At 40.8% G+C, this 57,671-nt stretch carries 48 protein-coding genes, 1 tRNA gene and 3 pseudogenes (2 of these 52 cut by a window edge); 24 read left to right on the forward strand and 28 right to left on the reverse strand.

Annotated features, from left to right (window positions below):
• The 3 genes from tatC to KSMBR1_RS10075 all read left to right on the forward strand — a co-directional run.
• Positions 1-305: the end of a twin-arginine translocase subunit TatC gene (gene tatC / locus KSMBR1_RS10065; RefSeq protein WP_099325216.1), read on the forward strand. Its footprint begins 1,036 nt before the window's first position; the window shows 305 of its 1,341 coding nt (coding positions 1,037-1,341); its start codon lies off the left edge, out of view; it ends in the stop codon at positions 303-305.
• 453 nt (positions 306-758) lie between these two features.
• Positions 759-2,951, forward strand: a complete 2,193-nt coding sequence (locus tag KSMBR1_RS10070; protein ID WP_099325217.1) for an IS4 family transposase — start codon at positions 759-761, stop codon at positions 2,949-2,951.
• A 431-nt stretch (positions 2,952-3,382) separates the two neighbouring features.
• Positions 3,383-4,807: a TolB-like translocation protein gene (locus KSMBR1_RS10075; protein ID WP_099325218.1), complete on the forward strand. Its 1,425-nt coding sequence runs from the start codon at positions 3,383-3,385 to the stop codon at positions 4,805-4,807.
• A 161-nt stretch (positions 4,808-4,968) separates the two neighbouring features.
• On the opposite strand, the gene KSMBR1_RS10080 is transcribed toward KSMBR1_RS10075, so the two are convergent.
• From KSMBR1_RS10080 to KSMBR1_RS10110, 7 genes are all read right to left on the reverse strand, one after another.
• Positions 4,969-5,742: a hypothetical protein gene (locus KSMBR1_RS10080; RefSeq protein WP_099325219.1), complete on the reverse strand. Its 774-nt coding sequence runs from the start codon at positions 5,740-5,742 to the stop codon at positions 4,969-4,971.
• A gap of 78 nt (positions 5,743-5,820) precedes the next feature.
• Complete coding sequence (gene hemB / locus KSMBR1_RS10085; RefSeq protein WP_099327032.1) at positions 5,821-6,813, reverse strand: porphobilinogen synthase; 993 nt, start codon at positions 6,811-6,813, stop codon at positions 5,821-5,823.
• A gap of 471 nt (positions 6,814-7,284) precedes the next feature.
• The gene (gene pgl, locus KSMBR1_RS10090; protein ID WP_099325220.1) at positions 7,285-8,019 is read right to left on the reverse strand and encodes a 6-phosphogluconolactonase; all 735 of its coding nucleotides are present in this window, start codon (positions 8,017-8,019) and stop codon (positions 7,285-7,287) included.
• 30 nt (positions 8,020-8,049) lie between these two features.
• Positions 8,050-9,576 carry a glucose-6-phosphate dehydrogenase gene (gene zwf / locus KSMBR1_RS10095; RefSeq protein ID WP_099325221.1) on the reverse strand — a complete coding sequence of 509 codons (1,527 nt, stop codon included), beginning with the start codon at positions 9,574-9,576 and terminating at the stop codon, positions 8,050-8,052.
• Positions 9,577-9,579: 3 nt separating this feature from the next.
• The gene (gene gndA / locus KSMBR1_RS10100; protein ID WP_099325222.1) at positions 9,580-10,998 is read right to left on the reverse strand and encodes an NADP-dependent phosphogluconate dehydrogenase; all 1,419 of its coding nucleotides are present in this window, start codon (positions 10,996-10,998) and stop codon (positions 9,580-9,582) included.
• A gap of 209 nt (positions 10,999-11,207) precedes the next feature.
• On the reverse strand, positions 11,208-11,702 hold the full coding sequence (locus tag KSMBR1_RS10105; protein ID WP_099325223.1) for a YajQ family cyclic di-GMP-binding protein: 495 nt from the start codon (positions 11,700-11,702) through the stop codon (positions 11,208-11,210).
• Positions 11,703-11,830: 128 nt separating this feature from the next.
• Complete coding sequence (locus KSMBR1_RS10110) at positions 11,831-12,445, reverse strand: metallopeptidase family protein (protein ID WP_230408064.1); 615 nt, start codon at positions 12,443-12,445, stop codon at positions 11,831-11,833.
• 607 nt (positions 12,446-13,052) lie between these two features.
• On the opposite strand from KSMBR1_RS10110, the gene KSMBR1_RS10115 reads away from it, so the two are divergent.
• The 5 genes from KSMBR1_RS10115 to corA all read left to right on the forward strand — a co-directional run bounded on the left by KSMBR1_RS10115 (position 13,053) and on the right by corA (position 18,819).
• Positions 13,053-14,390 (forward strand): TrkH family potassium uptake protein, encoded by a 1,338-nt coding sequence (locus KSMBR1_RS10115; protein ID WP_099325225.1) that lies wholly within the window; start codon positions 13,053-13,055, stop codon positions 14,388-14,390.
• A gap of 31 nt (positions 14,391-14,421) precedes the next feature.
• The gene (locus KSMBR1_RS10120) at positions 14,422-15,132 is read left to right on the forward strand and encodes a potassium channel family protein (RefSeq protein WP_099325226.1); all 711 of its coding nucleotides are present in this window, start codon (positions 14,422-14,424) and stop codon (positions 15,130-15,132) included.
• A gap of 435 nt (positions 15,133-15,567) precedes the next feature.
• Positions 15,568-16,116, forward strand: coding sequence for a DUF2062 domain-containing protein (locus KSMBR1_RS10125; protein WP_157820516.1), 549 nt, complete (start codon positions 15,568-15,570; stop codon positions 16,114-16,116).
• A 133-nt stretch (positions 16,117-16,249) separates the two neighbouring features.
• The gene (locus KSMBR1_RS10130; RefSeq protein ID WP_099325228.1) at positions 16,250-17,644 is read left to right on the forward strand and encodes an MBL fold metallo-hydrolase RNA specificity domain-containing protein; all 1,395 of its coding nucleotides are present in this window, start codon (positions 16,250-16,252) and stop codon (positions 17,642-17,644) included.
• A 110-nt stretch (positions 17,645-17,754) separates the two neighbouring features.
• Positions 17,755-18,819 carry a magnesium/cobalt transporter CorA gene (gene corA, locus KSMBR1_RS10135; protein ID WP_099325229.1) on the forward strand — a complete coding sequence of 355 codons (1,065 nt, stop codon included), beginning with the start codon at positions 17,755-17,757 and terminating at the stop codon, positions 18,817-18,819.
• Between the two features lie 105 nt (positions 18,820-18,924).
• Here corA and KSMBR1_RS10140 read toward each other — a convergent pair whose 3' ends face one another.
• From KSMBR1_RS10140 to KSMBR1_RS23395, 4 genes and pseudogenes are all read right to left on the reverse strand, one after another.
• Positions 18,925-19,944 carry a hypothetical protein gene (locus tag KSMBR1_RS10140; protein ID WP_099325230.1) on the reverse strand — a complete coding sequence of 340 codons (1,020 nt, stop codon included), beginning with the start codon at positions 19,942-19,944 and terminating at the stop codon, positions 18,925-18,927.
• Entirely contained in the window at positions 19,922-20,437 is a 516-nt protein-coding gene (locus KSMBR1_RS10145; protein WP_197705157.1) for a P-loop nucleotide/nucleoside kinase family protein, read from the reverse strand. The genes KSMBR1_RS10140 and KSMBR1_RS10145 overlap by 23 nt, the downstream gene beginning before the upstream one ends.
• 102 nt (positions 20,438-20,539) lie before the next feature.
• A complete protein-coding gene (locus KSMBR1_RS23390; protein WP_419470095.1) occupies positions 20,540-20,644 on the reverse strand; it encodes a hypothetical protein in 105 nt (34 codons plus the stop codon).
• Between the two features lie 20 nt (positions 20,645-20,664).
• Positions 20,665-20,822, reverse strand: a pseudogene (locus KSMBR1_RS23395) (response regulator); the annotation flags it as partial.
• Between the two features lie 262 nt (positions 20,823-21,084).
• On the opposite strand from KSMBR1_RS23395, the gene mgtA reads away from it, so the two are divergent.
• Complete coding sequence (gene mgtA / locus KSMBR1_RS10160; RefSeq protein WP_099325231.1) at positions 21,085-23,808, forward strand: magnesium-translocating P-type ATPase; 2,724 nt, start codon at positions 21,085-21,087, stop codon at positions 23,806-23,808.
• A 183-nt stretch (positions 23,809-23,991) separates the two neighbouring features.
• Here mgtA and KSMBR1_RS10170 read toward each other — a convergent pair whose 3' ends face one another.
• On the reverse strand, positions 23,992-24,225 hold the full coding sequence (locus tag KSMBR1_RS10170) for a hypothetical protein (RefSeq protein ID WP_099325232.1): 234 nt from the start codon (positions 24,223-24,225) through the stop codon (positions 23,992-23,994).
• 343 nt (positions 24,226-24,568) lie between these two features.
• On the opposite strand from KSMBR1_RS10170, the gene KSMBR1_RS10175 reads away from it, so the two are divergent.
• The 10 genes from KSMBR1_RS10175 (at position 24,569) to KSMBR1_RS10220 (ending at position 31,771) form a co-directional block, all read left to right on the forward strand.
• Complete coding sequence (locus KSMBR1_RS10175; RefSeq protein ID WP_157820517.1) at positions 24,569-25,744, forward strand: multicopper oxidase domain-containing protein; 1,176 nt, start codon at positions 24,569-24,571, stop codon at positions 25,742-25,744.
• Between the two features lie 107 nt (positions 25,745-25,851).
• Positions 25,852-27,027, forward strand: a complete 1,176-nt coding sequence (locus KSMBR1_RS10180; RefSeq protein ID WP_099325234.1) for a pyridoxal phosphate-dependent aminotransferase — start codon at positions 25,852-25,854, stop codon at positions 27,025-27,027.
• Positions 27,028-27,078: 51 nt separating this feature from the next.
• Positions 27,079-27,339 (forward strand): DUF2024 family protein, encoded by a 261-nt coding sequence (locus KSMBR1_RS10185; protein WP_099324986.1) that lies wholly within the window; start codon positions 27,079-27,081, stop codon positions 27,337-27,339.
• A gap of 75 nt (positions 27,340-27,414) precedes the next feature.
• Entirely contained in the window at positions 27,415-28,230 is an 816-nt protein-coding gene (locus KSMBR1_RS10190) for an aldo/keto reductase (protein ID WP_197705158.1), read from the forward strand.
• 285 nt (positions 28,231-28,515) lie between these two features.
• The gene (locus KSMBR1_RS10195) at positions 28,516-28,998 is read left to right on the forward strand and encodes a hemerythrin domain-containing protein (RefSeq protein WP_230405714.1); all 483 of its coding nucleotides are present in this window, start codon (positions 28,516-28,518) and stop codon (positions 28,996-28,998) included.
• 8 nt (positions 28,999-29,006) lie between these two features.
• On the forward strand, positions 29,007-29,420 hold the full coding sequence (locus KSMBR1_RS10200) for a DsrE/DsrF/DrsH-like family protein (protein WP_099325236.1): 414 nt from the start codon (positions 29,007-29,009) through the stop codon (positions 29,418-29,420).
• Between the two features lie 72 nt (positions 29,421-29,492).
• A complete protein-coding gene (locus KSMBR1_RS10205; protein WP_099325237.1) occupies positions 29,493-29,948 on the forward strand; it encodes a protein tyrosine phosphatase family protein in 456 nt (151 codons plus the stop codon).
• Between the two features lie 129 nt (positions 29,949-30,077).
• Entirely contained in the window at positions 30,078-30,236 is a 159-nt protein-coding gene (rd, locus tag KSMBR1_RS10210) for a rubredoxin (protein WP_099325238.1), read from the forward strand.
• 507 nt (positions 30,237-30,743) lie between these two features.
• Positions 30,744-31,442, forward strand: coding sequence for a phosphoribosyltransferase (locus tag KSMBR1_RS10215; RefSeq protein ID WP_099325239.1), 699 nt, complete (start codon positions 30,744-30,746; stop codon positions 31,440-31,442).
• Between the two features lie 74 nt (positions 31,443-31,516).
• On the forward strand, positions 31,517-31,771 hold the full coding sequence (locus KSMBR1_RS10220) for a DUF504 domain-containing protein (RefSeq protein WP_099325240.1): 255 nt from the start codon (positions 31,517-31,519) through the stop codon (positions 31,769-31,771).
• 395 nt (positions 31,772-32,166) lie between these two features.
• Here KSMBR1_RS10220 and KSMBR1_RS23400 read toward each other — a convergent pair whose 3' ends face one another.
• The gene (locus tag KSMBR1_RS23400) at positions 32,167-32,280 is read right to left on the reverse strand and encodes a nucleotidyltransferase domain-containing protein (RefSeq protein ID WP_099325241.1); all 114 of its coding nucleotides are present in this window, start codon (positions 32,278-32,280) and stop codon (positions 32,167-32,169) included.
• Between the two features lie 52 nt (positions 32,281-32,332).
• Here KSMBR1_RS23400 and KSMBR1_RS10230 point away from each other — a divergent pair, with 52 nt between their 5' ends.
• The 3 genes and pseudogenes from KSMBR1_RS10230 (at position 32,333) to KSMBR1_RS10240 (ending at position 33,975) form a co-directional block, all read left to right on the forward strand.
• Entirely contained in the window at positions 32,333-32,776 is a 444-nt protein-coding gene (locus tag KSMBR1_RS10230; RefSeq protein ID WP_157820518.1) for a hypothetical protein, read from the forward strand.
• A 511-nt stretch (positions 32,777-33,287) separates the two neighbouring features.
• Positions 33,288-33,647: pseudogene (locus tag KSMBR1_RS23405) on the forward strand (type II toxin-antitoxin system RelE/ParE family toxin).
• Position 33,648: 1 nt separating this feature from the next.
• Positions 33,649-33,975, forward strand: a complete 327-nt coding sequence (locus KSMBR1_RS10240; protein ID WP_099325243.1) for a helix-turn-helix domain-containing protein — start codon at positions 33,649-33,651, stop codon at positions 33,973-33,975.
• A gap of 200 nt (positions 33,976-34,175) precedes the next feature.
• Here the strand turns inward: KSMBR1_RS10240 and KSMBR1_RS10245 are convergent, their stop codons facing one another.
• The 15 genes and pseudogenes from KSMBR1_RS10245 to KSMBR1_RS10320 form a co-directional block, all read right to left on the reverse strand.
• Positions 34,176-34,412, reverse strand: coding sequence for a DUF2283 domain-containing protein (locus tag KSMBR1_RS10245; protein ID WP_099325244.1), 237 nt, complete (start codon positions 34,410-34,412; stop codon positions 34,176-34,178).
• Between the two features lie 15 nt (positions 34,413-34,427).
• Entirely contained in the window at positions 34,428-34,676 is a 249-nt protein-coding gene (locus tag KSMBR1_RS10250; RefSeq protein ID WP_230407990.1) for a DUF4258 domain-containing protein, read from the reverse strand.
• Between the two features lie 496 nt (positions 34,677-35,172).
• Positions 35,173-36,201, reverse strand: a complete 1,029-nt coding sequence (locus tag KSMBR1_RS10260) for a hypothetical protein (protein WP_099325246.1) — start codon at positions 36,199-36,201, stop codon at positions 35,173-35,175.
• Between the two features lie 417 nt (positions 36,202-36,618).
• Positions 36,619-37,881, reverse strand: coding sequence for an SIR2 family protein (locus KSMBR1_RS10265; RefSeq protein WP_099325247.1), 1,263 nt, complete (start codon positions 37,879-37,881; stop codon positions 36,619-36,621).
• Between the two features lies 1 nt (position 37,882).
• A complete protein-coding gene (locus KSMBR1_RS10270; RefSeq protein ID WP_099325248.1) occupies positions 37,883-39,901 on the reverse strand; it encodes an argonaute/piwi family protein in 2,019 nt (672 codons plus the stop codon).
• A complete protein-coding gene (locus tag KSMBR1_RS10275; protein WP_169703993.1) occupies positions 39,902-43,708 on the reverse strand; it encodes an Eco57I restriction-modification methylase domain-containing protein in 3,807 nt (1,268 codons plus the stop codon).
• Between the two features lie 325 nt (positions 43,709-44,033).
• Positions 44,034-44,494: pseudogene (locus KSMBR1_RS23410) on the reverse strand (IS200/IS605 family transposase).
• A 349-nt stretch (positions 44,495-44,843) separates the two neighbouring features.
• Entirely contained in the window at positions 44,844-45,143 is a 300-nt protein-coding gene (locus KSMBR1_RS10285; RefSeq protein WP_099325250.1) for a DUF1016 N-terminal domain-containing protein, read from the reverse strand.
• A 1-nt stretch (position 45,144) separates the two neighbouring features.
• Positions 45,145-48,483: a helicase-related protein gene (locus KSMBR1_RS10290; RefSeq protein WP_169703997.1), complete on the reverse strand. Its 3,339-nt coding sequence runs from the start codon at positions 48,481-48,483 to the stop codon at positions 45,145-45,147.
• Positions 48,484-48,963: 480 nt separating this feature from the next.
• Positions 48,964-49,617 carry a DUF3782 domain-containing protein gene (locus KSMBR1_RS10295; RefSeq protein WP_099325251.1) on the reverse strand — a complete coding sequence of 218 codons (654 nt, stop codon included), beginning with the start codon at positions 49,615-49,617 and terminating at the stop codon, positions 48,964-48,966.
• Positions 49,618-49,673: 56 nt separating this feature from the next.
• Entirely contained in the window at positions 49,674-50,345 is a 672-nt protein-coding gene (locus tag KSMBR1_RS10300; RefSeq protein WP_099325252.1) for a methylenetetrahydrofolate reductase C-terminal domain-containing protein, read from the reverse strand.
• A 37-nt stretch (positions 50,346-50,382) separates the two neighbouring features.
• Positions 50,383-52,485, reverse strand: coding sequence for an FAD-dependent oxidoreductase (locus tag KSMBR1_RS10305; protein ID WP_099325253.1), 2,103 nt, complete (start codon positions 52,483-52,485; stop codon positions 50,383-50,385).
• Positions 52,486-52,899 (reverse strand): secondary thiamine-phosphate synthase enzyme YjbQ, encoded by a 414-nt coding sequence (locus KSMBR1_RS10310; RefSeq protein ID WP_099325254.1) that lies wholly within the window; start codon positions 52,897-52,899, stop codon positions 52,486-52,488.
• A gap of 136 nt (positions 52,900-53,035) precedes the next feature.
• Positions 53,036-54,643, reverse strand: a complete 1,608-nt coding sequence (nadB, locus tag KSMBR1_RS10315) for an L-aspartate oxidase (RefSeq protein ID WP_099325255.1) — start codon at positions 54,641-54,643, stop codon at positions 53,036-53,038.
• A gap of 104 nt (positions 54,644-54,747) precedes the next feature.
• Positions 54,748-54,821 (reverse strand) — tRNA-Arg (locus KSMBR1_RS10320).
• Between the two features lie 372 nt (positions 54,822-55,193).
• On the opposite strand from KSMBR1_RS10320, the gene KSMBR1_RS10325 reads away from it, so the two are divergent.
• Entirely contained in the window at positions 55,194-56,300 is a 1,107-nt protein-coding gene (locus tag KSMBR1_RS10325) for a DegT/DnrJ/EryC1/StrS family aminotransferase (RefSeq protein ID WP_099325256.1), read from the forward strand.
• A gap of 8 nt (positions 56,301-56,308) precedes the next feature.
• Positions 56,309-57,671: the 5' end (the start) of an LPS-assembly protein LptD gene (locus tag KSMBR1_RS10330; protein ID WP_099325257.1), read on the forward strand. Its footprint extends 1,487 nt past the window's final position; the window shows 1,363 of its 2,850 coding nt (coding positions 1-1,363); the start codon lies at positions 56,309-56,311; its stop codon lies beyond the right edge, outside the window.

Here is a 57,671-nt window from a genome sequence, read left to right on the forward strand (position 1 = left end):
GGAAAATTAACCTCCAAAAAGGGCAAATATTTCTCTCCCTTGCAAACTTGAAAAAAAATCTGGAGATTCTTACCCTAAATGGAAAGATTGTGGCAGATAACGGAATTTTTAATGTCCGGATAACGGAGTACGCCACTATTGTTACTGCGGTAAAGGGAGAAGCCACATTAATGCTGGAAGGTGAAACAAAAAAATTGCTTGAGGGCAGACAGCGCAAAATGGCTGCCGGGGGAGAACCCGTGGATATTCATTCCATAATTGATTGGTCTGAAGGCATCATAACGGATGTACAGGGCAAAGAATAAAACAGCGGAACTCCTCAATAAGTATAACTATTCAGCGTAAACATTACACGACTCCCTGCGGGTTCAGGTTACAAACCAATGTCATTAAGTTAAGAATTATTGTAACACTTTGGTTTAAAAAAAAACGTATTACCGATAAGCTCCGTAGGAGCAACCTGTTTGTAGTAGATAGAATACCATAACAGATATTAGCTCCGTCAGGAGCGGCCTGTCTTCCTGTCAATCATATACAGGCCGCTCCTACGGAGCTATTTACCTGTTGAATTTTATTGTGCTACAAACAGACCGCCCCTAAAGGGGCTACATTGTTTTTTATATCCCCTTGAATTTTTCAAATAACTAAGGTGTTAAGAATTATTTTATTAAAAACAACCCCCTTTTCCCCCTTTATTAACTGGGGATGACCCATATTTTTTGCTGGACACCGTGTTAACCGTATGTTACACTGTGTACATGCATAGAGTAGGAGGTCGAATATTTTCAGATGATGTAATAAAGCGTTTATCAGAAACTATCCAAAAGGAACCGTGCCTATCGCGTCGTAAACTGTCGCGTCTGGTATGCGAATGGATGGACTGGCGGAATCAAGCGGGCCGTTTGCAAGAGATGAGTTGTCGCAAGGCGTTGTTGGAATTGGATCGTCGTAAAGAGATCAATCTTCCAAAGGTGAACAGGCATTATGCATTTCAAAAAGTCAATAAACCTGCGGAGGCGCCTCCGATTGCGGAAGTGTCATGCGAGCTAGCGGAGTTGGGTGACGTAGAGATTATACGGGTTACAACGAGAATCCATTCGAAACTTTGGCGTAGCATGTTAGAAGCGCATCATTATCTTGGAAGTGGGCCCCTATGCGGGGCGCAACTTCGGTATCTTGTACGCAGTGAATATTACGGATGGATAGGAGGGCTAAGTTATAGTGCCTGTGCCAGACGGGTGGAAAGTCGCGACGAGTGGATAGGATGGACGGAGGAAGCACGTAAGCGGAATCATACGTTTGTTATCAATAACAGTCGGTATTTAATAGCGCCTACGGTAAGAGTAAAATGTTTGGCATCGCATGTATTGGCAAAATGCCAAACACGTTTGGTAGATGATTGGGAAAGAGTGTATAAATATCGTCCTGTACTTTTAGAAACCTATGTGGAACGAGGACGGTTTTCCGGAAGCTGTTATCTGGCAGCTAACTGGAAGTATGTAGGAGGCACGGAAGGTCGAGGACGAAAAGGAACAGGTGCAACGGTCAAAGACGTTTATGTTATGCCGTTGCAAAAGAAATGGCAGGCGGTGTTGTGTTGTTGTGCCGATGGCAAAGTACATGTTCGCCAAAGAGTGGCACAAAAAGAGCCTCGGGATTGGATAGAAGCGGAACTTGGAGGAACAAAATTGGGCGATGCACGATTGACCTCAAGACTTTTAGAAATGACAGGTATGTTTTATGACAAACCTTTGGCAAACATTCCGCAGGCGTGCGGCTCAGTCAGTGCGACTAAGGCTGCATACCGATTCCTTGACAATGAGAATGTAGATTGGAAGGCGATATTGCAAGCTCATTATGAGGCCACGGAAGAGCGTGTGAAGGAGAATAGTTTGGTTTTGGTAGCGCAAGATACTACGACTCTGAATTATAGCACACATCCGAATACGCAGGGGTTAGGGCCGATAGGTACTAAGAGTAAAAAAGTTCGTGGACTGATGGTGCATGATACGATGGCGTTTACTGAAAGTGGCACACCCTTGGGACTTCTGAATGTGCAATGCTGGGCGCGGGACGGAATAGGCAGCAAACATAAACGACACAAGAAGCCTATCGAAGAGAAGGAAAGCTGGAAATGGGTGGAGAGTTACCATGCAGTATCGCAAGTACAGAAACGCTGTCGAAACAAATCTTTGCTGGTGGTTGTGGCAGATCGTGAGGCCGATATTCACGAGGTATTCGCTGAGCAGTATAATACGCCTGATGGCGCTCAGTTGCTGATCCGTGCAGAACGTTCGCGCAATAGAAAGGTTGTTGATGATAAAGAATCATGCGAGTTTTTGTGGACTAAACTGGAACAGCAACCGGCGATGCCTGTTACGCTACGCCCACCTATGCTAAAAAAGAATATGCCTGCGGTCAGGGTGTGGGCGGTGCTGGCGCAGGAAGTCAATCCGCCTATCGGAATTGATGGGTTAGAATGGATGCTGTTAACCACAGTTGCGGTTAAGCAAGAAAAAGATGCTTACGAACGTTTGGAATGGTATGCTCGCCGATGGGGTATTGAGTGTTATCATCGTATTATCAAGAGCGGTTGTCGTGTCGAGGCCCGGCAGTTGGAGAGTGCTCGTCGTCTATGCAACGCTTTGGCCATTGATATGATTATAGCTTGGCGTATCCATTACCTGACTACTTTAGGACAAGAAACACCTGATGTCCCTTGTACTGTCTACTTCAGCGATTCTGAATGGAAAGCATTGACAACTTTTGCGAACAAGGTCAAGGAGCCTCCTGATTTACCTCCAAGCCTCAATGATGCCGTGCGGCTTTTAGGTAAACTTGGCGGTCATCTGGGTCGCCGTGGTGATGGCCATCCCGGAAGTGAAGTACTTTGGCGAGGCATGTCACGTTTGGCTGATATTGAAGTTGCTTACGAACTTTACACCACTTAGCCTTCAGCTCAATTGGCCGTACAACTACGGTGCTCTTGAAATTTGTGGGTAAAGATTAGCTTTATTAAGGGGGACTTTTCTGGCAGGTTGCTTAACTTAATGACATTGGGTTACAAACCGGAACCCGCGAATGTAGTTTCCCGTGCCATTACGTTCCCAAACAGACACTTCACTATGTTCAGTACAAGGTTTGAGAACGAGTTGTGCTTCGGTAGTTTAATAGATTACGCTGAATAGTTACCAATAAGTTGAGGTAAACAACCCCCTTGCTTCCTTATTAATGGGAAATGCTGTACAGTTGGCAGTCGGCAAATTACAGACGGCAGTCTGTAGAAATTATTATAAAAACCACAGCTTATTGAGAAGTTACAAAACAATTTTTATGCCGTTTTCGTATAGGTAAACATTGAAGTTCGTTGAAAGGGATTAAAATGTATAAATCAGTAAAACTGCACAAATGCCAGGCAGCATATATTGCTGTACTATTTTCTTCCATACTGTTTTTTCAAAACCTTGCCGTAGCGGCATGGTCGACCAGTCCTCTTGAGAATACGGCAATTTGTACTGCCAAGGGACAACAAAGCGCAATCCAGGCGATAGGTGACGGCGTAGGCGGCGCTATTATAGTATGGGAAGATACCCGTAATGTTCACTTTGATATTTTTGCACAGCGAATTGATGCAAAGGGAAATGTGCTGTGGCAGAAAAATGGCGTGCCTGTGTGCCTGGCAGAAGAAAACCAGAGGCAGCCGAAAATTATCAGCGACGGAGCAGGCGGCGTTATTATTACATGGCACGATTTGCGCCGCGGGATTAGTGACAGTGATATTTATGCGCAAAGGATTGATGCAAGCGGAAGTCCCCTGTGGAAAGTGGATGGGATAACGGTATGTGATGAAATTAATGAGCAAGACAGCCCGTGCATCGTTACGGACGGAGCAGGCGGCGCTATTATCATATGGCAGGATACCAGGACAAATTATGATGATTTGTATGCACAGAGAATCAATCACAATGGAGAGGTATTGTGGAAAGAGAATGGCGTTCCTGTTTGTCTGGTATATGGGTCCCAAAGCGCGCCCGTTGCCGTAGAAGATGGCCACGGTGGCGCTGTTATCGTGTGGCAGGATTTCAGAAAAACATTCGCCGATCTCTATGCCCAGCGAATCGATAGCAGCGGCAGTATTTTGTGGGACAAAGCAGGCGTTACCGTATGCGGTGCGCGGGGACACGAGAGCTATCCCGTTATCACTGGCAACGGCGCGGAAGGCGCAATCATTGCCTGGATGGATATGCGAAATGACAATACCGATATTTTTGCACAACAATTGGATGGAAATGGCGACATCATATGGGAGACGGACGGCATTCCCATTTCAATCGCACAGGAAAAACAGGATTATCCGGTGATTGCAACGGATGGAGCAGGGGGCGCGATTATTGCATGGTGGGATTTACGCAGCGGAAAATATGATATTTACGCTCAACGCGTTGACCTTGAAGGAAATTCCTTGTGGAAGGACGACGGATTGCCTGTATGTATTGAAGCCGGCATTCAGAATTATGTAGCAATCGCCGGGGATGGCGCAGGCGGCGCTATTTTATCCTGGAACGATAATCGATCTTCATCATTTGATATCTATGCACAAAGAATTGATTCCGGCGGCAATTCCCTTTGGAACAATAACGGTACGCTGGTGAGCGCTGCAGAGGATACACAATGTTATTCAGCTATTGTGGGTGACGGAAATGGCGGCGCAATTATTGTGTGGCAAGACGAACGTAATACGGATAAGAGTTATTGGGATATCTATGTCCAGAAAATTAACGCGGCAGGATTATTGGGGACTCAATAACTTTTTGGCAAATTGTGGTAGTTGGTAGTTGTGGAATTGTCCCGGTAAAAAATTTGAAGATTTCCATTTTTTGAAAAAGTAGGGGGAGAAGCATTTGTCAGTTCGGGCACGAACTCATTTATGACAATTTATAGCAAATGCTTCACCCCTATACTGTGAAACTACCAGCCAACAGCCTTTTGCCCATTGTATCTGCCAAACATATCCTGCAATTTGTAAAAAATATCCTTTATGGCAGCCATATTATTCATGGCATACAGGTTCCATGAATATTGGAATTGTTCTATAGGCCGTAAAAAATCTTCGGCGTCTTCTTCCGCTACCTTGTTTACCGCCGCGTGCTCCAGCCTTAAAGTAGGAATGCGCTCCTCATTTTTACTAATAAGTTCAGCGGGGATGATACCATTCCATTCTCTGGAAAAACCTTCTACGATATAGGCCTCCCCATATTTATCAAACAATTGATACCATACATGCGCAAAGGCGGTCAGATTATTCTTATCTATTACCCATCCCCATACGATTTCCCCGTCAATCTCTAATTTTTCCAATTGTGAAAAGAAGAGAAATACAGAGTCCTCGCAATCGCCTTGTTTCCGTTGTGCGGTTTCTATGGGTGTTTGCCAATAATCTGTTTTTGGGGGGTCGGCGTGATATTCCAAAGCAAATGCTATTTCTTTGTACGCTTCGTATATTTGTTCTCCATTAACAAATGTATTCGCGCACCATTCCCGGTAAAGCAAACTTTCCGGCAGGATGCAATCTTTGTTTTCACCATTCAAGGGAAATGTATTTATCTGCCACGTATCATGTACAGGTTTATACCCTTTTCCCTCTAAAAACAAATCCGCATACGAAATATCAGCAAATACCCCTGCGCAAAAAGAAGTCGCTATCACTAGGGAAGCAATCATTGAACCGATGAAATACTTCATACTATTCACCTCCTCATATACAATTTTGGAGAATGCACACAGCCCTTTAATTTCTACTTTAACGAAAGTGTTTAAAAATTATTCCTTTAGCCATCGTGCGGCATCTTTTGCCCAGTAGGTAAGAATAATGTCCGCACCCGCCCGTTTGATTGCGGTGAGTATTTCAAGCGCAACACGTTTTTCGTCAATCCATCCTTTTTCTGCCGCAGCCTTAACAATGGAAAATTCTCCGCTGACATTATATGCTGCGATAGGATAATTAAAGTTTTCTTTCAGATTGCGGATAATATCCAAATAGGCCAGCGCTGGTTTTACCATAACGATGTCCGCTCCTTCCTCAATGTCCAAAGAAACCTCCCGCAACGCTTCCACCGCATTGTGCGAGTCCATCTGATACGATGAGCGGTCTCCCATTTCCGGAGTAGATTCTGCCGCCTCCCGGAAAGGGCCGTAAAATCCTGAAGCATATTTTGCGGAGTATGCCATAATCGGTATCTGGCGGAACCCTTCCCGGTCAAGCGCTTCTCTTATCGTGCCGATGCGGCCATCCATCATATCGCTAGGCGCTATGATATCCGCCCCCGCATTTGCGTGTGAAACCGCCTCTTTTGCCAGGAGTTCCAGTGTCTTATCATTGTCGATCTCAAAGTGTCCTGTATGTTCATCCGCCTTGAGGAATCCACAGTGTCCATGGCTAGTGTACTCGCACATGCAAACATCCGTAAGTACCAGTATATCTCTTGCCTCTTTTTTTATTGCCGTAATTGCTTTCTGTATGATGCCGGCATCAGAATATGCGTCAGAGCCCAGTTCGTCTTTCACTTCAGGGATGCCAAAGAGGATTATGCCGGGAATCCCTATTGCTTCCAATTCCTTTACCTCTTCCGTAAGAATATCGACAGACATCTGGTAGTTACCGGGCATAGAGGGTATCGGTTGTTTAATGCCCTTGCCCGGCCTTACAAAAAGCGGCATAATTAAATCATCCACAGAGAGATGCGTTTCCCGCACCAGCCTTCTTATATTTTCATTCTGACGTAATCTTCGCAATCTTTGTTTCGGGAAGCTCATTTTTTCGTTCCTTATAAATTTTTTGTAAAAGTATAAAAATATTATAGTAAATACCATCATAAAAAAAAATTAAAAAGTTACTCATTCACCGCATGTTAGTTTACAGGAATTTTAGATTTTAGATTAATTCAAAATCCATAATTTAAAATTTTATCACGCCAAATTACCGCTAAATTTCTAAAATCAGTCTGACCTGGATATTTGCGCGGCGCCCGGAACTGTCGCCAAACGTGATAGGAATTCTTTGATGAGGCAAGAGCACGCGAGCCAGAATTAAAACATGAGCCATGTCTTCCGTTGCAAAGAACGCAAGAAAGGGGTTCTGAACGTACGGTAGTGTTGACCCTGTCAGGATTGTTTTGCCATGACCCCATGAACGGTTACAAAAAACGGGGTGCGCGGGAGAACGGCGAATTTCTTACAAAAGCAACCCCTGTGACCCGGGATTTACTGAAATTCTGAATAGAAATGCTATCTGCCAAGTTCAGAGGCCGCATTTTCATCTAAGAACCAGTGTAATTCGCCATGCACGGGTTTTACCATTTGTGCCGGCAAGGGCGCTGGCGCCGATTCTTCCAGAATAATTTTTTTTACTGCAGCGGCCTTGTTTTTCCCTGTTATCAGAAAAATAATGCAATGGGCGTTATTAATTACCGGCAAGGTTAGCGTAATTCGTTCCGGAGGTGGTTTGGGGGCGTCAAATACAGGGGCTACCCAGCGGTTTTTTTCTTTCAGAAGGGGATGGTTTGGGAATAGCGAAGCGGTATGCCCGTCCTCTCCCATGCCAAGCAATAAAAGGTCAAAACGGGGCAACTCTTCGCCTTTTATATGAAAAACCTCCTGCAGTTTTAATTGATACAGGGCTGCCATTTCTGTCGGTCCCACAGAGGTATTGGGCGTATAAATCCTGGAAGACGGAATATCAACATGATTGAAAAGATGCTTACAGGCTAAATAATAGTTGCTTTCCGGATTAACCTGTGGTACACAGCGTTCATCCGCCCAGAAAACATGCCAGGCTTTCCAGTTGATTTCAGAAAAGACCGGTTCTGAGGTCAATGCGGGAAACAGCAATTCGGGCATAGAGCCTCCGGACAAAGCCACAAGAAAGCGATTTCGTTCAGAGACCGCTTTTTTTGCACATTGGACGATATACCCGGCCATTATTTTTATAAGATCTGTGGCAGGTAAGATATGGTAATTCATGTTCAGTTGTGAAATAGTTATCGTTTAGGGTTAAATACAGGGGTTCCACTTGCGGTCATCAGCCTTTATAAATTCATCTGCCTTGCTGGGACCACAAGTCCCCAATTCATAAAACGCCAAAGGAGGGGCATATTCGCTTTCCCATCCCTGGATGATTGGGTCTATTATTTTCCATGCCAATTCAATCTCATCACTCCTTGTAAAAAGGGAGGCATCCCCCTGTAAAGCATCGAGAATAAGCCTTTCATATGCATCGGGCAGGATGTTTTCACCAAAATCCTGTTCGTACAGGAAGTCCATGCTTACCGTGCGGGTTTTCATCCCGGCGCCAGGCAACTTCGTTTCAAAGCCCAAACGCATTCCTTCATTTGGCTGCAGGCATAACACTAATTTATTTGGAGGCAATTGTTCTTCGGGCGGTAAAGGAAACATTAAATGGGGCACATGCCGGAATTGAATTGAAATTTCAGTGACCTTGCTGTTAAGCGCCTTACCGGAACGCAGATAAAAAGGCACGTTTCGCCAACGCCAATTATCAATAAACAGTTTTAAAACAGCAAAGGTTGCCGTTTCCGTCCCCCGCACGACGCCCTTTTCATCCCGATATGTCCGGTATTGTGCGCGAACGGTATATTTAGCTACCTCTTCCGGCTTAATGGGGCGAACCGCTTTAAGTACTTTTACCTTTTCGTCACGCAGAGAGGTGGCGTTAAACCCAGCCGGCGGCTCCATTGCGGTGAGTGTAAGCAACTGCAGCAGATGATTCTGAAACATGTCGCGCAATATGCCTGCAGTATCGTAATATCCCGCCCTGTTCCCCAGCCCCACCTCTTCCGATACGGTAATTTGGACGTGGTCTATATAGTTTCGGCTCCAGAGCGGTTCGAAGATTGCGTTGCCAAAACGAAATACCAATAAATTTTGCACGGTTTCCTTGCCAAGGTAATGGTCAATGCGATACACCTGGCTTTCATCAAAGACCTGATGTACATGGTTGTTCAAATCAATGGCGGAAGCAAGATCTCTCCCGAATGGTTTTTCAATAATGATACGGCGCCAATATTCATCCGATTGTTGCGCCATTCCAGCCTCGCCCAGCTTGCTCACTATTACAGGGTAAAGGATTGGTGGCGTAGAAAGATAAAAAAGGCAATTGGCGCCTATGTCCTGTTTTTTACCTAAATCAACCAAAAGCCTGTTTAAGGTTTTGTAATCTTCCAGATTGTCGTAATCCGCCCGGTGGTAAATTAATTTTTTCTCAAATTTAGACCACTTGCAAATTCGGTCTTTACTGTGGCGGGAGTAAATTTCAATGCTTTCCGCTAGTTTTTTGCGAAAACCTTCGCTATCCATTTCAGTGCGGGCTACACCAACAACCGCAAGCTTCTCAGGCAACAGCCCGTCACAATCCAGCCGAAAGAGGGAAGGGATCAATTTCCGCTCGGTTAAATCGCCTGAAGCGCCAAAAATTACAATTGTTGCTGGGTTGGGGATTTTTCTTAAAACATCTTTGTTCAATTTACAGGCGTCAACAGACGCAATAGGTTTTTTTCCCATTTGTTATTTTTCCTTCCAGTTTGCATGAAACACGCCGGATGTATCAATACGCTCAAATGTGTGGGCGCCAAAATAGTCGCGTTGCGCCTGTATAAGATTTGCGGGTAAAAACCCGGAACGATACGCATCGAAGTAGGCAAGTGAAGCGCTCAGTGCCGCTGCCGGTATGCCCAGTTCAAATGCGGTTTTTACGGCGAAACGCCATGAAGCCTGCCTGCTTTGTACGGCATGTTTAAATCCGGCGTCCAATAATAAATTCGGCAAATCGGAGCGGCTCCGGTATGCGCGTGTTATATCATCAAGCAGCTTTGCGCGAATAATGCATCCGGCGCGCCAAATACTGGCAATTTCTCCTAAATCCATATTGTACCCATATTCCTCCGAAGCCCTTTTCAGAAGATTCATACCTTGGGCATAGGAGCAAATTTTGGATGCATAAAGGGCATCCCTAACCGCAGCGATGATTTTTCCCCTCTCATCGGCATAGTTATTTTTTGGGCCGGAAAGGATTTTAGACGCCTCCTGGCGTTCTTTTTTCATGGAAGAAAGAATACGCGCATCCACTGCCGCAGTAATTGTGGGAACGGGCGCCCCTATATCAATCGCATTCTGGCTTGTCCATTTTCCAGTGCCCTTCTGTCCGGCTTTATCCAGGATCATTTCCAACAGAGGGCGCCCGGTTTTGTCGTCTGATTTAGTAAAAATAAACGCCGTAATTTCAATAAGGAACGAAGAAAGCTCTCCATTATTCCATTCAGTGAAAATTTCATGAAATTCTTCCGGGGCAGGATTTATGGTTGATTTCAGCAAGGCATAGCTTTCCGCTATAAGCTGCATATCGGCGTATTCTATGCCATTGTGCACCATTTTAACGTAATGACCAGCACCGCCATGCCCAATATACGCAACGCAGGGCAGCCCATCTTCCGGAGCCTTTGCCGCAATTGCGGACATCAATGGCTCAATCAGGGCGTATGCCTCTTTTGTACCACCTGGCATAAGGCTGGGCCCGAAACGCGCCCCTTCTTCTCCGCCGGAAACACCCATTCCAATATAGCGAAGTTTATTTGACTCCAGCTCCTTTGTCCTTCTTTCCGTATCGGAGAAATACGAATTTCCCCCATCGATAATGATATCCCCTTCATCCAGCCATGGTTTTAATTCGGCAATAACGGCATCAACCGCTCCGCCTGCTTTCACCATAATTTGGATTATGCGTGGACGCTCAAGACTTGCAACGAATTCTTTTGGTGAATACGTCGCGGTAATCTTCTTGTTTTTTGCCTCGCCCGACATAAATTCATGAGTCCTCTCCGCAGTACGGTTGTAAACTGAAACGCTAAAACCGTGATCCGCAACGTTAAGAACCAGATTTTGCCCCATTACTGCGAGGCCAATAAGACCAAAGCTGTTTTTCTGCATGATAACCTCCACTTATGCCACTTTGTGGCATTACTCAGAAGAAAACTCCAAATTTCAAAAAAGTGTAACTATTCAGCGCAATCTATTAAACTACCGAAATCGGTATTCCGGCGCGGGTTCAGGTTGCGAACCTGGACCCGCCATGAGTCGTGTAATGTTTAAGCTGAGAAACCAAAAACGCAACCATTTGTAACAATTATCGGATTTCATTATTTATAGTTTATAAACTGCATTGCAAAGTCATTGTCCAGGTCTTTAAGTTCCTTCATAACCATCTGGAGATCGTCAATCTTTTGCCCTGAAACACGTACCTGATCTTCTTGTATTTTTGCCTGAACCTTGAGTTTTAAATTTTTTATAACTTTAACGATCTCCTTTGCATTGTCAGTGGGTATTCCCGTTTGCAATGTAATCGTCTGCCGTTTCGTTCCCCCAACGGCATCTTCCGTTTTGCCAAAGGTGAGTGCCTTTAGCGGGATATTTCTTTTCGCCATTTTTTCCTTTAAAATTTCCGTCAGTGCTGACAATTTATAATCATCCTCGGCAAACAGTATAATGGTGTCATCTTTATTTAATGTAATCGAGGACTTGCTTCCTTTGAAATCATATCTTACGGCTATTTGTTTTTGCGCCTGGTCGATAGCGTTTTTTATCTCATGCATTTCGACCTTGCATACTATGTCAAATGAATGCGTTTCAGCCATAATTATCTCTCCTTACATTACATGATATAATAATCATAAATTTTAACATTTGTAACACTTTGGTTTTTTTTGAAAAAACCGTCTTTTCGTGAACCCCATGCTTCAGCATGGGGTTCACGAAAAGACAATTAATACCCCAATTGTCTTATTTCCTCTTCCGAAAATCCGACGTAATGGGCGACTTCGTGACGGACTACTTTTTTAATCCTTTGTTTAATCTCTTCTTCCGAACGGCAGACAGATTCTATATTTTTCTGGAAAAGAGTAATCTTTTCCGGTAATGTGCCCGAATGCCAGACACTTTTTTTGTTCAGGGGAATACCCTGAAAAACTCCGAGAAGCATCCTGTTTGGCTTTAACTGCAGTTTTTCAAGTATATAGGTACTGGGTCTGTCTTCCACAACGATAGAAACATTTTCCAGGCGGGTTTTTATGTTTTGCGGCAATTCCTTTATTGCATCCAGCGCCAGTTGTTCGAAATGTGTTAAGCCCTTGTCGTGCGGCTTTTCATTTACTACCTTGCCAAAAAAATATTCTTCCGCATCGACTATTTTATATTTGATAATAAACACCTTGCCAACAAAAAAGAGCAGTCCGCCCACCATAGATAATACAACCCATATATTCCAGCCATGCATCATCATAACACTGCCCAATGCCCCCAAAAGCGAAGCAATGGCAAAGAACCCAAGCAATGCAGAGAACCCTCTGGTATCCGTCTCGCATACTTCATCAAATACCAACGGAGATATCTGCTTACTGCAGCGAGAGCATTGTAGTGTGCTGCCTTTACAAAATTCTTCCATATGGTGCGTTTTACCACAATGAAAACATTTAAGTGGGATATCGTCTTTTACCATAAGATATAATATAAAACAAACAGAGCGTTTAACCACGAAACACGAAGGGCACGAAGAAAAATTTACAAAAAAGAAGAGATTTTCCCAAGGGAATACTATATTGCCCTCCAAAATCTTACACAGAGTACCCCACAAAAACCACTTAAATTATGGTTAAAAGCATTTATTTCCCCAAAACCTAATTTGCTGGATAGACATTTCAATGTTTTTACTTAAACAATGCACAAACCCACCTCTTAATCCTCTCCCGAGAAGGAGCTTATCAAATTCCCGTCTTGGGAGGGGTAGGGGCGGGTAAAAATGAATGCCGTTGAGTTTTCGTCTTTTAAAAACCCAACCTAATTTGATTGACTATAAAAGAAAAAGCATCCACAATAGTATATCGTTTTCTCCTGCCAGGCATATAGCGGCACGCAGAATATTAATATGAACGTGTATTTTGATATGATTTGAGCAAATCAATTTAACAATCAATTTGTTTTTACAAAAAATGAGTTATTTTAAATCAAATCCCTATCGTATTATCCTCTTTGGCTTTATTTTTATTATCATAATCGGCACCTTCCTTTTAGCCCATCCTGTCTCTTCGACTTCAGGCGAACCGCAATCAGTGACAGACGCTTTTTTTGCCGCTACCTCAGCAATTTCCACCACCGGTTTGAGCGTTGTAGATATAGGGAAGTTTTATACAATATTTGGCCAGGTGATAATCCTTATGCTTTTCCAAATTGGCGGGTTGGGGTATATGATCTTTATTGTTTTGATAATGTATGGGCTTGGCATTCGATTATCTTTAAGCGGCAGAGTAGTTTTAGAAGAATCCTTTAGTTCGCATCCTTATGAAGATATTTTACGGTTTAGTAAAATTATTTGCCTCATTGCCTTTGTATTTGAATTTTCCGGCGCTGTATTTCTGACCCTCTTTTGGATGAAGGAATTTCCCTTAAAAGAGGCGGTGTATTTGGGCATATTTCATGCTATTTCAGCATTTTGCACTGCCGGTTTTAGTTTATTTCCGGATAATTTTTGTACATATGGTAACAGCATTTATTTTAACTTTGTCATCAACGGCTTATGTATTGCCGGCAGTATTGGGTTTCCGGTGATCTATGATATTTATCAAACATTTTTTGTGAAATCGCCGGAAGATGAAATGCTGCGGAAGATTTCAGTTCATACGAGGCTGGTAATGGTTATGATGCCGCTTCTCATATTTTCCGGGTGGATTTTGATTTTTCTTTTTGAATGGCATTCCCCGTTTCCTACTTTTAAAGACAGGGTGTTGACGACATTGTTTCAGACAATTTCCACTTCTACCACAACTGGGTTCAATACGGTAAATATCGGCACGATGAAAATCTCGTCATTGACTATGATGCTTCTGCTGATGTACATAGGCGCACCTGCCGGAGGCACCGGGGGAGGCGTTAAATCTACCACCTTTGGCGTCCTGATTGCGTCTATTTTTTCGGTTGTTTCGATGGAAGAAGAACCCATATTGTTTAATAAACGTATATCGGCAAAAATCAGGGCAAAGGCATTTGCTATCTGTACCCTGGCACTGCTCGTGATTATTACGGATATATTAATTCTCTCTGCCACTGAAAAGGCAGCATATATTGATATTGTGTATGAAACCTTTTCTGCCTTTGGCACTGTAGGGCTTTCCACAGGAATTACTCCTTCACTAAGCGTCGCCGGCAAGTTCATTATTTGCGCCACAATGCTGATTGGGAGGATAGGCCCGCTCGTCATAGGCTATTCCGTTTGGAGCAAGAAAAAAACAGTTTCCATTAAATACCCGCAAGGAATTTTTATGGTGGGTTAGTAAATAATAATTTTAAAGGAGTAATAAAGGCATGAGACAATTTGCGGTAATTGGATTGGGAAGGTTTGGCTTCAAGGTGGCAGAAGTATTGGCGAAAAAAGGAGCATCGGTAATTGCGATTGACCGGCGGCAGGATTTAATAGAAAAAATAAGCGATTTTGTTACCAAGGCAATTCAGATAGATAGCGCCAATGAAGAGGCGCTTATAGCCAGCGGCATTAAGGAGGTAGATGTGGCTATAATCAGTATTGGCGAAAATATTGAATCGAGCATCCTCACCACGGCACTGGTCAAAAATATTGGCATAAATGAGATCATTTCCCGTGCGTGTACCTCGCTTCACGCACAGATATTAAAAATGGTAGGTGCCACACGCGTAATATTCCCCGAAGAAGATATGGGTGTTCGCGTGGCAAACAGTGTTTTGTCTCCGGGCATATTGGAATACATGGAACTGGGCGCAGATTATACCCTTGCAGAAATTGAAGCGAAAAAAGAGTGGATTGGCAGCACGATAAACGTATGGGATGTAAAGAATAACTTTGGGGTTAACGTTGTGATTATAAAGAGGAAGATTGTTGAAACTGTGGAAAAGGCAGAAGAGGCAAAAGAGACAGAAGAGGCAAAAGAAAAAGAAATAAAAGTACTGCCCACCGCCAATTATAAAATTGAAGAAGGCGATGTTTTTATTATTTTAGGCGATAAGAAAGATATCGAGAGATTTGAGAAAAAATGGAAATAATGACAGGTTTTTCTTCTCAGTCCATACAATTTTACTATCCTTTTACAGTATTCCACGATAAAAAAATCTTTTTTTATAAGCTTTTCGTATCCTCTCGAAATTTCATGGTAAAAGATTGGCAAAGAACCACGGATTCCCATAAAAGTAACAAAAGATTATGTTGAGAAATGAACGATAACATGCTATTTTCTTACCATAAACATACTCAAGGGGTCCACAAAGTGTGATTTCAAAAATGCTATAACTATTTATGTCAACAAAAGTTAAATCTAGTTTTAGAAATCCCTGTTTGTGAACTCTTACAGTATAATCTCTTTCTATTCATCACCACACCCTAACATGGACAAGCGGAAACCAAACAAGCATGATAACGATAAAACAAAATTTTTTATAGGAACAATTGGATTTTAATCTGGATACCAACAAACAATAACCGTGAACTTTTTAATAAATAATAAATATATTCCAAAACGCCTGCAGGAGAAAATATATACCTATCTTCGCGGGCTGGTTAAATTACGCAGTTCGTCAAGAGCGATCTCCCTTGGCGTTGCCATCGGGATATTTGTTGCCGTGACGCCAACTATCGGACTACAAATTTTTATCGCCGCTTTTCTCTCGTCGATCTGCAATGCCAACCGGCCTGCGGCTATTATCTTTGTATGGACAACAAATCCAATAACCTTTCCTTTTGTCTATGGGTTTACCTACTGGGTGGGCAACCTTTTCTGGAGCGGCCCTCCGCTCTTTAAAGTCAAAGAAATTTTAATGAAAACTGACCATGCATTGGATAAAGGGGAAGTATGGCATTTCTATGACCGGTTAAAAACAATCCTGGCTCTCTGGAGAAATATTTTCATCCCCCTCACAATCGGTGGAATAATTGTGGGCGCTGTTGCAGGGGGTATTGCCTACTTAATTACATTGCGGGTGATTCTGTATTGTAAAAAGCATTTCAGGCACACCCACCACGAAGATACATGAATTTCTGCCGGTTCAATATGAAGGACGGCATATCGTTTCAGCGAGCGGAATCCGCCCTGGAACATTTTCTCAAAAAGTTAAACTGTTGCCTTGTTTTTAAATTTTCAAGCCAAATGAGAAAGGGAATAAAAGAATGAATATAACCTTTATCGGTGCGGCAAGAATGGTTACCGGCTCTTGTTTTTACATCCAAACGAAAGAGGCAAATCTGCTCATTGACTGCGGTTTTTTCCAGGGGTCAAAAGAAAATGAAGAACAGAACGCCAACTCTTTTTCCTTCGACCCCTCCGGGATACACTATCTTTTGTTGACGCATGCCCACCTTGATCATTCGGGACTCATTCCAAAACTGGTGAAAGATGGTTTTAAAGGGAAAATACTTGCCACAAACGCAACGGTTGAATTGTGCCGTATCATGCTTATGGACTCAGCTTATATACAGGAACGTGACGCAGAATGGGACAATAAGAAACGGGGCTGGGCTGGGAAGCCTTTATTAACACCCTTATACACTGCCGATGAAGCCGCCGACAGCCTTGATTATTTTCAGGGAATAGAGTATGGCACAATAGAGGAAATCGGGAACGGGATAAAGGTGAGATTTCAGGATGCAGGGCATATTTTGGGGTCTGCGATTGTTGAGTTGTGGGTAAACGAAGATGCCTCCGGAGAAAAAAAGCTCGTTTTTTCAGGCGATCTCGGGCAAAAAAATATACCTGTTGTAAATGACCCAACTCCCATAGAGGAAGGGGACTATGTATTTATAGAATCCACTTACGCCAATCGGAGACACAAGGGCATAAACGAGACAACCGAAGAATTAAGACAAGCGGTAACAGAGTCATTGGAAAGGGGGGGGAATATAAGTATCCCCGCCTTTGCCGTTGGACGAACACAAAACATCCTCTATCTTTTAAAAAAACTATCGATAGGGGGGAAATTAGACCATCTCCGGGTCTTTGTTGACAGCCCAATGGCAATACGCGCCACCAGGATTACACTAAATCATCCGGAATGCCTTGATGATGAAACCCTTGAGCTTATCAGGGAAGGGAAATTTTCCGGAAGCAATCTTTCGTTAGAATTTACAGAAGCCGTGGAAGCATCCATGGAATTAAACAAGATAAAACGCGGTGCGATTATCATTTCTGCCAGTGGGATGTGTAATGCAGGCAGAATTCGCCACCATTTAAAACACAATTTGTGGCGCCCGGAATGCAGCGTTATCTTTGTGGGATTCCAGGCATATGGTACGCTGGGAAGAAAGATTGTAGAAGGCGCCTCTATGGTAAAACTCTTTGGTGAAGAAATTGCCGTAAAAGCAAAAATTTATACGATCGGAGGTCTTTCTGCGCACGCGGACCAGGAAGGGCTTATGGACTGGCTTAATAAATTCAAAAGAAAACCCAGGCGTATTTTCGTTATACACGGCGAGGAAGAAACGGCGCTCGGCTTTGTTGACGCCATTAAGAAACAGCTAAACACCGACACCTGCGCACCGCTTCGCATGGAAGTTGTTACCATCTAAGACTATGCCGTCACAGTTACAAACACTTTCATGATTCTTTCAGGCAAAGACAGGTTTTAAACCTGTCTCCGCCGGACTACCACGTTTTCTTTGGAAAGGAGGATGGTTTCATGCACAGATTATTTAAAAACAGATCGAAAAAAACCGGTTTGCCCCCAGGGGCTCTTATTCATATTGGCGAGAAGAAATTAGCGAAGGTAAAAATAACTGCCATGGAATACAGCGGGACAAGCTGCCTTGAAAGGGAAATACCGGACATTAATGAATGCTTTCCGCTGAAAAACGACCAAATGACAACGTGGATCAATATCTGCGGTATTCATAGTATTGAAAACATTGAGAATATTGGAAAACTTGCAAATATACACCCATTATTGTTGGAAGACATAATGAACACAGACCATCGCCCAAAAATGGAAGATTTTGAAGACTATATCTTCATCGTTCTGAAAACGCTTACTTTTAACGAAGACGATAAACGGATTGATGCAGAGCAAATAAGTTTAATCCTTGGCCAAAATTATGTTATTTCCTTTCAGGAAAAGGAAGGCAGTATTTTTACTCCCGTCATAGGCCGGATTAAAAATGGCAAGGGACGCATAAAGAAAATGGGCGCAGATTATCTGGCTTATGCGCTCCTTGATGCTATTGTAGACGGTTATTTCGTTGTGTTGGAAAAGATGGGGGAATACATCGAGGACATAGAAGAAGAATTAATTACAACGCCTTCCATGGAAACCCTTCGAAAGATTCATAACGTTAAGCGCGAGATATTGTTTCTGCGGAAATCCATCTGGCCGCTGCGGGAGGTAATTAATACCATGGACAAGGGCGAACTACCCCTTATACGAAGCTCTACCTACGTTTATCTGCGAGATGTGTACGATCACACCATACATATTATCGATACCATTGAAACGTTTCGCGACATGGCGACAGGAATGCTTGATATTTATCTTTCAAGCGTGAGTAACAAGCTGAACGAAGTTGTGAAGGTATTAACCATTATCGCAACAATATTCATGCCGCTCACTTTTATTGCAGGTGTTTACGGAATGAATTTTAAATATCTTCCCGAAGCAGAATGGCGCTGGGGATATTTTGCCGTTTTAATGGCAATGGGTATCATCGGGACGACTATGGTTGTGTATTTCCGGAAAAAACGATGGATATAAATTATGGCTGCTGTTTGTTTCCAAACAAACCATGTGCCGGGCCGGCCGAAGCATCTGTTTGGGAACGAGCCGTGTATCGTTTACGCGGAATAGTTACTATATTTTCTACTTATCCGTTCTGAGTTCTTTCAAATAGCTTTCCATCTGGTAAAGATATTTTTCCGAGGCAGCCAGTGATTTTGTTCTTTCTTCATCTGTTGCTGCGCTTTTTGCCTGCAGGCTGTTTACTTTTGCCCGTATATTGGCACGATAACTTTTATAATAAATAAAAAGATCACGTTCTTTTTCCGATTTCATAGCGGGGAAAAAATCATTATAATATTCAAGAAATAAGTCTGACAAATCCTTTCGGCCAAATGCATCCAAATCCATACATAGGAAAGCCACTTCATTTAATACATCAATTTGACGAAAATCGTCATTGAACTCAATACAATCGAACGGCACCGGATCAGGTAATAAGAAAATATTCCTCGAATGTAAATCCCCATGGCAATCCTTGCAGAAGCCCTCTCTAAGCCGGTAGGCTATCAACGCCTTATTCTTATCCATAAACTTATCAGAAAATTTGATAGCATTGGCGATGATAACGCCGAATGTGCTGCCCAGTTGTTCCGTTATAAATTTCTTTTCTGCTGCCAGGTCATTGAATTTTTTTCCGATATCCGATAAATCCTTTTCATAAATAATCGTTGTGTTTTTATGAAATGAAGCTATTTTCTCTGCCAGCTTTTTGATATCTGATTCGGTTACCAAATGCTGCGTCAGCAATTTATCCATTTGTTTTTCTGTGTCCAGTCTATTCATTTTTACTGCGTAATCTATTATGGTTCCCTCCTTCCCACCGATAATAATTTTATCCTGCGATTTGCGTACAGGCAACACTTCGAGATAAACATTGAGGGTTAGCCTTTTATTTAATTCTATCTCCCTGTGGCAATAATAATTGCGACGCTCAAGGGTGGAAAAATCAAGAAAGGAATATTGTACCGGCTTTTTAATTTTATATACGAATTGATCGCATAAAATCACCCATGATATATGGGTTTCAATTAATTCCCTTTGGCTGGTTTCTTCCGGGAATTCGCCCCCGGACAACAGGTCATTGATTTGCTTTGTTGTCATTTTTAATTTTCAAATATTCAGAAGTCTTTCGCAACATTTCATCTATATTGTCATCAGTTGACTTCAATATCAAATGAGGCTCGTTTAATGGTTCATTTTGCCGGCGAATGTGTTTATAAACCTCAAAATCCGCTTCACTGTATGGCCTGGGCTTTTTTAATCTTTCTCTTATTATATTTTCATCCGCCTGAACCTCTATAAAGAAAATATTGCCCTTTCCCTTCATTTCCTCAACAAACATTTTCCTTGTATCTTTTCTATGAAAAGTGGCATCCAGTACTAAATTATTTTTTTGTTGTATCGCTTGCTCCATCTGTTGAAGCATTTTATCATATACCGCCCTTTTCTCCTGTTCAGAATAAACGCTTTCTTTAAAAAGTTCTTTCCTCACTTTATCACTGCTCACATATCCGGCGTTGATCATTTTTGCAAGCCTGGAAGCAAAATAACTTTTACCTGAACCCGGTAAACCGAAAACAATTATAATCATCATTGTTTGACCTGATTTTTGTTATTTAAAATTAAATGATAGGTTTCGAAAATTTGATCCGGCTTTGTTACTATCGTTTTCCTGCTGACAGTATCAGATAGATATTCAATTGAGTAAATATTTCAGTTTTCTCAGGTTAAGAATAAGAATACTTCCATCGTCTTTTATATCAATAAGCTTTTCATTTCTAAAATCGCTGAGGGTTTTTATAAGAGATTCATTTGCTGTACCCGTTCGGTTTTGGCAGTGAGGAAAATGAACGGTGTATTTTTTATTCCATCATTTTTATGAACGGCATGCAGTACCCCGTAGCCCTCCGGCACAGGCATCATAATATCGCAAATGTCAGATCAGGCGAATGCTCGAGTGCTTTTCCAATACCGGTTTTCATTCCCTGAATTCAATTATAATTAAATGAAAAAAATAACCTTTAATCATAGGCTACCTGACCACTGATTTCAATCAGCGACATCCTTTATTACCTGATCAGCGTTTACCTTTGCAGTGGTTTTCCATGGGATATTGGATTATAACAAGGGTGGATTATTTATCCGGCCCCCTTTTTTAATTTAATTACTATAATACAACAACTGATTTTCAGAAAGCGCTATCAAGCAAGATATCGAAAAATTTAAATCAGGAATTGAAAAATGAAGTATGAAAAGTCAGAAATAAAAAAGTTGAAAAAAGTAATCAAACGACCCTTTAAGTCAATACGCAGTGCTGAAATGAGTGAACGAGCAATAATCAAATTGCGCGATGCTTCCCGAAAAGATACATATTCAGTATATGCTATGATGGAAAGTTCCGCCACAGGAATTTCAAATGAAGAGGCGGATGATCGCATTTTAAAATTTGGTTTGAACGAGGTTGGCTACGATAAAGCGCCATCATGGCTTAAACAATTAATAAAAGCATTTATAAATCCATTCATTTTTATCCTTCTATCAATCATCATAATTTCTTTTGTGATTGATGTGGGGCTGGCAGCGCCTGGTGAGCAGGATTATAAAACGGTAGCAGTTGTTTCTGTTATGGTTATTTTTAGCGTGCTACTTAGTTTTTTCCAGGAGTTTAAAAGTAACCGTGCGGCCGAACAGTTAAAGCGCATGATAAAAACAACGGCAACAGTACTTCGTCAATCAATCGGTAAAGGCGAAATACTAATGACACATTTAGTACCTGGTGATGTCGTTTATTTATCCGCCGGAGATATGATCCCGGCAGATTGCCGCATCGTGCAAAGCACCGATTTATTTGTAAGTGAATCTATGCTCACAGGCGAATCACTTCCAGTAGAAAAAATGTATTTGCCAATTGGTGATGTGGATAATAGCCAACCTATTGAGCTTGGTAACCTATGCTTTATGGGTACAAACGTAGTGAGCGGATCAGCAAAAGCAGTAGTAATTACTACAGGTGCCAACACCTATTTTGGCAGTATCAGCAAGGGTATTGTTGGCGACAGACCGGAAACTAATTTCGATAAAGGGATTAATAAAGTGAGTCGCCTGCTCATTCGCTTTATGCTCATCATGGTACCCATTATTTTTCTGATAAATGGTTTAGTGAAAGGGGATTGGAGGGATGCCTTACTCTTTGCCATTGCAGTAGCAGTAGGATTAACACCTGAAATGTTACCTGTGATCGTTACTTCAAACTTAGCCAAAGGTGCAGTAAGCATGAGCAAACACAAGGTGATAGTAAAGCGATTAAATGCTATTCAAAACATTGGTGCAATGGATATGCTTTGTACCGATAAAACGGGTACATTGACTTTGGATAAAATTGTGCTGGAAAATCATTTAAATGTTTTTGGTGAGGAAGATGATGAAGTTTTGAAATGGGCTTATCTGAACAGTTACCATCAAACAGGCTTAAAAAACTTATTGGACAAAGCGGTGCTGGAACATGTAGAGGTAAAAGACTACTTAAGAGTAGAAGAGCATTTCACCAAGGTTGATGAAATTCCCTTTGACTTTCAACGCAGAAGAATGAGCGTTATATTAAAACAAAAAAACGGCAAACATTTACTCATTTGTAAAGGCGCCGTGGAAGAAATGCTGGATCTATGTACGCATAGTTTTGACCCTGGAGAAAATCGCCAATTGCATATTGGGCGGGATAAAGTGGTTTTGATGGATGATTTTATGCGAGGAAGAGTTTTAGAAACTTCCACAAGATCAAATGAAAAAGGGCTTCGCGTCTTGTTGCTTGCTATCCGTGAATTTGAGGGAGACCGGCCTTTGACCTATTCCGTTGCAGATGAAAGTAATCTTACACTAACAGGATTTATAGGTTTTCTTGATCCGGCTAAACCATCCGCAAAACCAAGTATTGAGGCACTACATAAATTGAATATCGAAGTAAAAGTATTGACAGGTGATAACGAAATTGTTACCAAAAAGATTTGTAAAGATGTTGGCATCCCAATTCAAAATATCATGTTGGGTAATGAGTTGGAGTTGATCTCTGATGAAGAACTAACTGATCGGATAGACGAGATTTCCATATTTGCCAAATTGAGTCCTTTGCAAAAAGTAAGAGTAGTACAAGCGTTAAGGGCAAAAGGTCATACCGTTGGGTTCCTGGGAGATGGTATCAATGATGCGGCTGGTTTAAAAGAAGCAGATGTAGGTATTACGGTGGATACTGCCGTTGATATTGCAAAAGAAAGTTCAGATATTATTTTATTGGAAAAAGATTTAATGGTTCTGAGGGATGGAGTAATTTATGGTCGCAGAACTTTTGGGAATATTATTAAATACATCAAAATGGCCACCAGCGGTAATTTCGGGAATGTATTCAGTATTTTAGGAGCCAGTGCATTTTTACCCTTCTTACCCATGTTGCCCATTCAATTATTGGTACAAAACCTTTTATATGATGTTTCACAAACTTCCATTCCATGGGATAACGTGGATAAAGATTTTCTGGAAATGCCGAAGAAATGGGATCCATCCGGGATTCAAAGATTTATGGTTCACATCGGCCCTATCAGTTCCATTTTCGATTACATCCTTTTTGCAGTAATGTTTTTTGTGTTTAAGGCGAACAGCCCTGAGCATCAAAGTTTATTTCAAACAGGCTGGTTTGTGGAAGGTCTGCTTTCTCAAACATTAATTGTACACATGATCCGGACCAAAAAAATTCCATTTATTCAAAGTTGGGCTTCTGCTCCGGTGATTGCATTAACCTATTTAATTATGATGACCGGAATTGCGATTCCATTCACACCTTTAGCAGAAGTTTTTTTTCTGCAGCCGCTTCCTTTTTCTTATTTCCCTTGGTTGATCGGTATTTTGGCCGGATATTGCTTCCTTACCCAATACATCAAAAATTGGTATATCAGAAGATTTAATCAGTGGCTTTAAAGTTTTAGGGGGGGAATTATGGATGAAAATACCGGATGCATTAATTTAATAAATAGAAAAATTGTTCGGGTGTGAGCTTTAAAGACTAATATTCTTCTTGAATTCCATACCAAAAATTTCAGAGGGTTCTCTTTCGGATGAGCAAAAAAAACGGTTGCTTGAAATAGCTGATAAATATCCCGTTCACAAAACAATGCTCAGCAAAACACAAATCATCACCACACCCATGAAATAGTTTACATAAAAGTCAGTTGAAAATAAGGAAAACAAAGTTCCGGCATCTTCTTCTTCTTCAACTTCTATAACAATATCAATGTCCCTGGTCATTCTAGGATTTGTATAAAAATTAGCTGCTATCGAACCGGTAATCATGTAAGGTATACGGGCAGGCGCTAATCTTTTTACAACTATTTTCAAAAACCCTGATCTCGTTAATCAAGAAAAATCCTTTTAATAATTAAATACTTAATTTGTAAACCAACATCTGCAATAATAATTGTGTACAGATTGGGTTGTGTCTTTGATATCTGTTCTTCATCTGATTTAACGGAATCTACATTTGATGCTGATAGTCTAATCTTTTGTAACACTTTGGTATAATGCCAAAGATTCTGTTATAATAATATTGTGATAATAAAATATTTGCATTGGGCAAAGTTTTCCTCAAGGATTGTGCTTAGGTTTATAAATAGAAAGTCTTTCGTTGTTGAAAAACGGAATAATAATCCGTATAAAAAATTTCTTATTCACGAGGTTCTCTATGAAAAAAATACATTTAGTATGGTCTTTTTTCTGTGTTATGTATGTTAGCCTTGCCATAGCAGCACATGCTGAAGAAAAAATAATACAGGGGAAAGAAGAAATCGAAAAGAGCATTTGTGAATTAAATATAAAAGGGCAGATAGAAAAAGAATTTCATCTTTATGTTACAGACGGCTATCAGGAAATGGCAGATGGTGAAATGATATATTTCTGGGGATTCACGCATGCAAAAGATTTTGCCGATGTGGAAGAAATTAAAACGAAGGCGGAAAGAAATGCAAAATTATTACCACTCAAAGTGCCGGGTGATGAGATACGTTTAACATCAGGCAGGAATTATGTTGTTGTTTTGCATAATGCCGGATGGTATGAAACAGAAGAACACTCAGGCATTAATCATGTAGCTCACACTATACATTTTCACGGACTGGATTTAATTCCCGCCCTTGATGGTGTGCCGAATTTACCGTATCCTTCTGTTTTTCCAGGAGAAATATACCGGTACTTATTAACCATTCCGGAAGATATCGAAGGTACGTATATGGGGCATTGTCATGTGGATTCCACAAACCATATTATGAGTGGAATGTATTTTCCCATCATAATAGAAAAAAAACCGAATGAAATTTATGGATATACATTTGACAGGGAATATACCCTTTTTATGAGTGAGTTAGATAGCGAATATATGGAGACGCTCAGGGAAGTAGGTGATATCAGAAGGGGTCTGGATTGGAATTCGAACTATTTTATGCTCAACGGAAGGATTTTTATGGATAACCTGACGCATCCGCTGTCGACCATAAATGACCCCAAAACAAGAATCGTTGCATATGATGGGGAAACTGTCTTGGTCAGATTATTGGCCTTAGGGTATGAACATATTTTTGCCTGGCATCCGCACGGTTTTCACGGTTTGGTAATCGGTACTGACGGCAGGAAATTTCCTTTTGCCTACGAAAAAGATACCTTACTTATTGGCTCTGGTGAAAGATATGATATTCTCTACAAAATCCCTGATTTTTCTTCAAAAAGAAAATGTCTGTCGTGTAATTATGGACCAGGGATCAGCATTGCTCACGACCACAATATGAAGGGTATGGTAAGCGGGGGGATTTATCCTCATGGGCCAATGACCATTTTTGATATTCGACCAAAAAAGATGACGCCATAAAATAAATAAGAGATTTTTCCCATGCGCTTTCTTATTATGTGTGCTGCGGTTAAAAAAAAAGAATAATTTCTTAGAACTTAAAAAACAGCTCATACGAAAGGAATTGTATGTCAATATCTATTAAGGTAAAAGAAGGAATCGCCGCTTCGTCCTGGATTGTGAATATCTTTGAGGATCGTTCTCAGGTTGTTTCTAAAGAGAAAGAAGTGTATGACTTTAGACTGGGAAACCCGAAGATAGAACCTCCTTTGGAGTTTGTTGAGGAATTGAAGAGGGTTGCAAATAATCCCTTTCCGGAGATGCATGGCTATTCAGCTTTGGCAGGACATGTTCAGGCGCGGGAGGCAATCGCTAAAACGCTGTCAAAAGAAAGAGGACTTCCTTTCACTGCGCAGCATGTAATTATGACCGCTGGTGGCGCCGGTGCATTAAATATTATTTTGAAAGCGATTTTGAATCCTGGCGATGAAGTCATTGTTTTGTCACCTCTCTATTTGGAATATCCCTATTACATAGATAACCACGGTGGGGTTTGTTGCGTGGCAGAAACAAACGCGGATTTTACCTTAAACATTGATGCTATAGCAGCAAAGACAACGCCCCGTACGAAGGCAATTATCATAAACTCGCCGAATAACCCATCCGGGATGATTTACTTTGATGAAAGTTTGAAATCTACCGCAAGGCTTCTGAACGAGAAAAACCGACAGTTTGGAAATGACATTTTTTTGATTTATGATGCGGCGTATCAGGACATCGTTTACGATGGCAATAAGCTTCCTGACATTTTTAACATCTATTCAAACACCATTTTTGCGGCCTCGTATTCCAAACCGCTTTCGATTCCGGGGGAAAGGATAGGGTATGCAGCCGTCCACCCTGCAATGAAAAATTCCAGGGAACTTATGGAGGCCTTGACATTTGCTAATCGCGTTCTTGGGTATCTGAGCGCCCCTGTCCTTATGCAACATGTCGTTACAAATCTTCAGGGTGTTTGTGTTGACAGGGCGGAATATCAGGGAAGAAGGGATATGTTTTGTAATGCGCTGCAGGATTTTGGTTATTCATTTACACGACCAATGGGTGCTTATTATATCTTTACAAAAACTCCCGGAGATGACCTTGTATTTACGCAAGAACTGGCTAAAGAAGGAATACTGGTGCTTCCGGGGAAGAGCTTTGGAAGAAGTGGATATATCAGAATCGCCTTCTGTGTTAAGAAAGAAACCATTAAAAAATCGCTCCCGGGGTTTAAAAAGGTTAAAGACTTTTACCGTCATTAAGACTGAAAAATTAAGGTATATTTTAATTCTAAAAGAAGAAAGGGGAAATCTATGAAAGTATCTGTCTATGACACACACGTAGTGAAGAAAAACGGGCTGACAATGCATTTTGATATTATCGTCCCTGATGATCAGACACATGAAAAGGTTCTTCAATTTGGCCTTGAATATCTAAAAAGAGTGGGACAGGAGGGACAACCACTCACAACAAAAGAATGTCGTTTCTGCCACATGGAAGAGGCGTCAGAGGATATTGAAAAGGCTATTAAAGAAAGCGGTTATTACATTTATGAAATGGAAGGATGTCATTGAGAAACACTCCAACCCGATTTTGATGCGAGGCTAACATGGAATTCAAAAATTTGTCGAATAACTATTAAAATACCAGTGATAGGTCTTGGAACATGGACTATTGGCGGAGGAGATGAAGCAGATACCACGTATGATAAAGAGAATATTTCTGCAATAAAAACTGCAATCAAACTTGGAATAACACACATTGATAACGCTGAAGCATATGCCCAAGGCCATTCAGAAGAACTGGTTGGAAGAGCAATCGTTGGTTTAGATAGAAAAAGCCTGTTTATCACCTCGAAAGTTTCACCGGAGCATTTAAGCTATGACAATCTTCTTGCTTCTGCAAAAGGAAGCCTGCAAAGATTAAATACGGATTATATTGATTTATATTTGATTCATGCGCCTAATCCGGATATCCCAATACAGGAAACCATGAAGGCAATGGATTTTTTAGTTGAACAGAAACTGGTTAGGTGTATTGGGGTAAGTAATTTTTCGGTTGACCAAATAAAAGAAGCGCAGAAATATACCAAAAACAAAATAGTTGCTAATCAAATTGAATACAACCTACTCGTAAGAGACAAAGGCAGAGTTACAGAGAATATGGAATCTGAAATAATTCCCTATTGCCAGGAAAATAATATTTTCATTATCGCATGGAGACCACTTGCAAAGGGTAAGCTTGCAAAACCGGGTTTCAAAATCTTAGATGAATTAGCTGATAAGTATCATAAGACGCAGGCCCAAATTGCAATAAATTGGCTAATTTCTAAAAAGGGGATTGTTGTCATTTCGAAATCAACAAAAGTTGAACATCTTGAAAAAAACCTGGGTGCAATTGGCTGGAAATTAAGACAAGAAGATACTGATAGATTAAATAACGAATTTATTAATTCAAGGACGTAAATAAATTTACAAGGTTGATTATTTTTAGAAATAAAGGCTTAAATTTGCCATATTTGGAATAAAACGTGTTTACGAAAAACCGGACGAGGGTGTGCAGAGACAGAGTATTGATTGACCGTCTATGGCCACGGGGACTCAAGAAAGAAGATGCCGCCAAATATTATTGAATGAAAGAGATTGTTTCCTTTGCAGGAAGGCTGTGTGTTGAAAGGGGAAAAGTTACATTTACAGGCAACCAATTATATAATGCACATAAAATAAATTTAAAAAAGGGGGATGATAAGGATGACAAAGTTAGATCCAATTGTAGAATTTAGAGAAGACCACCGAAAGGTAAGGGACGGATTACTTGAATTAATGGAAGCCTTGCAATCAAAGGATGTTGTTACGGCAAGGAAAATACTTGGCAAAATAAACGTGGCTGTCGGCCCACATTTTCGATATGAGGAAGAAACTCTTTATCCCGCACTGCGGGTATTATTAGGCGAGCACGTAGACCAGTTAATAAAGGAGCATGATGGCGTAATAGCTACTGCCCGTTCTTGTGCTGAGCTATTAAAGAAGGATAGCCTGACAGATGAAGAGGCAAAAAAGGCGACCACGGCAGCAAGGGAGCTTTTAGTCCACGTCTCAAACTGTGACGGTTTGTCCATACTTTCCGAAAGATTGAGTAAAAAGGAAGTTGATAATTTAAGCGAGAAACTTGCTGCCGCAAGAAAGGCAGGCGTACCTTTACTGGATTGGGCAGAAACCATAAGAGGCAAATGAAATAAACCATGGAGACAGATAAGAAAGGTTTGGCGATCATATTTCATAGCGGTTCTTACGACCGCATTTATCACGGTTTTTCCATAGTCCTTGTAGCCCTGGCATTGGGCAGAGAGGTAAGGTGTTTTTTTACCTATTGGGCATTAGAATATCTGATAAAAGGAAAGTCTGTGTTCCAGCTTAATGAAGAGGGACAGACTCACAGGAAGCTATTAGAAGCGCATATGAGAAAGGGCCATATTCAGGAAATATCTGAACTTTTAACTCAATCTAAGGCAATGGGTGCAAAGTTTTATGTGTGTACCAATTCTATGGGCTTGTTAAATATATCGCGGGATGAAATTGTAAATGAGGTTGATAAGAGTATGGGGTTAACCACATTTCTCGCGGAGACTGGTCAGGATCAAATCCTATTTATTTAATTTATGAAAGAAATAAAGATCATGGGTATCAACCATTGATATTGCACATATTTTTGAAAGGAGGTGTTTACTATGAAGGATCGAATTAAAATCAACGATAGTGTCACATCGGCGAGTCAACCATCAGAAGAAGAAATTAAAAAACTACCGCAACAAGGATTTAAATCGGTTGTCAATCTTCGGGCTTCCGGGGAAGAAGATCAGCCACTTTCTCCAAAAGAGGAGGGGGATCTGGTTAAAAAAACAGGGATGAAATACCTGCATATTCCGGTATCAACTAAAGAAGAAATCAAGCCGGAGTTGGTTGATCGATTTCGAAAAGAAATAGAGCTTCTCCCGGCACCTGTTTTCGTACACTGCCATACGGGGAAGCGCGCCGGGGCGTTTACTATGATGTATCAGGCATTAAAAGAGGGAGTCACGGGTGAGGAAGCGATTCAGAAGGCAGAGTCTATGGGTTTTGCATGTGATGTGCCGCAGTTAAAAGCGTTCTTCATAGACTATATTAATCAGCACGGGAAAGTGTAGTTATAGTGAAACGTTAATAGAAAGTAGTCATTGCGATGGTTAGCCCAAAGCAATCTTTAAAAACCTCTTTAATTAGTTTTTTTAATGAAAAGTTTTGAAAATCAAAGAATATAAGGAGAAGTTTTAAAAATGGAAAGATACAAATGTTTGGTTTGTGGATATATCTATGACCCCAGTTCTGGCGATCCTGACCATGGAATTGATCCTGGCACCAGCTTTCAAAATTTACCTGATGATTGGACATGCCCTCCATGTGGCGCTCCAAAGGAACAGTTTGAACAAATTTAAAAGTTTTGGATAAATGACATATCAATGGAGACAGATGGGGGTAAAAAATTTCTGGATTGACCTGCTCAACTTCAACGGAGATTCACCTCAAGTCAAAAAACAAAAATGCCGCCGGAGTATCGTGTACGCTAGCACATTACCGCAAACACATGCCTCCGCGTACTATCTTCCTTTTCTGACAATGCACCCAGTGCACAGAGATCGTCTTTCTGTGCGGGTGCAAGTCTTATCGCTTCAACCCCCAAGGGAGGAACATAGGGACACTTCCCATGTTTTTTTCACCAGATCAAGCAATAAATATGGGAAGTGTCCCCTTAATCCCTTAATTCCCGAAGAAGCTCTTCTTTAGATATCTTTGATTTCATAATAGCTACTTTCCGACTTATGACTTATAATCACTGATCAAGGTTTGACCCTCATTCCCCGTTTTTGGGAAATGTTTATTACTATTTTATGGAATCAATTTAAACTATTTTCAGTAAATTATTGTATTGGTAACACAGAAACATGCATACACTTATTGAAGATAAATCATTTCGAAACAAATTATATGTCTTTAAAGACAGGAGAGAAGCAGGAAAACTCCTTTCGCAACAGCTCGTGGGACACAAAAACACCGATGCCATAGTGCTTGGCATACCTTCCGGAGGCGTCCCGGTAGCTGCAGAAATAGCAAATGCCCTTGTGCTTCCCCTTGACTTACTCATTGTGCGAAAGGTACAGATACCCTATAACACAGAATCCGGATTTGGCGCTGTCAGCCCTGATAACATGGTATTATTGAATGAAAAACTCTTCAGCAAACTCAACTTATCTGCAGAAGAGGTTAAACGACAGATTCAAAGAACTAGAGAAACAATCAAAAAGAGAAACGATCTCTTTAGAAAAGGCGTGCCATTTCCTTCCGTAAAAAACAAGGTCGCAATTATTGTAGACGATGGATTGGCGTCCGGTTATACCATGCTTTCCGCCATTGCATTTATAAAAAGACATGAACCTCAAAAGGTTGTAGTTGCCGTTCCAACAGGATCAAAAGAAACGGTTGATGACGTTCTGTCTCAGGTTGATGAACTTGTTTGCCTTAACGTGAGAAGCGGTTTTGTTTTCGCCGTGGCAGACGCCTATGAGAACTGGCATGATTTGGATGATGATGAAGTACTATCTTTCTTAAAAAATTTCAACGAATCAGGGACAAGCAATGACTGATTATTGAAAGATTTTTTTTAGAACCTTTAAGATATTACGATTTATCATTATTGAAAGGAAGGTAAACATAAATAATGATTCCCATTCATGAACTGCTGAACAAAATACTTTGGAACAGCGAATTTGGGAAAGGTACTTTTGAAATCGGTTACTTTGACCGCGTTGCACAGAAAATCATGAGGGTCCCCTTTAAAAATATCCTTTTAGAAAAAGGAAACCACGCTACCTTCCAGTTGATGGACGCTAATGGAGAATTATTAACAATTCCTTTTCACCGTGTGAGGGAGGTCTATAAGGACGGAGAACTGATCTGGAACAGGCCACATTGAATCGTTTATCTTTTACGCCTGCCCGGTGAAGTGGCCTCTTTTCCTTGTTTATATGTGTTTGCCAAATTATTATCTATTGCAGACCATATTTATTCCAGACCAGCATTGTCAATAGATAAGGCTTGACCCCATCGATTAAGCTCCGTAGGAGCGGCCTGTTTGTAACAAAATAGGATATTATAACAGATCGTAGAGACAGGTTTGAAACCTGTCTCTGCAATTAGGAGCGACCTGTCTCTTGTAAATCCATATTAAACAGGTCTGCCTGAATATGGACAGGCCGCTCCTACGGAGCTATTTACTCTATTGAATTTTATTGTGCTACAAACAGACCGCCCCTAACGGGGCTACATGGTATTTTTTCTATACCGGGAATTTTTCAAAAAACTAAAGTGTTACGAAACCCGTGGTTTCAGTCTGATTGAGTATACATCACTTTGCTCTGTAGCTTCACCACGCGCATAAGAGCCAAATACAATTACCCGTTCAGAATCGGCGACAATGGCCATATTTTTTGTGACTCGTCTTATTTCATCTTTATTAACAATGAGGTGTACCCCGTTGTCAAGATGGCTTCAAGTAAAACCTGACGGTGAAGAATTCATGAAGCGGCTACAAACCGAAGGTTCTAAGGTTAAAGTTGAATTTCTGATATCGTCTTACGATATACCAGAGGCTGTGCGTGGTTCCTATAACAAAGAGAAGTACCGATTTGTTATTGAATTTAAATATATAGGCGACGAACCAACGAAAGCAGAACCGCAAGATAATTACGTTACATTTGTAATTGGCAAAAATAGTAGTCGGTTATATAGAATTGAAATTGGCGTTAAAGCATTAAGGGTAGAAAAGGTTGAATTGCGAATGAAAATAAAAGATAAAGGCAAAAAAACACTCAACAACCTCATTCAGAAACCAATAAATAGGCTTAGACAGGATAATTACCGGCTCACACAGAAGGCTTTATCTGAAATAGAAGATGAGCTTTACTCACCTTTGTTGTAACACTTTGGTTTTTCGAAAAATTCCAATACTAGCGCTGTTTGCCGCACAGTGTAGGGGCGAAGCATTTGCTATAAATTGTCATAAATGTGTTCATACCCAAACGGGCAAATGCATCGCCCATACTTTTTCAAAAAACTAAAATGCTACCCTCTGTTGGAAATATCTCATAGAAGGCAATTCAGATTATAAGCTCCCGCGAACTCAACTTGGAAAATTGCAAATTCCTGGTAATTTCGGAAATACCTTACTTGATTCTACGAACTAAAATTAGGTATGATGTCGCTTGAATTCAAGTCTGGCAATGATTTTTGGAAAAGAGTTGCAGACCATATTTATTCCAGACCAGCATTGTAAATAGATACGGTGACCCCATGACCCTTTATGCAAATCTCATGTTCTCATCAGTATAACTGAAATTTAACAGCGAATTACTGTAAAGCCGTTAAGCGGAAGAAAAAGAGAAATAAGTATTGCACAATCATCCTTAATGTGGGATATTTGATGCGAATGTATGACTTGGAAAAGCGAGATGTTAAAATCTATTATTTGGATAGGTTCTTCATTGAAAGACTTGAAAGAATTTCCAAAAGAAGTACAAAGAGAATTTGGGTATGCATTATATCAGGCACAGATGAATAAAAAGCATCACAGAACGAATCCACTAAAAGGTTTCGATGGTGTTATGGAAATTGTCAGTGATTAGGATAAAGATACCTACAGAGGAATATATACTTATAAACTGGGAGTGAATATTTACGTGCTCCATACTTTCAAAAAGAAATCCAAAAAGGGCATAAAGACTCCGAAAGAAGAAATCGAGGTCATAAAGCAACGATTAAAAAGAGCGAAAGAAATAGCCGAAGGAAAATAAGATGAAAGAAGATTATATCGTCGGTTCAGGAAACGTATTTAATGATTTAGACTTTGAAAATCCGGAAGAAGAATTAGCTAAAGCAAGATTGGCTTCAATTATTAATGATATAATTGAGGAAAGAGGACTTTCCCAGGAGCAAGCCGGAAAAATTCTTGGAGTAAATCAACCGAAAATATCTGCTCTAAAAAATGGGAGATTAAAGGGTTTTTCTATGGAACGGTTATTTTCTTTTCTAGAAAAATTAGATCAACACATAGAAATAACCATTACCGATAAATCTAAAGTTAAAGCGAAGCGTAGTATTGAAGTCGCATATATACATTGATCTTGTTCGTTTTAAAGGGTTACACATTCCTTTATCTTAAGTTTGATAGGGCAGGCAGTCACATCTGGGTCAGTCACACAATCAGATAATCAGGGGACACTTCCCATATTGCTTGCTTGATCTTGGGAAAATAAGGGAAGTGTCCCTATATTTCCCTGAATAATAGTTGAATAATGAATGCCTGACCATCTGTCTCATGTTCACGACAAGACTACTTCAGATTTTTCTCCGGTTGCTTCGTTAATTACGAAGAGCTTGCCGGCATCTTCCTTTTTCAACTGTTCGTTGGCGTTAAGTAATTCAATCCCATAAATGGTACCGTCAGGAGCTATGTCTATGTTAATCTCTTCCCCTACCTTTATTGTCTCCACTCCTGTTGTTTTCTCATGCAACCTTATATAAGCTATGTTGTATCTCGGATCATAGGTTAGTCTCATTTTCTTCCCTCCTTCCTAAAAATATTTGGTTATTACTGTAACAACTATCCAGTCGTTATTTTCTTTTACGGCAATTGCTTCAATCTGTTTTGTTGCATACTGCATCTCACGCCAAATACCGTCAAAATGAAAGTTTCTTCTGAAACCTGTCCTGCCAAATTTTGCCAGAAAAGTTTCGCCTCTTTCAACAGTTGCGACAACCTCATCTTCTGTTGCTCCACGCGCAGTCATTCGCTCTCTTGCATGCGGATGAAGTTTTATCACTGTTCATTCTCCTTTTTCCCAGATTCTTATTTACGTAATTATACGACATTTTCTTTCCAATGCGGGTTCAGGTTTGCAACTCAATGCTATTAAGTTAAGAATTATTTGGTTAAAACAACCCCCTAAATCCCCCTTTTCTAAGGGGGACTTGAGGAATTCCCCCTTAATAAATGGGGTTAGGGGGTTGTTTTGCCAGCATTTATTGTGTATTCAAAAAGTCGTTGCCGAAGGCAGCCTGATTTAAATGTTTTTAAAGTACAACCTTGCCTTGATTCTTTCTAAAGAAATTGGTGGTTCAAAGATTTTTATGGGATCAAAAGCTATGGCGAACCAGTTTGTATCTTTAGTTGCAGGGCATTGATAGGGTGGTTTTGAAAATTGCATTATGCCAAATACATTTTTGCCTGTAATTGAAATATGAAGGCCGGACCCTGAACTCTCTCTTGATCCACCCTACCGCAAAACCTGCTTAAATAAAATGAAAATTCCTATACTATCAAGCTATAGCTTCGTCTATAGCGTCTTTTGCTTTGATAATTGCCTGCGCAAGCCGAGGAAGTGTTTTTTCTTTATCTGCATGTACAGAAGCCTTTGATGAAGCATTAATTTCACCAATTAACATATATGCTTTACTTATTTTTATGTCTTTATTGCTGATTACATACTTATATTGATTCCAAGAGGTGTCTGAAAGATAAATAAAATAATCATTCTCTAAATCTTTAGTTAATCTTGTTACTTTAATGTTTGGGGAATGCGCTGGATAAGCAGCTTCTATAAGCAAACGGTTAAGTCTTTTTATGAAATATTTCTCTAATTCGTTTAATTCGGCGGCTGATTTTTTTCTGTAGTCATTCGTATGGTTAACTAATCCTTCTGTTTCTTCTGAGAGCTTAAACGCAGGTATTCTTTTTTTAAAAATATCATCATAGAGCATAGGTTTACACAAAAGTTTGTTTAGCTCTTTATCAACTACTACTATCTCATCAATTCTATTTGCTTTTAAATCTTTATTAATTTCTTTACAGAGATTTTCTAGACTTACGTTTTTAAATTCATCGTCGTTATGAAAGTCAAAATTGATAGCATTATCAATGCCTTTTTCTGATAAATTTTTTGTTAGTTTTCGTAAATCGTTTTCTAATAATTCTTCAAAAATATTTTTATATTTTTCGGTTAAATAGTTTTTATTATTCTCTAATTCTTTTTTTATCGTTTTTCTCCTTTTTCTATCAGTACGGAAGGACGTAAGCCAAGAACCAGCTAATGCGAGAATAGCTCCAACAAACATATTGATTAAAGAAAGTATAAAATCAAACACCCTCTTCTTATTACGTTCGTAACAAAGTACTACTTTTTTTGCCTCTTTCCTGAAGATATTTTCGTTATTTTTATCTTTTTCGATAGAGACGTTATTGTTGCTTATTAAAGAGGTGGTACTTTCATGAGCGAATAAATTTAAAGCGATACTTATTAAGATGATGAATACTAATATGATATTTTTAGAAATGCCAAAGATTTTCATTTCGCTTACATGTCCTATTAAAAAAACCTTCCTTTACGCCTTGCAATAGGATACTTGTAACAAAAGTTGTAAAATTTGCAAGTTTTTTAAAGTTGTGGACAGAGGGTCGGAGGGTCAGTACTATTGTTCAGAATTTAAATATGAAGGAGACCCCATGCCTAAGCGCTGAGGCATCATAGTCAAGGGATAATCAGGGGACACTTCCCATATTTCTTGCTCGATCTGGTGGAAAATATGGGAAGTGTCCCCTGATTATTCCCGGCTAAAATTAGGCATGATGTCGCTTGAATTCAGGTCTGGCAATGATTTTTGTAAAAGAGTCGCAGACCATATTTATTCTAGACCAGCATTGTAAATGTCAATAGATAAGGTGACCCCATCAACTATCTCAAAGGTCCGACGCTGCTGGCTGCGTTATCAGAACGGTTCTTCGTAATCTTTCATTTCTTTATCGTATTTATCAATGAAACTGAGCAACAACTCACCCTTATTAGAAAAATATTTCTCAATAAAGATAGAAGTTTCTAAGGGAACGAAGTCAATATTCTGAGCTGTAATGCCAGTATAATTATATTCTGGCAGTTCAGAAAAAAAGGAGTCCTTTTGGATATTTTTTATATATACCTCTAAATCCTTCGGATTTGTACCTTTAGGATATTTTATTTTGAAAAAATCGTTTTCATCAAAATCAATTATTTCACTATTATAAATTCTTTTTGGACCAAACTTGGGATTAACGATGATAAGTCTGTTAAAACCTTTTGACGCGTAAAATAGCAGATTATTAATATATGGATCAAAAAAACTATAACCTATAACAAATATATATTTTTTAATTCTTAGCAATTCATTAAATTTTTTCATAAGGCTAAAAAAAGGTTCAACCGAAATGGTTTTAGATCCTTGTCCAAAAATCACATATGGATTATGAAAGGGTTCAATATACTCTTTTTCTTCTTCAGGAAACTTTGATTCTTCATATATTTCACCAGATTCAACTCTGGCCCAGTCAATAGAACCATGAAGTTTATATAAATTTATCCTTCCAAACTCGTCTAATTTATCTTCATCATCAATACCTATCCATTTACCGTTATAAAAACCCCTCCAGGGAATTTCATGATGAGCGCCAAAATACTTCTCAATTACTAAGTCATTATTTAAAGTACAAACGTCTAATCGGAAACTCTGCTCTGAATAGCCTTGAAAGAATGCCCGTATTGGGGCAAGGTAGCCGAATTTATCTTCATCAGATTCCAACCAATGATTTTTCAAAAGGGATTTCAATTTCAATTCCAATTCTTCAAAAAGATTTTTTCTGTCCTGTTTTTTATAAGCAGTCTCCAGTTCCACCAATTTATCTGCCCAATTACCTGTAATCGGATAGGGCAAAAAAAGTTCTCTATTTTTAATCCTTCTAATGAGGAGAACCAATTCTTCAATATTTGGGTTAAATTCTATTTCTCCGCCAGTTTTTATTGATCGCCACTCGGCATGGTATGCCATACAGGATATTAAAAACTGTAAGGCTTCTTTTTCGGTTGGAGTAAAACTATCATCATCCGAAAGAATCTTTTTCTTTAAATCGCTGAACATTTCACCTGATGTTAAACATCCTGTTCCAAAGGAGAAACCAGCTCCCAAAAAGAATAGCGTCTTTTTTATAAGTTCTACTTCCATATTAAATAAACCAAGGAGTTTTTTGCGAAATCTTGTTTTCTGAGATTTCTCCGTTAAAATGCAAAGAAAAATCTGCTATCATTTTAGAATATTTGGTTGTTACAGGTTGACTTGTTTGCATCAGTCCCTTCCAATTTAATCGTGAAAATTCATATACCTGCGACAATATTTCTCGATGTGAAAAACCACCTACATCTGCATGGAATATTTTCACTTTAATGGGCAACTCATCTTTTACTTTACGAACTGGCTCTTTTTCATATCTATTATTATTGAAAAGCAAATATTCGTCTTTACCAATTTTTACATAAGTTCCACTTTCAGGCATCCCCATATCATATTCGGTATCAAAACATATATCTGACTTGCTTTTGGTATCATTGACTTCAGTAAGCGCAAAAGGTATATCTAAATTTAATTTGTTGTAAATTACCTGCTCAAAATTTTTTATCTCATCTTTTCTTGGTGGTTTGTAATAATGAATAGTTAATCTGTCAGGACTACCAATAGACTTTGAATAGTCATCTATTGCGATCTTCAAATGAGATATTAAATCTTCTCCTGCTCTCTCCTCTGAGAAACCGTATATCCTTCCCAAGCGCCCTTCATTGTCGAAAAATACAGCGCTGCCTATCCATTTCTGGTCTTGTAATTTTTTGTAATTATATCCAATCACTAAATCATTATATTTTTTTGTGTTTAGTTTCCATGGGATTCCGCCTAATTTTGCCAATATAGCAATTGCTATGTTGGGCAAGCAATAATTAAAATTTCCACTACGAACAGTTTTATTTGCAATAAACTGAGAGGTAATTCCTTTATCAAGTAAGAGCTTTTTAATTTCATAATAAGTTTTTTCCTCTTCTTCGTCACTTTCGTATTTGCTAAATGGCCCTATAATTACTGCCGCATAGTTATAATAGTCATTATCGGGAAATTGGGCGGCAAGAAATTCCTGTAACTTTGTGGATAATTCTCCAGTGCTTGAATAGTATAGGCTTTTTTCCTTGTCCAATACTACAGGAATACCAACATATGTTAGCAATCCTGGAAATTGTTTTAACCCGTTTCTTAAATACTGATATACTTTATTGGCATCATCCCTTTCATTGTAAATAAAAAGGATTTTTATATCGTTAGCATTATCAATCTTTTTATACGGTCCATACTCCCGCATTCCAATTACTGCATTAACAGTTTTATTTTCACCGCCAAAAACCATTAAATTATCTTTTAATATTATTCTTTGCCTGTCTTTATCTAAAACGGTTTTAAAACCAGTTTTATCAATATTAAAAAAAACAGATTCAAAATCCTTTAGTCCCGATTTAAGAAAATCAAGAATGTTTTTATACTCTGTTTTATAGCTGCAAGGAATGACTCTATTCGCTCCTTCTATTCCTGACCGCATTTGTTTATCAGCGATAACTTTAAATGAATCTCCTGATAGAATTTGTTCATATTTACAGATTAATTTATTCCCAATGTTAACTACTTTCCGAATACCATCAATTTGAAAAATTTCTTTTCTACTTATTAATGTAAACTCACTTCCAACACTAATGGATAGCTCTTCATTAAAAGATTTATAAACTAAATCATACCTAATATATATTTCCCAGTCTGTTTTAAAATCTTCTTTACGTTTATAAACGGAGAGGTCAAAAGCAGTAGGATTTAGATCAACATAAAAACCTTTATCTAAAAAGTAATTAGTTAACTCCTGTTTAATAATTAATCTCTTTAAAGATTTAATATCAAAATTATCAGATGAAATGAAATAAGAATTATTATCCCTATCCAGAGAAAATTCGATTTCAACTGGGTCTTCATCCTTAATATTGTTTTTTTTAAGCCACTCATTAAAATTATTTTTTGCTTCATCATTTTTGATTTTGTTTCTTAACCATTGTGATTCTTTAGCAGTGATGACAAAACCTTCTTTATTTTTAATGTTTACAAACCATTGTTTGTCTAAATGGAACCGCAAATTTGTTCTATTTAACAACAAAGTACTCATTTATTTACCTCCCTCAATTATTGTAATTTCTACCCCGGTCAAACCGTAGAGTTTATAAACAAGCTGGTCAATCTGCCTTTCCAGCGGTGACGTGTCGGCATTAGGGTCTTTTTGCTTTTCGGTGAGGATTTGGTCAACAAGAGAATCTAATTGTTTCTTATCTGTATTTTTAAGGATTGGTATGGGAATTTGTTCGAAATATTGAGGCTTGACTTCGATGAATCCACCGCTTCTTACAACACATATCGTTTTCAAAAAATACCAAACAACTTTTGAGTTAAGAATCCCTAATAGCCATTTCGCATCGGTTGGCAAGAAAACTGCCGGCGCATTAAGGTATGTACCGCTAATATCATAGGCAAATTTGTTGGAGTTTTGAAGGTTGGGGAATATTATTTTTGGTTTTGCAAACAGGTCATAATAAGCACAGTTTCTAAGTTCCCACCAGAACTCCCCCTTGTCATATCGCTTTCTTGCTGCCTCAGCAAAGGGCTTAAGATGGTTCATGATTGATGGAAAAGCAGCCCTCATTGCTTCAAATGCCTTTGCTTCGTCCTGTCCGTTAAAATACGTACGTGTTGACTTGTTTTCGAAGACGATCATCTTTTTATCAATCGCTGGGGTCTGCCATTTCTTGATATCTTTGCCCTCGAAAACAGGTTTGAGGTGCTTGCTGTTTCCCAAGTCTTTTTCTGTTATAAATGCCTCATTTAATGCTGTTTTAATACCATAATAGCACTTTCCAAATACGTCTTTCAACTTCTTATGAATGGATATTTTCTCTGATAACTCCACTTGTCCCTGATGATCAAAACTCCAGGAAAACTGCTTCAGTGCTGAACTTGGTAGAAGCGTATAAGAAATGGCTCTACCCGAATTAAAATTGCCAAATAGATCTTCGGTTACTTTGAGATATGCAAATGCTTCCTGATGCTTTGATTTTATCGCAAGAAGGATTATTGGGTAGGTTGTGGTACCCTCAAAAACACCAACAGATTTAAAGTCAACATACTTGTTTAATGAAAAATTATCCGAGACATATTTACGTAGAGTTTTTCCGGCAGTTGTTTTATCAAACGCATTATTGATAAAACAAAAAACTCCCTGATTTGTCAGAATATTAAAAGACCTCTCATAGAAATAATAAAAAATATCTCCGCTTGGGGCAAATACGGTGTAGGTAGCCTTAAGATAAGTTTTCAAATCTCCCAAATCTTCAGCCCGAATATACGGCGGATTCCCAATCACCACATCAAACCCCTCCTTAATCCCAAACATCCACTCTGTGTCAAAGAAAGTAGCCGAGTTGTTCTGGTCGTAAGGATCCCAGGCGGCTATTTTTTTGGCAGTGGCAGGTTGGAAGTCATGGTTTTCTATTAGCAATTCAGCCAGTTCGTCACGCAATTGTTTGTCTTTTATACGGCAGGTTTCCTTACGCCTGGGCGTCCGGGCTTCAAAGTAATCGTGCCGCACCTTTTTCAGTTCGGCCTTTTTCTTTTCTATATCAGGGTTGGTAAACAAATGCGCCTTTTCTTTTTCCAGCCCTATCAATGTATTGGCAGCCACAAATTTCGTTTCCAGGTTTGGCAGGGGACGTACGCCTAAGTTGTCTCTCCTGTGATTTACCTTTTGATCAACAATCAGGGAAATAAAGAACCGCAGCTTGGCTATCTGTACGGCGATGGACTGTATATCTATACCATAAATGCAGTTCTCTATGAGGTAGAGCTTGCGTCCATAGTCAAATTCGTTGTTATCAAAGGCTTCTTCAATATCTCTGCGCGTGTTGTGCAGGTCTTCAATTACTTTTTCCCTGACACGGGTGTCTGAAATGCCTTCGGCATCTTCAATCAGTTTATCTACCTTATCTAACTGCCGTTGTTTCCATCGGGCGTTGTTGGGATCGAGTTTATGCAGTATATGAACCATCCTGTGCAGTATGCCCATTGGGAAAGCCCCGGAGCCGCAGGCAGGGTCTAAAATCTTACAGGTATCAATCGCCTTAACAAGAACCCCGGCTTCCTCAGTATTGAAGGGATTGGGGTTTTCAGAATAACTGAGCAGGTCGCGTAATCTTTCTTCGTTTTTGTCGGTGTTGTTAGATTCTTCGCTCCGCTCAGAATGACAAAAGGGGACAGAATGACCGGCTGAGACGGAACTACGGGATGGGACATCATGACAAGATGAGAGAGATTGCTTGAGGTAGGCCAGCAATGATTCGTCCACCATGTAGTTTACAATCTCGCGCGGAGTGTAAAACGAACCGGTCTGTTTGCGGGCAGTGGTTTGGGTTTCGGGATTGTAGTTGGCTAAAAGGTTTTCAAATACCTTACCAAGCAATTCGGGGTCGAGGGCTATTTCTTCTTCTATGGGTGTATTTTCGGCAACAGTAAATTTATAGCTGTTCAGAATGTCAATGATCCCGTAAACCTTTTCTTTATTTTTTTTGGATGAACTGTAGATCCTGCTTAAATCGACGTCCACACCTTTTTCGTTAAAAAACAGCTCGTCCGGCACTTCCAGCACATTATCTTCCCGGTCGCTGAAGCTGTCAATACGGATGCGCTTTCGTTTGCCGTCATCGTCCAGTTCCTTATCCAGGCATTCAAACAAACCGCCGTTGAGAAAAGGGATCGGAGAAAAGTATTGCTCCAGTGTTTCTTTTGGTTTTACAAATTCATTCTCGTAACGGAATACGTTGTGGATGAAATAATGTCCATCGCGTCCGCTGTCATTTTTAGTCCTGAACCCGCGCTTGCCCATTTCGGTGTTTAGGGTAGCAAAGAACAGGTTTTGCAGGATGGCTTTATAGTAAGCGCTTTTCTTATTGTCAGTATATTTGAGCAGTTTCTTCAACTGCTTCTCATCAAATAATGCATCCGGAACCAGTCCTTTTTCTTTCAGGAACCAAACAAACATCAAACGGGTGATGAGACGGATAACACTGGTTGCATTGCGTACATCTTTGTCCTTTCCTGCATCATCAGGAAACACCACTTTTTGTGTGGCCCAAAAATACCAGTTGGCAAGTTCCCTGAAGAAACGTTTGTTGAGTTCGGAGGTGTCTAATGCCTTTTGCCAGGCATTATGCAGTTCCACAAAATTGGTAAAGCCGTGTTTGTTTTTTAGTTCATTGAATGAGAGGTCGAAGAGGATTTCTATGTGGGCGCGGTGGGTGACTGCGCCATCGCCGCCGGAAACAATTTCCTTGCCCAAAACAACCCCCTTACCCCCTTTTTTAAGGGGGATTTCTACATCACCCCCGCCAGCGGGGGATATGCGGATGTTTTTGATGAGGGTTACTTTCTGAAGTACATCCTTGCTTTCGTCCCGTTTGTGCAGCCTGCGGTTGATGACAGAAAGTGTGAGCGAAAAACCGTGTTTGAACAAAATCATAACTGGCATGGGAAACAGGCGATTGACTTCACGGGTGATGTGTGAAAGTTCGGTTCTGCTGTAGTGTTCTTTCGCCAGTTCTATGGCAAAGAACAAATACGTTTCAATGACAGTGCGGTCAACCTGTTTGGTATCGAACAGTGACAATTGCCTTGTTACCTCTTCCTTAGAAAGCTGGAAGAGCAGGTCAACATATTTCCAGTCTTTTACCAATGCCTTGTCTTCATTAAACATGGATTGACTATCTATGAAGGAATCTCTGAATGCAATATAGGCAGGCTTTTCCAAAGGCGCCCGGCGTTCGGTAATATAGCCAAGGGTTTGAAAGAGGTTTAATGCATTTTCGGAAAGGTTGCCAGCGCCAAATTGCTGGATGGCTTCCTTTATTTTTTGCCTGAGGTCTTTCGCCATAATCATGCCACCCCTTCGGGCTTTCGTTTATTATAATATTTTAGTTTTTTGAAAAATTCCACAAATGAGATGATTACCTTTCCCTGTAGTGGCAATGCGTTTCACATGCGCTTCGCTTTCTCTTCGAGTTATGAATTGCCGCTATATATATTGATACAAAGGTATTTTGCAGTTTTGACGTTTTCACAAAACTAGCATGTTACCGTTTTTTTTGATTCAGTTTACAATCTTTACAATCCCGAAGGGATGTAATTATTATAGATTTAATGAAAGAAAACCACCAAACCCCGAAGGGGTGTAATTATTATAGCAATTATTTATTTTATTATTCCAACCAATCAAACAAATATTTTTCATGGAATTCCACATTGAATCTTTTCAAAAAATCCGAATATTCTTCCTTAAATGTCTTCCGCTTATGATGTTCTTCCTGGTTCAAAATATAGTTGTAAACTGTTTCGATCTGCTATGTGCATAGGAGAAGGCTCCGTATCCTTCTGCCATGAAATTTACTTCTAATCATTACCGATCCATATTAATGAAATTCGTCGTATTGTTTTTCACATCCCTGACCAAATCAGAAATAGCCATGGACGGTTGTAACCCTATAAATATATGCACATGGTTGGCAACGCCGTTAACGATTATAGACTTTTGTCCCTTATTTTTGATGATACCAGCCATATATTTGAACACCTCATCTCTCCAGGGTTTTTGCAGCAGATTCGACCTGCCGTTTACGGCAAAGATTGCCTGTATGTATATTTGTGTGAATGTTCCAGACATGATTTTTTATTCTATAATCATTTCACCCCTTTGGGGTTGTTGTTTGTGGTTATTCTTTGGCTATAATCATACCAGCCCTTCGGGCTTTTTGTCATATTGTACCAGTTTAGTTTTTTGAAAAACATGATTTTTTCAGCTATTCCGCAGCCCTGACAGGGTTTCAAAACTCTGTCAGGGTTAAATCAGCGAGTAGGACGCACCCTGCGATGTTACAATTTTTGTAACATTTTAAGTAAAGAATCCACCAGCGAAACAGATAGCTTTGGGTTTATCCCTATAAGGGGATGAGTTTATCCGGTGGGACTTGCATATCGATACTATGCAATTGGTCAGTCACTGGCTGACGATTTTACGGTAGCATCAATTGGGCAGTCAGTGACCGCCTGATTTGCGGATAGGTTTGGTAAAACTGCCTGAATAGCTTTAAGTTACGGCAAGATAATCCTTTATTATCAAAACGTTCCGAAAGATTTTGCAATAGGTTTTCGCCATAGGTAGCCCGGTCTTCCCCTTTTTGCTCATACTCAACAATGTAAAAACCAATTAGCCAGTTACGGATTGTAATATGGCGGTTAATTGCCGTTACAGCCGATTGTTGCAAGGCAGTATGGGTCTGCTGTATGGTATTAACTAAGAATTCAAATTTCATATTACTTTATGACTAACCACGTTACTAACTCAAAATTATCCAAATCATGCACCTGTTTCGACTGTGGTATCAATAATGCACCACGGTCAGTGGTGAGTTTTTGATTGCTGCGTTTTCTGAATACATGACTTATTTCATATACGGCTTTTTTTAGCAATTCAGTATACTTACCCATCTCCTCGCCATTCCTGGTTTCTGTATTGAATAATTCACAAAGCTTCTCATAAGGCGCTTTGCGCCCCTGACACATCAGGCGGTAGATTTCCAGTATCTGTTTGGCGTTGGTGTAATTGAAACGAACCGTTCCGTCTTCGCGAATGTATGCCAGAAAGTAAGGTTGCAATGGGTTTACTTCTTCGTTGCCGCCGGTGTCGCCTTTTTGCTTCAGGCAATATACCACACCCGGTTTGATAATATTCTTTTCGGCTGGAGTAAAGCGGCTTGCATCTGTATTTTGCGCATGAATGCCAGATGGTGAAGGCACGACGGCATATAAACCAAAGGGCGCATCTTCCAGCTTCTTACTATTATTTTCCAAAAATGTGTGCAATTCGATGCGGAAATCATCCAGGGTAAAATCGGTTAACGAAATGCTTTCGCTCATTTCTTCGAGGTCGAGCACTTCTTTTTGCAGTTTTTTCAGTTGCCGGTTACGGTACTTCAAATCATCTGTGATAAGCTCTTCTATTTGTTCGGTATTCAGTATGTTGTCTTCGCCGGTGGCGGTAACGTCAACCAATGCCATCCGGGACTCCACGCGTTCTTTCAGGTTGATGTAATTATCAAGGTCTTTGGTAGGCCAGAAGTTTATCAGTTGGATTTTCTTATTCCTGCTTCCCAGCCGGTCAATACGGCCAAAACGCTGAATGATGCGAACGGGATTCCAGTGAATATCGTAGTTAACCAAAAAATCACAATCCTGTAGGTTCTGCCCTTCGCTGATGCAGTCAGTGGCGATCAGTATATCTATCTCCACTTCCTGCGGCATGGATTTCATTAATTCCCTGTTTTTAGAAACGGGTGAGAAGTTGGCGAGGATGTTTGAAAAATCATTTTTGCCGAATGTGGTTTGGTTGGTATTCCCCGCTACCAATGCAATGTTCAATTTCAAATCTTTTTTCACCCATTCTTTCAGACAATTATATAGGTATTGAGCGGTATCGGCAAAGGCGGTAAAAACGATTACCTTCCTGTTGTTGCTGTTCAGTGGTTGATTAATTTTTTGTTCGATTAGTTTTTGAAGGTCTTTCAGTTTTGCGTCACGTTCCGGGGTCACCGCAACTGCCGTATTATACAACTCATTGAGGGCTTCTTTGTCTTTTGTTAAATCGTTCAACCAATCTTCCAGACGTAAATCAGCTAAATCAAATTTCAATTTTTTCCCTACCTGCCATTGTTCAAGGTCGTCGGTATTTTCTTCTAATTCGTCTTCATCCGGTTCCAATGTTTCCAAAACCTCTTCCTGCGATTTAGCGTTTGATTTAAGGAATTCATTGATTCTGCTTTCAAGTTTTTCGATTTTCTGAATTGTTCTGTCCATTGAAATCTCAAATGATTCAATACAGCTTTCCAGGCGTTTCAGGAAGTTTACCTTCATCATTCCGATAAGGAAGTGCTCACGGTCGCTTTGTTTGAAGGCAAGGATTTCCGTTCCGGCTAACGCTTCATATTTCTGCTTCTTTTCATCCTTCACATAGGCAGAAGGATTAAATACCGAAAGCTTGTATTGCAGGATTTTTTTGTTCAGCGCATCGTAGGTAAAAAAGCGGTCTTTTATATCAATATTCGGGTAGAGGGAATGAGGCTTTAACCGTTCTGGGAATTGCCCTATGGCGTCAATATTGTAAAAACCCTTTATGTGCTTTCTGCTCCGGGCAATAGTGAGTTCGTCCAGCAATTTGAAGAAGGATGAATCAAGGCGTTCCATTAATTGCTTAACTGTTCTGTCGGGATTCTTTTTATGGTCAGCCCAAAATGTAAACTGTGTCTGGGCATTCCTGAGTGTAAGGGCAATATCCTTGATTTGTGTACTCTCAAAGAGGGCATCATTTTCGCCTTCCGTAATGAGTGAGATTTGATTTCTTAAATCGCGAAGGTTATTGTTGACCGGCGTAGCAGAAAGCATGAGTACCTTTGTTTTCAATCCCGACTTGATGATTTTTTCCATCAGCCATTTGGCACGGTTCATTTTGATGGCGCCGTCATCTTTGGCCTTTTCCATCGGATTGCCCCGAAAATTATGTGACTCATCGATAACTACAAGGTCATAGGCGCCCCAATTGAAGTTTTCAAGGTCTATGCCGTTTGCATCGGATTTACCGGTTATTCTGCCGAGGTCGGTATGGTACAGAATGGTATAGTTAAACCGGTCTTTGGTAAACGGATTAAGTGCGTTGTTTTGGCTCGCCTGGTAAATCGTCCAGTTAGCCGAGAGTTTTTTTGGGCAGAGCACAAGAACGCGGTAATTCAATAATTCGAAATAACGGATTACCGCCAACGCCTCAAAAGTCTTGCCCAAACCGACGCTATCCGCGATGATGCAGCCGTTGTGTTTCAGGATTTTATTGATGGCCCCTTTTACGCCGTCTTTCTGAAAGTCGTACAGCTTATGCCATATTTCGCTTTCAAAAAATCCGGTGCGTTCATTCAGCAAACCGCCGCGTTTTTGTTCGTCAATATAGTTCCCAAAGAGGTGGAACAGGGTTTTGAAGTAAATAAACTCCGGTTCATTTTCAATATAAAATTGTTCAAGGTCTTTAAGCACTTCGGCTTTAACATCTTCGACGAGTCCTGTTGTGTCGTTCCACAACTCATTAAACCAGTTTGTCAGGTCATCCAAATCCCTTCTGTCCTGGATAACCATATTCAATTCGATGTTCGGGCTTCCGCCCATTCCGAGTCCATGAACAGTGAAATTGGAACTCCCCATGACCGCTTCTTTAACCCCGTTTGGATTTTCCATCAAATAAAGCTTGCCGTGCAGGAAGTTTGGTTTCACCATGGATTTGACGTGAACCTTTTCTTTAATCCAATCCGAGCATTCTTTGGAAAGGGATTTTTGTTTTAAGAGGCTTTCAATTGGGATTACCAGTGAATCGTCCTCGATTTTGAAGTCGCGCCTGTTGGTTTTTGCCGGGTCCAGTGATTTGATAAAGGATGGCTCACCAAAGAGGAACCTTAGGTGATCTGTTCGGTCGAGTTGGTTTTTTAATTGTTTGTATGCGTAAATGGTGAAGTATGCCGAGACTATTGATAAACCGGCGCCTTGCTTTACATTATCAATAAGGAATTGGCCGACTGTTCCATTTTTATGATTGTCACGGATTGAAGTATTGTTCATAGGTTCATGTATTATCTTCTTTCCTGGAAAAATGTTCAATATTCAATTCTCAATATTCAATTCTCAAATTGTTGCTCATTTGCCTCTATTCTTTTACATTGAATATTGAATATTAATTTTCAGTAACAGTTCACCCACCCCTTAATCCCCTCCCAAGAGGGGACTTCTTGTATTCCCCTCTTGAGAGGGGTGTGCACTTTTCAAATACTGGGACAATCCATAAGGGGAGCATTCCCGATTTTTTGTAAGTTTTCGTAACTATTCAGCGCAAGCATCACACGATTCCAGGCGGGTTCAGGTTTGCAACCTGAACCTATGAGTTTATGCGTATAATGGGGTCATGTACTTACTGCGGTAAAAACCCTGTTTGGCATATGGGATTTATTTGTCATTTTTCTGCTAATAGAAGGCAGGATTGGAAGCATAAAACGTTTGGTTCAGGTTACAAACCTGAACCCGCACAGGTGTTTTTTCAAAAATCTAAAGTGTTACGAAAATTTCAACCCTGACGTTGCTGTCAGGTGGAAACTCCTGGCAGCACGAGAAAAATATTGGTTCATACCACACTTTTGGCTCAAATCCTTTATCGTTTAATATCACCGCAGCCTCTCCGCTTTCACCGATAACGAACAATCCGTTTCTGTATGCATATTTATCAGAATCCTCCTCCATTACTATCCCGCCTACTGCGCCAACTACCTTCCTTCCGATATATTCCGGGAAAAAGGTCTTGAATTTCCCGAGTCTCTCTATATGTTCTTTTACATCCTCTATCTTTAACGTGCTTTTCGCCTCTATCAACACGGCATATTCACCATTTATCGCAAGGATATCCACTTCCATTTCGTCACCATTTCTGTGTGTCTTTACCCTCTGGAATACCTTGTCTACTTCTATTCCCCGTTCTTTAAACAGCCTTTCGGTTGCAGGCGCTATGAGTCCCTCTACAAACCTGCTCCATTTTCCAGTGAGTGCATACACTGCCTTGTTGGTATTTTCTGATGTTTTGCGGGTTTCTTCAACCGACTTGCTCAATTTGTCAATTTCCTTGTCTGTATCCTTAAACCGCCCATCAGTCTCTTTAAACAACTTCCATATTTCCTGAATACTTTTTTCCATTTCCTGAGTAGTCATTTTTCCGATCTCCTCATAGGACTTGCTGATAACGATTCGCAATATTATACATTCAATTATTTCATAACCAGGTGTTCCAGCACCATTTTTCTGGGATGGTTTTCTGCGCCGGTGCGCCAGTCTTTTGGAGGGACAATGTTTTCCATTGTTGACAATAATTGCTGTGCATCAAGCCGGTCATATATCTGATTCCAAACGCATGGTGTTTCTTCCGAAACCTCGCAATTCCCATTTTGTGAGCCGCCGCACGGCCCGTTTAGCAGACTCTTTGCACACCGGCTTACCGGGCAAAGCCCGCCGGTGGTACTAATAATACAATCACCACAGCCGGCGCAGCGTTCCCAGAAAACTCCCTGCTCCGTAGGCGCCCCCATGAATGTTGTATTTAACCCGGGAAATACCCTTGCGTTTGGAAACCGTTCCGCCATATATTGCACGCCTATACCGCATGCAATGGATAAAACGGCATCGCAATCCTCAACCACATTTTTTGTTTCTTCTATAAATTCCCATTCACACTGCCGAAGTACCGAACCCTCTACCACCTCAACGGGTTTCCCTTTTAACTTTGAGGCAAGCCGGATCTTTGCGGCAAGTTCCGTTACCTGTTTTTCGCCGCCGGTGTGGCAGATGGTAACGCATGAACCACATCCGACAACGTATACCTTTTTACATCCCGAAAGCATTTGTTCTATTTCGTTAAACGGTTTTGCATCAGCGACAATCATTTTTATACACCTTTATGTAAAGAAGTTTTTTTTCAGTTTACACACTTTTTACTAAGTTGATTTGTTCAACATCTTTTACCATTTGGACGGCAATATCCACAAACGCATTGTCTGTCTGCGATGAAACTAAATGTGTCTGAAATATCCTTGCGTCCATCCCTATTTCGCTTAAAAATCCTGACACATATTCCGAGCGTTTTTTTATCCATTCGTATTCTGCGCAGAAATGGCATTCGTCTTCTTTGCATGCCGTTATTAAGACGCCGTCGGCGCCCCATTCAAGCGCATTGAGATATAAGGAGGGTTCCACCTTTCCAAGCCCCAATACGCCAATGCGTTTCACGTGTTTTTCTATGACAGCATTGCTCTTGCCCTCAACACTGCCGACGACTGGCGAACCGTATTGGCAGTAGAAATTGATGATTAATGGTCTTGTCTTTTGAACCGAGACGTCCTGAAAAAGGGCCTTCAATCTCTCTCTGCCGCTATCTTCCAGCGGCGTTTTAAAGCGTATGGCCTTTGCGGGACACTCCACAATACACAAACCGCATGACTGGCAATCTCCGCCGATGTAAGCCGTTATTTCACCGTTTCTGAATTCCGGCACATCAAAAGGACACACCCTTACGCAGGTAATGCAGCCAACACATAAATGCTCATCCACATACGCACCGGCCCCGCAATTCATACACCGTTGGGCCTCCCTGACGGCAACTTCGGGAGAAAATCCCAATTCCACCTCATCAAAGGAATTTAATCTCTTTGCGAGCGACAGCATGGGCATATCCTGCTTCTGTTCTTTTTTAACGAGAGGAACTCTTGCGTCCGCCAGTTTGGGCACCTCCGGTTTATCTGCCCATTTTTCATCGCTTCGTTTTTCGTTTCTCAGCGCATTATGAATGGAGATTGCCGCTTTTTTCCCTTGAGCAAGGCCTTCGGTGAGGGTGCCTCTTCCGAGTACAATGTCTCCTCCGGCATAAATACCCGGCATCGAAGTCTCAAAGGTATTTGGGTCAACAACGATTGTCGCCCCTCGTGAAACCTCAATCTCTTCCTGGTTTTTCAGGAAAGAGAGGTTGGACGTCTGGCCTATTGCCAGGATAATGGTATCGGCTTCTATGACAGATTCCGAACCCTCGTAAAAAGCAGGATGAAAACGTTTTTGTTCATCAAAAACATATTTTACCCTGAGTGTTTCAAGTCCTGTCGCCCTTCCGTGTTCTCCCAGAATGCGTTTTGGCCCCACGGAATTGTACAATATAACGCCTTCGTGAACGGCTTCCTCAATCTCAAAATCGGTGGTAGGCATTTCATTGCGTGATTCAAGGCATGCGACCGACACCTTTTCCGTTTTAAGCCTCAAGGCGGTTCTGGCGCAATCCATCGCAACGGCTCCGCCGCCGATAACCAGCACGTTTTTCCCAATTTCAACGGTTCCTGTAGCATTGACCTCGCGCAGGAAAGATATGCCTTTCAACACACCGTCATACTCCGCCCCCTCTATTGGTAAATTGCGGCTGTCAAATAGTCCAACGCCTATAAAAATAGCGGCATATCCTTCTTTTTTCAGGCTGTCAAAGGTAACATCCTTCCCTAAAGTGGTGTTGTATTTTATTTCGACCCCCAGTTGCCGTATGAATTCAACATCCTGGTCAATGGCATTCCTTGGCAGACGATATGTGGGGACGCCCATGCGCAGCATGCCTCCCGGATGCGGGTTTGATTCAAATATCGTGCAGGAGTATCCCATAAGCGCCAGGTCATTTGCCGCGGCAAGCCCTGCCGGTCCCGCTCCAATTATTGCGATCCTTTCGGGATATGTTTGCTCCGGCCTGGTGTAAATATTTTCGGAATAATTATCGCTGAGGAAGCGCTTGAGCCATGCGATTGCTACCGGTTTGTCCGTGCTGTTCCTTCTGCACTTTGTTTCACAGGGATGGGTACATATGCGTCCGCATGATGCGGGAAGCGTATTTCTCTCCCTGACAAGCCGGTACGCTTCCTTAAAAAGGCCCCGGGCGATAAGCTGTACATAATCACGCGCATCCTGCCGGATAGGGCATGCCATAACGCACGGAGCTTCTTCCCCGGTGCATATATTCTGTTTTGTCTGTATGTTATTCATTGTCATTGCAAACATTTATTCTCCCATTATTTTAATAACCAGTCTTTTGTTACGTTGTCCGTCAAACTCTGCGTAAAATATTTGCTGCCAGGGTCCCATATCCAATGTTCCTTTTGTTACAGGCACTATCACCTGATGGCCGACAAGGAGGTTCTTCAGATGTGCGTCTCCATTGGATTCTCCGGTTCTGTGGTGGAAATAATCAGGCCCTTCAGGCGCCAGTTTTTGCAGCCATTCTTCAATATCCCGATGCAGCCCTGATTCTGCATCGTTTATAAAAACTCCCGCAGTAATATGCATGGCGGAAACCAGCGCCATGCCTTCCTTTATACCGCTGCCGATGAGTATCCTTTCTACCTCTTTCGTAATATTAATCAATTCCCGGTGTTTCTTCGTATTAAAAGTAAGGTATTCCGTTGAAAATTTCATTTTTACCCCGTTTATGCTCAAAATTGTTGTAAAGATGCATTTGTTTAAAATTTCAAATCATTTTGTCATTAGAATTTGTTTCGGATTTCGTGTTTCGGATTTCGGATTTCACAATTAACAGGGGGGCAAAATGTTGCTATTTCATCAAAACAAGGTGTTTTTTCCAGTGAATATCGTCGGTTTGCGGATAATCGGTACGGTGATGAACGCCGCGTGATTCCCTGCGTTTGTATGCCGATGACACAATAAGACTTGCAACAAGCAGCATGTTCTGTAATTCCCAGCCTTCCGGGTTTGAAAATTCCTTATCCATTACATATTTACACCACATGTCTATCATTTCTTCCGCCTGAAGCAGGCGCTTTTCGTTGCGCTCAATTCCCACATTCCTCCACATAAGACTTTTAAGGGAATTCCCAATGTCTTCAAGGTCAAGCCAGCTTATCTTGGAGGCTCCCGGCTTTTCATTCATTGATAATGGAGTGAGATTTGTCTTAATGCCTTGTGCCGATTTGCAGGCTTCTATCCCGGCAATGTTTCCCATTACCAGCCCTTCCAGCAGGGAGTTGCTTCCCAAACGGTTAGCGCCATGCATGCCCGTACATGCCGCCTCTCCGCATGCATAGAGGTGCTTCACGGTGGTCATTGAAAAACGATTTACCTTTATTCCACCGATCATGTAATGAGCGCTTGGGCGCACCGGAATCAGGTCTTTGGAGATATCAATGCCGAAAGATTCACAAATTTCTTTAATTTTCGGGAAACGTGTAAAAAGTCTTTTCCTGGGGATATGGCGAATGTCCAGATATACATGTGTATTGCCTGTTTCCCGCATTTCTTTCAAAATGCTTTGGCTTACTACGTCCCTGGGTGCAAGCTCGGCTTTTTCATGATATTTTGGCATAAACCGGTCGCCGTTCTTATTTAGCAGTATGCCGCCTTCGCCCCTTACCGTCTCGGTAATAAGAAAACGCACCGCACCGGCTATATATAATGTAGTGGGGTGAAACTGGACAAACTCCATGTCCTGAAGGGCAGCGCCGGCGCGATATGCCATTGCCAGCCCATCCCCGGTGGCGACGCCGGGGTTGGTCGTTTCCCGGTAAACCTGACCACATCCCCCAGTTGCTAAAATGGTCTGTTTTGCCCATATTAACGTGGTTCCCTTTTTAGGGTGCCACGCCGCTATGCCATGGCAGACATTGTCGTCCGTAATAAGGTCAATTGCGTATGTATATTCGAATACCTTGATGTTTTTGTTTTTCTTTATACGGTGTATGAGAGTGTTCTCCACCTCTCTTCCCGTTGAATCGCCAAGGGCGCGTATTATTCGGGGAAAACCGTGTCCACCTTCCTGTGTAAAGATTAAATGGTCGTTTTCCTTGTCAAATTCCGCTCCCCATTCGATCATTTCCTGTACCCGCTTCGGGCCTTCGGAAATAATCTTGCTAACAACCGCGGCGTTGCATAAACCCTGCCCTGCCGTTAAGGTATCTTTTTTGTGTTTTGAGATATTATCTCCTGGAGACAACACCACGGCAACGCCGCCTTGCGCATAGGTGGTATTATTCTCGTCGATTTTATCTTTTGTAATAATGAGTACGGAGCTATGATTTGACGCCTGGATGGCGGCGCTTAGGCCGGCGACACCGCTCCCTACCACAAGTATATCGGTAAAGATGTGAGAAAGCGTGCGGGTGTCGAAAGAAATGAGGTATCGTTTCGGAACTGTACGTTTTTTCATAGGGATAAGGATATAAAATATTTTTAGACCGGTATGAACAAAGGGAGCTTACCCCTCATCATAATTACTGTAAAGCTCAACGTGGAAACATGTTAGGAGTTAAATGCCCCCAGCAGGATTCAAACCTGCAACCTTTGGCTCCGGAGGCCAACGCTCTATTCAATTGAGCTATAGGGGCGTGGAAAATCTGATTTGCAATGTAATTTTACAAAAAATGGTTAATTTAAATCAAGGCTAATGTTTTTAATACGTATTGGTCATTGGTCATTGGTCATTGGTCTTTCGTCTTTCGTCACTCGTCATTGGTAAACTGCTGACTGCCGACTGTAGATTGTAGATTGCCAACTGCAGAAGGGACAATTAAATATTTTGCCAAAAAAAGCAAAGAAATTACCGATAAGGCACTAATTAATGCGGTCATCCATCGCATTCTTTTTTAATTGACAAAGATAGTTTCGTTGGTTTATAATCCGTTTTAAATGATTTAAATATAATAAGTTAGCATTGTCAAGGTTTTTGGTTTTATATGATAACGGCGGAAATTTTATCTATGAAAATACCCTCTCAGGATTTAAAGCGGCAGTATAAAAGTATTCAAAATGAAATAGACGCTGTTGTTTTAGAGGTGTTGGCACAACAGTCTTTTATTCTCGGACCCTACGTTGAGTCGTTCGAGAATAGTATGGCAAATTATTGCGGCGCTAAATACGCTATTGGGGTTTCTTCCGGTACGGATGCATTATTGTTGGCATTAATGGCATGTGGCATTAAGAGTGGCGACGAGGTTATTACAACGCCATTTACTTTTTTTGCGACGGCAGGTTCGATTGCACGATTAGGGGCATTGCCCGTGTTTGTTGATATCGATCCGGCAACGTACAACATAGACGTAAGCAAGATAGCCTCTGCGGTAAGTGGCAAAACGAAGGCACTTCTTCCCGTTCACCTGTTCGGGCAATGCGCCGAAATGGATGCGATTCTTGAAATGGCGCAAACGAAAGGATTATATGTTATTGAGGATGCTGCGCAGGCAATAGGCGCTTTTTATAAGGGGAAGCAAGCGGGAACGATGGGCGATGCAGGCTGTTTTTCATTTTATCCGTCGAAAAACCTGGGCGCTTACGGTGATGGCGGTCTTGTAACGGCAAATGACGATGAGATGGGGGCTTTGATTAAGGCACTGCGCGTACATGGGTCGAATACGAGATACTACCATGAATATGTTGGAATCAACGGCAGGCTGGACGCCCTTCAGGCGGCCATCCTGCATACGAAGCTAAAGCATTTAAACGAATGGTCGGAAAAGCGCAGGACAGTCGCCACCTATTATGATGAACACTTAAGAGGGATGCCCGTAAGGCTTCCCGAAATTATGAACGGCAATACGCACATTTATCATCAGTATGTGATAGCTACGCCAAAACGCGACCTTTTGAAAGAACATCTTTCAGAACAGGGCATAGAGACGGTTATTTATTATCCCGTACCCCTTCATTTACAGAAATGCTTTGCGTATTTAGGATATAAACCCGGCGACTTGCCGGTGTCTGAAAAAGCCGCAGACGAAGTTTTGGCCCTACCTGTTTTCCCTGAAATTACCCGGGAAGAACAAGATTTTGTTATTGAGCAAATAAAGGATTTTTTCACCCGTAAATAGCATTTTTTATGAAAATAACACGCCTCCTTTTTACTCTCACCTTGTTTTTATTATTAAGCGCTCCTGCCTTTGCAGACAGCCTGCTTTCCGGCGGCAACCTTGCGCACAACCCCTTTTCTCTTTCTGCCAAACGTATAAGTACCTGGAAAAAAGAAGGAACCAGGGTCTTTATTGCTGAAAAGAATGCCGGTGTTTCGCAGGGGCCTTTTTATATCGTTGCGGACAATGTGGTTTGCTGGTTTCACGAAGAGGAATCGATGCAGTATGAAGACGCAATCATTGAGGTGTATTGCGAAGGCGACGTAACGGTGTTTCATGGAGAAAATTACGAAAAATTTGAGCAGGTATACTTAAAATTTGTCACCTTGACAGGGATTGAGGTGAATCCGGATATATTACCAATAGTGTTCTTTGAAGAGGAACAACCAATGCCTTTTTTCCTCAGGGGAGAAGATATTCGTTCAAGGGGAGAAGAAGAGTTCCTGTCCATGGAAACCCCTGATACGATAAAAACTAAAGACCAAAGGGAAAGGGAGGAGTTGATTGATATTATTGCGGATCAAATCGATTCATGGGAGGAGGGTGACAGGCGCATTGTTGTTGCCCTTGGGAATGTAAAAATCAAAAAAGAGGACATGACTATTGACGCAGATAGTATTATCTTGTGGTTTGATAAAAGTGCCTTGCCTGATGTGACACAACAATCCATGGCATTGCCTCTTAGCGAACTCTATGCAGAAGGCAACGTTACCATGCGCCGTGAAAATGATTTTCTCATTGCCGATCGTATCTTTGAACAAATGACAGAAGACAGGGGGATTATTGTTGACGGCAAGATCAAGACAACTATTCAATCAGGCCAGGAGGAGGATGTTTCCGGCCAGGATGCCGCTTTCCGTTCCAAAAAAGACAAATTTGAAGGGCTAAAAGACTTGCCCGCTCATGTCACTGCGGAAGAAATACATCATGTAGGAAAAGGACGCTATGAGATCGAAAACGGCCAGATAACTACGTGCGGTTATGGGCATCCGCATTATCATTTCAAAGGGAAAAAAATCCGGTTAATAAAGAGCGAAGAACATAATATTGTCTCTTCAAAATATAATTCTTTTTACCTCGACCGATATCCTGTGGCATATTTTCCTTACCTATCACTTGATATTCAAAAGAAGGAAAAGCTTTTAAAAGACTGGGAGTTTGGAAGCTCTTCCCGATTTGGCACATTTATTCGTACAAATTGGGACCTCTATGTTGCTACCGGGGGAAAACAAAAAGAGTGGAGCGACCTTATATTTAAATTGGACTACTTACAGGAACGCGGTATTGGTACAGGATTTGACTTTGGTTACCGTGGGCAGGATTTGTTTGGGT

The organism is Candidatus Kuenenia stuttgartiensis (assembly GCF_900232105.1).
Classification (GTDB): domain Bacteria; phylum Planctomycetota; class Brocadiia; order Brocadiales; family Brocadiaceae; genus Kuenenia; species Kuenenia stuttgartiensis_A.

Bases quoted from the DNA above. Each gene is read 5' to 3' on its own strand.
- KSMBR1_RS10070 (WP_099325217.1), top strand. From the start codon at position 759: ATGCATAGAGTAGGAGGTCGAATATTTTCAGATGATGTAATAAAGCGT.
- KSMBR1_RS10075 (WP_099325218.1), top strand. From the start codon at position 3,383: ATGTATAAATCAGTAAAACTGCACAAATGCCAGGCAGCATATATTGCT.
- KSMBR1_RS10080 (WP_099325219.1), bottom strand. From the start codon at position 5,742: ATGAAGTATTTCATCGGTTCAATGATTGCTTCCCTAGTGATAGCGACT.
- hemB (WP_099327032.1), bottom strand. From the start codon at position 6,813: ATGAGCTTCCCGAAACAAAGATTGCGAAGATTACGTCAGAATGAAAAT.
- pgl (WP_099325220.1), bottom strand. From the start codon at position 8,019: ATGAATTACCATATCTTACCTGCCACAGATCTTATAAAAATAATGGCC.
- zwf (WP_099325221.1), bottom strand. From the start codon at position 9,576: ATGGGAAAAAAACCTATTGCGTCTGTTGACGCCTGTAAATTGAACAAA.
- gndA (WP_099325222.1), bottom strand. From the start codon at position 10,998: ATGCAGAAAAACAGCTTTGGTCTTATTGGCCTCGCAGTAATGGGGCAA.
- KSMBR1_RS10105 (WP_099325223.1), bottom strand. From the start codon at position 11,702: ATGGCTGAAACGCATTCATTTGACATAGTATGCAAGGTCGAAATGCAT.
- KSMBR1_RS10115 (WP_099325225.1), top strand. From the start codon at position 13,053: ATGAGTTATTTTAAATCAAATCCCTATCGTATTATCCTCTTTGGCTTT.
- KSMBR1_RS10120 (WP_099325226.1), top strand. From the start codon at position 14,422: ATGAGACAATTTGCGGTAATTGGATTGGGAAGGTTTGGCTTCAAGGTG.
- KSMBR1_RS10130 (WP_099325228.1), top strand. From the start codon at position 16,250: ATGAATATAACCTTTATCGGTGCGGCAAGAATGGTTACCGGCTCTTGT.
- corA (WP_099325229.1), top strand. From the start codon at position 17,755: ATGCACAGATTATTTAAAAACAGATCGAAAAAAACCGGTTTGCCCCCA.
- KSMBR1_RS10140 (WP_099325230.1), bottom strand. From the start codon at position 19,944: ATGACAACAAAGCAAATCAATGACCTGTTGTCCGGGGGCGAATTCCCG.
- KSMBR1_RS10145 (WP_197705157.1), bottom strand. From the start codon at position 20,437: ATGATGATTATAATTGTTTTCGGTTTACCGGGTTCAGGTAAAAGTTAT.
- mgtA (WP_099325231.1), top strand. From the start codon at position 21,085: ATGAAGTATGAAAAGTCAGAAATAAAAAAGTTGAAAAAAGTAATCAAA.
- KSMBR1_RS10175 (WP_157820517.1), top strand. From the start codon at position 24,569: ATGAAAAAAATACATTTAGTATGGTCTTTTTTCTGTGTTATGTATGTT.
- KSMBR1_RS10180 (WP_099325234.1), top strand. From the start codon at position 25,852: ATGTCAATATCTATTAAGGTAAAAGAAGGAATCGCCGCTTCGTCCTGG.
- KSMBR1_RS10185 (WP_099324986.1), top strand. From the start codon at position 27,079: ATGAAAGTATCTGTCTATGACACACACGTAGTGAAGAAAAACGGGCTG.
- KSMBR1_RS10195 (WP_230405714.1), top strand. From the start codon at position 28,516: ATGACAAAGTTAGATCCAATTGTAGAATTTAGAGAAGACCACCGAAAG.
- KSMBR1_RS10200 (WP_099325236.1), top strand. From the start codon at position 29,007: ATGGAGACAGATAAGAAAGGTTTGGCGATCATATTTCATAGCGGTTCT.
- KSMBR1_RS10205 (WP_099325237.1), top strand. From the start codon at position 29,493: ATGAAGGATCGAATTAAAATCAACGATAGTGTCACATCGGCGAGTCAA.
- rd (WP_099325238.1), top strand. From the start codon at position 30,078: ATGGAAAGATACAAATGTTTGGTTTGTGGATATATCTATGACCCCAGT.
- KSMBR1_RS10215 (WP_099325239.1), top strand. From the start codon at position 30,744: ATGCATACACTTATTGAAGATAAATCATTTCGAAACAAATTATATGTC.
- KSMBR1_RS10220 (WP_099325240.1), top strand. From the start codon at position 31,517: ATGATTCCCATTCATGAACTGCTGAACAAAATACTTTGGAACAGCGAA.
- KSMBR1_RS23400 (WP_099325241.1), bottom strand. From the start codon at position 32,280: ATGGCCATTGTCGCCGATTCTGAACGGGTAATTGTATTTGGCTCTTAT.
- KSMBR1_RS10240 (WP_099325243.1), top strand. From the start codon at position 33,649: ATGAAAGAAGATTATATCGTCGGTTCAGGAAACGTATTTAATGATTTA.
- KSMBR1_RS10245 (WP_099325244.1), bottom strand. From the start codon at position 34,412: ATGAGACTAACCTATGATCCGAGATACAACATAGCTTATATAAGGTTG.
- KSMBR1_RS10260 (WP_099325246.1), bottom strand. From the start codon at position 36,201: ATGAAAATCTTTGGCATTTCTAAAAATATCATATTAGTATTCATCATC.
- KSMBR1_RS10265 (WP_099325247.1), bottom strand. From the start codon at position 37,881: ATGGAAGTAGAACTTATAAAAAAGACGCTATTCTTTTTGGGAGCTGGT.
- KSMBR1_RS10270 (WP_099325248.1), bottom strand. From the start codon at position 39,901: ATGAGTACTTTGTTGTTAAATAGAACAAATTTGCGGTTCCATTTAGAC.
- KSMBR1_RS10275 (WP_169703993.1), bottom strand. From the start codon at position 43,708: ATGGCGAAAGACCTCAGGCAAAAAATAAAGGAAGCCATCCAGCAATTT.
- KSMBR1_RS10285 (WP_099325250.1), bottom strand. From the start codon at position 45,143: ATGAAATTTGAATTCTTAGTTAATACCATACAGCAGACCCATACTGCC.
- KSMBR1_RS10290 (WP_169703997.1), bottom strand. From the start codon at position 48,483: ATGAACAATACTTCAATCCGTGACAATCATAAAAATGGAACAGTCGGC.
- KSMBR1_RS10295 (WP_099325251.1), bottom strand. From the start codon at position 49,617: ATGACTACTCAGGAAATGGAAAAAAGTATTCAGGAAATATGGAAGTTG.
- KSMBR1_RS10300 (WP_099325252.1), bottom strand. From the start codon at position 50,345: ATGATTGTCGCTGATGCAAAACCGTTTAACGAAATAGAACAAATGCTT.
- KSMBR1_RS10305 (WP_099325253.1), bottom strand. From the start codon at position 52,485: ATGTTTGCAATGACAATGAATAACATACAGACAAAACAGAATATATGC.
- KSMBR1_RS10310 (WP_099325254.1), bottom strand. From the start codon at position 52,899: ATGAAATTTTCAACGGAATACCTTACTTTTAATACGAAGAAACACCGG.
- nadB (WP_099325255.1), bottom strand. From the start codon at position 54,643: ATGAAAAAACGTACAGTTCCGAAACGATACCTCATTTCTTTCGACACC.
- KSMBR1_RS10325 (WP_099325256.1), top strand. From the start codon at position 55,194: ATGAAAATACCCTCTCAGGATTTAAAGCGGCAGTATAAAAGTATTCAA.